52 protein-coding genes and 1 other RNA gene (2 of these 53 cut by a window edge) are annotated in these 56,995 nt (G+C 66.5%); 24 read left to right on the plus strand and 29 right to left on the minus strand.

The genetic code is table 11. The annotated features are described in order from the left end of the window. The 3 genes from NX778_RS13740 to NX778_RS13750 all read left to right on the plus strand — a co-directional run. Positions 1-2,030, plus strand: the 3' portion of a protein-coding gene (locus NX778_RS13740; RefSeq protein ID WP_258812315.1) for a M1 family metallopeptidase. Its footprint begins 157 nt before the window's first position; 2,030 of the gene's 2,187 nt are visible here — the last part of the coding sequence; the start codon falls outside the window, past its left edge; its stop codon occupies positions 2,028-2,030. After that, the gene (locus tag NX778_RS13745; protein WP_258812316.1) at positions 2,030-2,953 is read left to right on the plus strand and encodes a hypothetical protein; all 924 of its coding nucleotides are present in this window, start codon (positions 2,030-2,032) and stop codon (positions 2,951-2,953) included. Before NX778_RS13740 ends, NX778_RS13745 begins: the two co-directional genes overlap by 1 nt. 65 nt (positions 2,954-3,018) lie before the next feature. Further along, a complete protein-coding gene (locus NX778_RS13750; protein ID WP_258812317.1) occupies positions 3,019-3,834 on the plus strand; it encodes a DODA-type extradiol aromatic ring-opening family dioxygenase in 816 nt (271 codons plus the stop codon). Here the strand turns inward: NX778_RS13750 and ylqF are convergent, their stop codons facing one another. Further along, entirely contained in the window at positions 3,835-4,782 is a 948-nt protein-coding gene (gene ylqF, locus NX778_RS13755) for a ribosome biogenesis GTPase YlqF (RefSeq protein ID WP_258812318.1), read from the minus strand. Positions 4,783-4,937: 155 nt separating this feature from the next. On the opposite strand from ylqF, the gene NX778_RS13760 reads away from it, so the two are divergent. Further along, positions 4,938-5,132, plus strand: a complete 195-nt coding sequence (locus tag NX778_RS13760; protein WP_258812319.1) for a hypothetical protein — start codon at positions 4,938-4,940, stop codon at positions 5,130-5,132. A 155-nt stretch (positions 5,133-5,287) separates the two neighbouring features. Here the strand turns inward: NX778_RS13760 and NX778_RS13765 are convergent, their stop codons facing one another. After that, positions 5,288-6,217, minus strand: coding sequence for a histone deacetylase family protein (locus NX778_RS13765; RefSeq protein WP_258812320.1), 930 nt, complete (start codon positions 6,215-6,217; stop codon positions 5,288-5,290). 146 nt (positions 6,218-6,363) lie between these two features. Here NX778_RS13765 and NX778_RS13770 point away from each other — a divergent pair, with 146 nt between their 5' ends. The 5 genes from NX778_RS13770 (at position 6,364) to NX778_RS13790 (ending at position 12,178) form a co-directional block, all read left to right on the plus strand. Beyond that, entirely contained in the window at positions 6,364-7,284 is a 921-nt protein-coding gene (locus tag NX778_RS13770) for an AAA family ATPase (RefSeq protein WP_258812321.1), read from the plus strand. A 9-nt stretch (positions 7,285-7,293) separates the two neighbouring features. After that, entirely contained in the window at positions 7,294-8,286 is a 993-nt protein-coding gene (locus tag NX778_RS13775) for a DUF58 domain-containing protein (RefSeq protein ID WP_258812322.1), read from the plus strand. Then, positions 8,283-10,259 carry a transglutaminase TgpA family protein gene (locus tag NX778_RS13780; RefSeq protein ID WP_258812323.1) on the plus strand — a complete coding sequence of 659 codons (1,977 nt, stop codon included), beginning with the start codon at positions 8,283-8,285 and terminating at the stop codon, positions 10,257-10,259. The genes NX778_RS13775 and NX778_RS13780 overlap by 4 nt, the downstream gene beginning before the upstream one ends. Then, on the plus strand, positions 10,256-11,380 hold the full coding sequence (gene mltB, locus NX778_RS13785; RefSeq protein ID WP_258812324.1) for a lytic murein transglycosylase B: 1,125 nt from the start codon (positions 10,256-10,258) through the stop codon (positions 11,378-11,380). The genes NX778_RS13780 and mltB overlap by 4 nt, the downstream gene beginning before the upstream one ends. A 456-nt stretch (positions 11,381-11,836) precedes the next feature. Then, positions 11,837-12,178 (plus strand): hypothetical protein, encoded by a 342-nt coding sequence (locus NX778_RS13790; protein WP_258812325.1) that lies wholly within the window; start codon positions 11,837-11,839, stop codon positions 12,176-12,178. A 96-nt stretch (positions 12,179-12,274) separates the two neighbouring features. Here the strand turns inward: NX778_RS13790 and cysM are convergent, their stop codons facing one another. From cysM to gyrA, 15 genes are all read right to left on the minus strand, one after another. Next, entirely contained in the window at positions 12,275-13,177 is a 903-nt protein-coding gene (cysM, locus tag NX778_RS13795; protein WP_258812326.1) for a cysteine synthase CysM, read from the minus strand. Between the two features lie 162 nt (positions 13,178-13,339). Continuing rightward, entirely contained in the window at positions 13,340-14,716 is a 1,377-nt protein-coding gene (locus tag NX778_RS13800; protein WP_258812327.1) for a M20/M25/M40 family metallo-hydrolase, read from the minus strand. A 193-nt stretch (positions 14,717-14,909) separates the two neighbouring features. Next, on the minus strand, positions 14,910-15,332 hold the full coding sequence (locus NX778_RS13805; protein WP_258812328.1) for a ComEA family DNA-binding protein: 423 nt from the start codon (positions 15,330-15,332) through the stop codon (positions 14,910-14,912). 188 nt (positions 15,333-15,520) lie between these two features. Further along, positions 15,521-16,888, minus strand: coding sequence for a UDP-glucose dehydrogenase family protein (locus tag NX778_RS13810; RefSeq protein ID WP_258812329.1), 1,368 nt, complete (start codon positions 16,886-16,888; stop codon positions 15,521-15,523). Between the two features lie 3 nt (positions 16,889-16,891). Next, positions 16,892-18,067, minus strand: coding sequence for a lipopolysaccharide assembly protein LapB (lapB, locus tag NX778_RS13815; protein WP_258812330.1), 1,176 nt, complete (start codon positions 18,065-18,067; stop codon positions 16,892-16,894). Positions 18,068-18,094: 27 nt separating this feature from the next. Continuing rightward, entirely contained in the window at positions 18,095-18,397 is a 303-nt protein-coding gene (locus tag NX778_RS13820) for a LapA family protein (RefSeq protein ID WP_258812331.1), read from the minus strand. A 261-nt stretch (positions 18,398-18,658) separates the two neighbouring features. Next, positions 18,659-18,964, minus strand: a complete 306-nt coding sequence (locus NX778_RS13825) for an integration host factor subunit beta (RefSeq protein WP_258812332.1) — start codon at positions 18,962-18,964, stop codon at positions 18,659-18,661. Between the two features lie 19 nt (positions 18,965-18,983). Then, positions 18,984-20,690, minus strand: coding sequence for a 30S ribosomal protein S1 (rpsA, locus tag NX778_RS13830; protein WP_258812333.1), 1,707 nt, complete (start codon positions 20,688-20,690; stop codon positions 18,984-18,986). A 211-nt stretch (positions 20,691-20,901) separates the two neighbouring features. Then, on the minus strand, positions 20,902-21,564 hold the full coding sequence (gene cmk, locus NX778_RS13835; RefSeq protein ID WP_258812334.1) for a (d)CMP kinase: 663 nt from the start codon (positions 21,562-21,564) through the stop codon (positions 20,902-20,904). 34 nt (positions 21,565-21,598) lie between these two features. After that, positions 21,599-22,930 carry a 3-phosphoshikimate 1-carboxyvinyltransferase gene (gene aroA, locus NX778_RS13840; RefSeq protein ID WP_258812335.1) on the minus strand — a complete coding sequence of 444 codons (1,332 nt, stop codon included), beginning with the start codon at positions 22,928-22,930 and terminating at the stop codon, positions 21,599-21,601. Continuing rightward, positions 22,931-23,833, minus strand: coding sequence for a prephenate dehydrogenase (locus NX778_RS13845; RefSeq protein ID WP_258812336.1), 903 nt, complete (start codon positions 23,831-23,833; stop codon positions 22,931-22,933). Further along, entirely contained in the window at positions 23,834-24,937 is a 1,104-nt protein-coding gene (hisC, locus tag NX778_RS13850) for a histidinol-phosphate transaminase (RefSeq protein WP_258812337.1), read from the minus strand. Positions 24,938-24,955: 18 nt separating this feature from the next. Then, on the minus strand, positions 24,956-26,026 hold the full coding sequence (gene pheA, locus NX778_RS13855) for a prephenate dehydratase (RefSeq protein ID WP_258812338.1): 1,071 nt from the start codon (positions 26,024-26,026) through the stop codon (positions 24,956-24,958). 172 nt (positions 26,027-26,198) lie between these two features. Next, entirely contained in the window at positions 26,199-27,293 is a 1,095-nt protein-coding gene (serC, locus tag NX778_RS13860) for a 3-phosphoserine/phosphohydroxythreonine transaminase (protein ID WP_258812339.1), read from the minus strand. 156 nt (positions 27,294-27,449) lie between these two features. Beyond that, positions 27,450-30,107, minus strand: coding sequence for a DNA gyrase subunit A (gyrA, locus tag NX778_RS13865; RefSeq protein WP_258812340.1), 2,658 nt, complete (start codon positions 30,105-30,107; stop codon positions 27,450-27,452). A 364-nt stretch (positions 30,108-30,471) separates the two neighbouring features. Between gyrA and ompA the strand changes: the two genes are divergently transcribed. From ompA to NX778_RS13880, 3 genes are all read left to right on the plus strand, one after another. After that, positions 30,472-31,194 (plus strand): outer membrane protein OmpA, encoded by a 723-nt coding sequence (gene ompA / locus NX778_RS13870; RefSeq protein WP_307728046.1) that lies wholly within the window; start codon positions 30,472-30,474, stop codon positions 31,192-31,194. A gap of 265 nt (positions 31,195-31,459) precedes the next feature. Beyond that, positions 31,460-32,161, plus strand: coding sequence for a bifunctional 2-polyprenyl-6-hydroxyphenol methylase/3-demethylubiquinol 3-O-methyltransferase UbiG (ubiG, locus tag NX778_RS13875; protein WP_258812341.1), 702 nt, complete (start codon positions 31,460-31,462; stop codon positions 32,159-32,161). 4 nt (positions 32,162-32,165) lie between these two features. Then, positions 32,166-32,864, plus strand: coding sequence for an HAD family hydrolase (locus NX778_RS13880; RefSeq protein WP_258812342.1), 699 nt, complete (start codon positions 32,166-32,168; stop codon positions 32,862-32,864). 156 nt (positions 32,865-33,020) lie between these two features. On the opposite strand, the gene NX778_RS13885 is transcribed toward NX778_RS13880, so the two are convergent. Then, entirely contained in the window at positions 33,021-33,884 is an 864-nt protein-coding gene (locus tag NX778_RS13885; RefSeq protein ID WP_258812343.1) for a class I SAM-dependent methyltransferase, read from the minus strand. 155 nt (positions 33,885-34,039) lie between these two features. Here NX778_RS13885 and ssrA point away from each other — a divergent pair. Continuing rightward, positions 34,040-34,400: a transfer-messenger RNA gene (ssrA, locus tag NX778_RS13890) on the plus strand. Between the two features lie 383 nt (positions 34,401-34,783). Then, the gene (locus NX778_RS13895; protein WP_258812344.1) at positions 34,784-35,485 is read left to right on the plus strand and encodes a flagellar brake protein; all 702 of its coding nucleotides are present in this window, start codon (positions 34,784-34,786) and stop codon (positions 35,483-35,485) included. Positions 35,486-35,506: 21 nt separating this feature from the next. On the opposite strand, the gene NX778_RS13900 is transcribed toward NX778_RS13895, so the two are convergent. Together NX778_RS13900 and NX778_RS13905 are read right to left on the minus strand one after the other, a co-directional pair. Beyond that, positions 35,507-35,914, minus strand: coding sequence for an SRPBCC family protein (locus tag NX778_RS13900; protein ID WP_258812345.1), 408 nt, complete (start codon positions 35,912-35,914; stop codon positions 35,507-35,509). Positions 35,915-35,934: 20 nt separating this feature from the next. Next, on the minus strand, positions 35,935-36,258 hold the full coding sequence (locus NX778_RS13905) for an ArsR/SmtB family transcription factor (protein WP_258812346.1): 324 nt from the start codon (positions 36,256-36,258) through the stop codon (positions 35,935-35,937). Positions 36,259-36,378: 120 nt separating this feature from the next. Here NX778_RS13905 and NX778_RS13910 point away from each other — a divergent pair, with 120 nt between their 5' ends. After that, positions 36,379-37,359, plus strand: a complete 981-nt coding sequence (locus tag NX778_RS13910) for a ferritin-like domain-containing protein (RefSeq protein WP_258812347.1) — start codon at positions 36,379-36,381, stop codon at positions 37,357-37,359. 4 nt (positions 37,360-37,363) lie between these two features. On the opposite strand, the gene hpnA is transcribed toward NX778_RS13910, so the two are convergent. Continuing rightward, the gene (gene hpnA, locus NX778_RS13915; protein WP_258812348.1) at positions 37,364-38,362 is read right to left on the minus strand and encodes a hopanoid-associated sugar epimerase; all 999 of its coding nucleotides are present in this window, start codon (positions 38,360-38,362) and stop codon (positions 37,364-37,366) included. Positions 38,363-38,484: 122 nt separating this feature from the next. Here hpnA and ispH point away from each other — a divergent pair, with 122 nt between their 5' ends. The 6 genes from ispH to NX778_RS13945 are packed head-to-tail and all read left to right on the plus strand — an operon-like array spanning position 38,485 to position 44,880. Further along, on the plus strand, positions 38,485-39,420 hold the full coding sequence (gene ispH / locus NX778_RS13920) for a 4-hydroxy-3-methylbut-2-enyl diphosphate reductase (protein ID WP_258812572.1): 936 nt from the start codon (positions 38,485-38,487) through the stop codon (positions 39,418-39,420). Between the two features lie 2 nt (positions 39,421-39,422). Then, positions 39,423-40,547 carry an adenosyl-hopene transferase HpnH gene (gene hpnH, locus NX778_RS13925; protein WP_258812349.1) on the plus strand — a complete coding sequence of 375 codons (1,125 nt, stop codon included), beginning with the start codon at positions 39,423-39,425 and terminating at the stop codon, positions 40,545-40,547. 5 nt (positions 40,548-40,552) lie between these two features. After that, positions 40,553-41,632 (plus strand): bacteriohopanetetrol glucosamine biosynthesis glycosyltransferase HpnI, encoded by a 1,080-nt coding sequence (gene hpnI, locus NX778_RS13930; protein WP_258812350.1) that lies wholly within the window; start codon positions 40,553-40,555, stop codon positions 41,630-41,632. Next, the gene (gene hpnJ / locus NX778_RS13935; protein ID WP_258812351.1) at positions 41,629-43,056 is read left to right on the plus strand and encodes a hopanoid biosynthesis associated radical SAM protein HpnJ; all 1,428 of its coding nucleotides are present in this window, start codon (positions 41,629-41,631) and stop codon (positions 43,054-43,056) included. Before hpnI ends, hpnJ begins: the two co-directional genes overlap by 4 nt. A gap of 7 nt (positions 43,057-43,063) precedes the next feature. Continuing rightward, complete coding sequence (hpnK, locus tag NX778_RS13940; RefSeq protein WP_258812352.1) at positions 43,064-43,903, plus strand: hopanoid biosynthesis-associated protein HpnK; 840 nt, start codon at positions 43,064-43,066, stop codon at positions 43,901-43,903. Then, positions 43,900-44,880, plus strand: a complete 981-nt coding sequence (locus tag NX778_RS13945; protein WP_258812353.1) for a lysylphosphatidylglycerol synthase domain-containing protein — start codon at positions 43,900-43,902, stop codon at positions 44,878-44,880. The genes hpnK and NX778_RS13945 overlap by 4 nt, the downstream gene beginning before the upstream one ends. 2 nt (positions 44,881-44,882) lie before the next feature. Here the strand turns inward: NX778_RS13945 and NX778_RS13950 are convergent, their stop codons facing one another. Beyond that, positions 44,883-45,491: an MlaC/ttg2D family ABC transporter substrate-binding protein gene (locus NX778_RS13950; RefSeq protein ID WP_258812354.1), complete on the minus strand. Its 609-nt coding sequence runs from the start codon at positions 45,489-45,491 to the stop codon at positions 44,883-44,885. A gap of 118 nt (positions 45,492-45,609) precedes the next feature. On the opposite strand from NX778_RS13950, the gene hpnN reads away from it, so the two are divergent. Both hpnN and NX778_RS13960 read left to right on the plus strand, forming a co-directional pair. Further along, positions 45,610-48,237 (plus strand): hopanoid transporter HpnN, encoded by a 2,628-nt coding sequence (hpnN, locus tag NX778_RS13955; RefSeq protein WP_258812355.1) that lies wholly within the window; start codon positions 45,610-45,612, stop codon positions 48,235-48,237. Next, positions 48,230-48,946: an MlaA family lipoprotein gene (locus NX778_RS13960; RefSeq protein ID WP_258812356.1), complete on the plus strand. Its 717-nt coding sequence runs from the start codon at positions 48,230-48,232 to the stop codon at positions 48,944-48,946. Before hpnN ends, NX778_RS13960 begins: the two co-directional genes overlap by 8 nt. A gap of 110 nt (positions 48,947-49,056) precedes the next feature. On the opposite strand, the gene NX778_RS13965 is transcribed toward NX778_RS13960, so the two are convergent. The 6 genes from NX778_RS13965 to atpG all read right to left on the minus strand — a co-directional run bounded on the left by NX778_RS13965 (position 49,057) and on the right by atpG (position 55,643). Beyond that, positions 49,057-49,719 (minus strand): phosphorylase family protein, encoded by a 663-nt coding sequence (locus tag NX778_RS13965; protein WP_258812357.1) that lies wholly within the window; start codon positions 49,717-49,719, stop codon positions 49,057-49,059. Continuing rightward, positions 49,719-51,689, minus strand: a complete 1,971-nt coding sequence (gene shc, locus NX778_RS13970; RefSeq protein ID WP_258812358.1) for a squalene--hopene cyclase — start codon at positions 51,687-51,689, stop codon at positions 49,719-49,721. The genes NX778_RS13965 and shc overlap by 1 nt, the downstream gene beginning before the upstream one ends. 18 nt (positions 51,690-51,707) lie before the next feature. After that, positions 51,708-53,576, minus strand: coding sequence for a 1-deoxy-D-xylulose-5-phosphate synthase (gene dxs / locus NX778_RS13975; RefSeq protein WP_258812359.1), 1,869 nt, complete (start codon positions 53,574-53,576; stop codon positions 51,708-51,710). A gap of 229 nt (positions 53,577-53,805) precedes the next feature. Next, positions 53,806-54,240, minus strand: coding sequence for a hypothetical protein (locus NX778_RS13980; RefSeq protein WP_258812360.1), 435 nt, complete (start codon positions 54,238-54,240; stop codon positions 53,806-53,808). 88 nt (positions 54,241-54,328) lie between these two features. Further along, on the minus strand, positions 54,329-54,763 hold the full coding sequence (locus NX778_RS13985) for a F0F1 ATP synthase subunit epsilon (RefSeq protein ID WP_258812361.1): 435 nt from the start codon (positions 54,761-54,763) through the stop codon (positions 54,329-54,331). A gap of 10 nt (positions 54,764-54,773) precedes the next feature. Next, complete coding sequence (gene atpG, locus NX778_RS13990; RefSeq protein WP_258812362.1) at positions 54,774-55,643, minus strand: F0F1 ATP synthase subunit gamma; 870 nt, start codon at positions 55,641-55,643, stop codon at positions 54,774-54,776. A 200-nt stretch (positions 55,644-55,843) separates the two neighbouring features. Here atpG and NX778_RS13995 point away from each other — a divergent pair, with 200 nt between their 5' ends. Further along, the gene (locus NX778_RS13995) at positions 55,844-56,092 is read left to right on the plus strand and encodes a DUF6582 domain-containing protein (protein ID WP_258812363.1); all 249 of its coding nucleotides are present in this window, start codon (positions 55,844-55,846) and stop codon (positions 56,090-56,092) included. Between the two features lie 96 nt (positions 56,093-56,188). On the opposite strand, the gene NX778_RS14000 is transcribed toward NX778_RS13995, so the two are convergent. Then, positions 56,189-56,995 carry the 3' portion of a porin gene (locus NX778_RS14000; protein ID WP_258812364.1) on the minus strand. Its footprint extends 252 nt past the window's final position, so the window shows 807 of its 1,059 coding nt (coding positions 253-1,059); the start codon falls outside the window, past its right edge; the stop codon is at positions 56,189-56,191.

Here is a 56,995-nt window from a genome sequence, read left to right on the forward strand (position 1 = left end):
GCAGCGCCGACGCCTGGGGCGGCCCGCGCAGCGGCAACGAGCCCACGCTGTCGGACCGCGTGGTGCGCTACGAGATCGAGGCCACGCTCGATCCGAAGCAGCACACCGTGACCGGCAAGGAGAAGCTCACCTGGCGCAACCGCAGCCAGCAGCCGGTGAAGAGCGTCTACCTGCACCTCTACATGAACGCCTTCGAAGGCGAGCAAAGCACCTTCTTCACCGAAATGCGCAACGAGGCGGCCGCCTTCCGCTCGGGCGTGGACATCAAGGACGGCGAGTGGGGCCACATCGCGCTGAGCCAGGTCGCGCAAGGCGGCGCCAAGGTGCCCTGGACCTTCGTTCATCCCGACAACGGCCCGGCCACCGACCACACCGTGGTGCGCTTCGACCTGCCGCAGGCCGTCGCGCCGGGCGCGTCGACCACGCTCGACATCGACTTCCTGACCCAGCTGCCGCGCGTGATCGCGCGCACCGGCTACTTCGACAGCTTCCACCTGGTCGGGCAGTGGTTCCCGAAGATCGGCGTGCTGGAACTGCCGGGCGAACGCGGCGCCACCGCACCGCGCTGGAATGCGCACGAGTTCCACCTGTACTCCGAGTTCTACGCGGACTTCGGCAGCTATGACGTGAAGATCAGCGCGCCCAAGGACTACGTGGTCGGCGCCGTCGGCGAGCTGCAGGGCGCGCCGGTGGAGAAGAACGGCATGCTGACCCACCACTACGTGCAGGACGACGTCCACGACTTCGCCTGGACCGCGGACAAGAACAGCGGCGCGCCGCTGGAGGACACCTGGACCAATCCGGGCAGCCCGCAGGTCAAGCTGCGCGTGCTGTACCCGAAGGAGTACGTGGCCAGCGCAGCGCCGGCGCTGAAGGCGGCCAAGGATTCGCTGACCTACTTCTCCAACACCCTCGGCCCGTATCCGTACAAGACGCTGACGGTGGTGATCCCGCCACATAACGCGACCGAGGCGGGCGGCATGGAGTACCCGACCTTCTTCACCGCCGAAGGCTATGCCAAGGTGGAACCGGGCACGCTCACCGCCGACATGCTGGACTTCGTGACCATCCACGAGTTCGGGCACGGCTACTTCTACGGCATCCTGGCATCGAACGAGTTCGAGGAGCCGATGCTCGACGAGGGCCTGAACGAATACTGGGACATGCGCATGATGCGCGACCAGAACCGCCCGATCCACGCCACCACCCCGCTGCTCAAGGCGCTCGGCTTCGCGCCGAAATTCAAGGTGTTCGACTACGAACGTGGCGGATCGGCGCGCGAAGAGCCGGCCGACCCGCTCGGCCAGCATGCGTGGGACCGCCTGCAGACCATCGGACCGGTCTACACGCGCACCGCGACCGTGATGCGCGACCTGGAGGAAAAGGTCGGCAAGCCGGCGATGGAGCGCGCGTTCAAGGAATACTACCGGCGCTGGAAGTTCCGCCACCCCAGCAGCGCCGACTTGCGCGAAACGCTGGCCGAAGTGACAGGCCAGCGCGACGTGGTCGAGCAGGCCTTCGCCCTGCACGTCTACAGCGCCAACAAGGTCGACGACCGCCTCACCTCCCTGACCAGCGTGGAACAGGCGCCGCAGCCCGGCACCGCCGAGGTGGGCGGCAAATGGGTCGAGACCACGGGCAAGGACGCCGACAAGAAAGCGGAGGCGGCGCACGAAGCGTGGAAGAAGGCGCACCCGAAAGCGAAGAGCGGCGGCCCCTACCCCTTCCTGACCACGGTGACGGTGCGCCACTACGCCGCGATCGTGCCGCAGACGCTGCTGGTCAAGTTCGACGACGGCAGCAGCGAGACGGTGCAGTGGACCGCCAACGAGCGCTTCCACAAGTTCACCTGGCTCAAGCCCGCCAAGGCGGTATCGGCCGAACTGGATCCGAAGGGCCTGTACTACATCGACGCCAGCCGGCTGGATAACAGCCGCACGCTCAAGGCCGACGGCAGCGCCGCGCACCGCTGGGGCTTCGACTTCGCCGCCCTCGCCCAACTGATCCTTTCCCTGATTGCGACCGTATGATGAACGCCACCATCCAAACCGAGACCCCGGCAGCAACCGGGGTGGCCGCCGCGCCGGCCAAGCCTGCCAAGGCTGCCGCCGTGCTGCGCGCGGTGCGCGCCGCGCTGCAGTGGCGCCTGGTGCTGCTGTGGACCGCGCTCCTGCTGCTGCCGACCGTCGTCGCGACGATGCCGGTGATGCAGCTGCTGGCCGCGAGCCTGAACTTTTCGGTGCACTCGCCGGAGCTCGCGACCGCGCTCGACCTGAACACCATCAGCGACCTGACCGTAGCCAACGGCCGCGCCGGCACCGGCATCGGCAATGGCAGCCTGCTCGCGCTGGCGTTCACGCTGCTGCTGTCGCCGCTGCTGGCGGGGATGACGATCCAGGCCGCGCGCGCCGCCGGCACGCCGGGCTTCGGCTCGCTGTTCGTCGGTGGCGTGCAGGAGTATCCGCGCCTGCTGCGCATGCTGCTGTGGGCCATCGTGCCGCTCGGGATCGTGGCCGGGATCGCGGCCGGCGCCTTCGCCGGCGCCAAAGTCTACGGCGCCAAGGCGGTGCTCGAATCCGACGCGAGCCACGCGCGCCTGCTGGCCACCTGCATCGTCGCGCTGCTGTTCGTGATCGCCGACGCCAGCCTGGACGCCGGCCGCGCCGTGCTGGCCAGCGACCGCCGCCGCAAGTCGGCGGTGAAAGCATGGTGGCAGGGCTTCAGGCTGGTGCTGCGCCGGCCGTTCGCCACGCTCGGGATCTACCTCGGCATCACCCTCGCCGGCCTCGTGCTTGCTGGCCTGCTGGCGGTGGCGCGGCTGAACGTGGCCCCGCTCGGCGTTGCGGGCTTCATCGGCGCCTTCCTGCTCACCCAGCTGGCGGTGGTGGCGCTGGGCTGGATGCGCGGCGCACGCCTGTTCGCCATGCTTGAGCTGATCCGTCCCATGCGCTGACGCGTCCGGCGGGCTGTCACCGATTCCGCTAAGATGAGACTTCTTAGCCGCACGAGGAGCCGACCATGACAGCCCGCTTTCCCACCTATTTCGTCTCGCATGGCGGCGGCCCGTGGCCGTGGATGAAGGACCAGTTCGGCCCGGCCTACGACAAGCTCGAGGCTTCGCTGGTTGACATGCGGCGCCAGGTCGGCGAGCGGCCGAAGGCGGTGCTGGTCGTGACCAGCCATTGGGAGGCGCCCGGCTTCATCACCTCGTCCAGCGCGGCGCCGGGCATGATCTACGACTACGGCGGCTTCCCGCCGCACACCTACCAGATCAGCTATCCCGCGCCGGGCCAGCCTTCCCTGGCCGAACGCACGGCGGCGCTGCTCGCGGCCAGCGGGCTGACCAGCGGCGTCGATCCGCAGCGCGGCTTCGACCACGGCACCTTCTCGATGCTGTACCCGGTCTATCCGGAGGCCGACATGCCGGTGGTGCAGCTGTCGATCCGCCAGGGCTACGATCCGCTCGAACACATCCTCGCCGGCCGCGCGCTGGCGCCGCTGAGGGACGAGGGCGTGCTGATCATCGGCAGCGGTCTGTCGTACCACAACCTGCGCCAATTCGGGGCCGCCGGGCGCGAAGCCTCGCACGCGTTCGACGACTGGCTGCGCCACGCCATGCTCGACCTCGATCCGCTGGAACGCAGCGCCGCCCTGCTGCGCTGGAGCGAAGCGCCGGGCGCGCGCGCCGCGCATCCGCGCGAGGATCACTTGATGCCGCTGATGGTGGCGCTGGGCGCGGCCGAGCGCGAACCGGCCGCCCTCGCCTATCATGAGGACGACTTCTTCGGCAGCCTGGCGGTGTCGAGCTTCCGCTTCGGGGCAGCGGCAGCGTAATCAGGTGCCGCGCTTGCCGCGCGCGGCTTCTTCCGCCTTCAGCGCAGCCTTCTCTTCGGCGATGCGGGCTTTTTCCGCCATCTCGACCTGGTGCGCGGCGACGGCGGCGGCGCGGGTTTCCGGCGATTCCAGGCTGATGCGGCCAAGGGCGCCGGTGCGGTAGTCCAGCAGCAGCGTGTGCGCGGCCTTCTCGTAATCGAACTCGCCGCCGCGCACCCGGAAGCCGCGCCGCGCCGCCACGCCTTCGATCACGGCCACGCCATCCATGCCTTCGGTCTTCAAGCCGTAGCGCGCGGTCAGCAGCTGCGGGTAGCGCTGCAGCAGCAGGGTCGCCAGCACCTCGGCCACTTCCTCCTCGATGACGGCGTTGGTGCCGATCGCATGGCTGGCCGCCAGCATGTAGCCGTCGCTGTCCATCTCGATTTTCGGCCACATCAGGCCCGGGGTATCGACCAGCACCATGTTCTGGCCGAGGTAGAGCTTCTGCTGCGACTTGGTCACGGCCGGCTCGTCGCCGACCTTGGCCACGCGCTTTTTCAGCAGTGCGTTCATCAGCGTCGATTTGCCGACGTTGGGGATCCCCATGATCATGATGCGCAGCGGCTTCTCGGCGGTGCCGCGGTGCGGCGCCAGCTTCAGGCACATGTCGGGGATGCGGGCCACGTCGGCCGGCTTCTTGGTCGTCATCGCGTACGCCGTCACGCCGGGCTGGGCGTCATAGAAGGCGCTCCACTGGCTGGTGACGGCGGGGTCGGCCAGGTCGGACTTGTTGAGCACCTTCAGGCAGGGGCGCTGGCGGAACTTGCGCAGCTGCTCGACCATCGGGTTGCTGCTCGCCTGCGGCAGGCGCGCGTCCAGCACTTCGATCACCAGGTCGGTGTTCTCCATCTGTTCCGCCGCCTGCTTCTTGGCGGCGTTCATGTGGCCTGGGAACCATTGTATCGGCATGCTGTGCTCTCAAAATCTCGATCAAACCGCTATTTTACTTGGAGCGGGGCCCTTGTCCCCCGGGAATGGCATTGCTTGCGATTTGGCAAGAAGCGGTGTGGGCGCGGAGGCAAACTGGAAATATCGCCCGGCGAGGCTATTCCAGGGAGCGCAACATGGCAATGTTCAGGCATATGGAGGTGGTGCTGATGGTCTGCTTCGGGCTCATCTGCGCGGCGGCCCTGCTGGCGCAGGCAGGGAAAATGCAGGGGCCTGTGAGCGCGGAAGCGCGGGAGATGCCGGTGGTGGTCGTGATCGGGAAGCGTTTGACTGCGGCGGAGAAGGCGCAGGCATTGCAAGAAGCTGGTTAATTAGCTTCATTACCGTCGTCTCCGCGCAGGCGGGGACCCATGCTGAGTGTGCGGGCCGGCCGCTGCAGCGCCACCAATCAAGCGTTCCATGGGTCCCCGCCTGCGCGGGGACGACCTTGTTTGTGGTATCGGTAACGCGTGTGTGCCGGCTTCGATCAGTCCAGCTCCGCCAGCACCTTCAAGTGCGCCACGACGCTGCGCCCCAGCGCCGACAAGTTGTATCCACCCTCCAGGCAGCTGACGATCCGCCCCTGCGCATGCTGCTTGGCCACCGCCATGATCTGCCGCGTCATCCACGCATAATCGGCCTCCACCAGCGCCATCCCGCCCATATCGTCGTCGCGGTGCGCGTCGAAGCCTGCGGAGACGAAGATCATCTGCGGCTTGAACGCATGCAGCGCCGGCAGCCATTTCTCTTCCACGATCTTGCGCACCGCCTCGCCGTTGCTGTACGCCGGCACCGGCACGTTGACGCTGGTCGCGGTCAGCGGCTCCGGTTCGCCGTACGGATAGAAGGGATGCTGGAAGAAGCTCGCCATCAGCACCCGTGGATCGCCGTGAAACGACTCCGCCGTGCCATTCCCGTGGTGGACATCGAAGTCGATGATCGCCACCCGCTCCAGCCTGCGCACATCGAGCGCGTGGCGCGCCGCGATCGCGACGTTATTAAACAGGCAGAAGCCCATCGGCGTGGACGGCCGCGCATGGTGGCCCGGCGGCCGCACCGAGCAGAAGGCATTGTCGATCTCGCCGTCCAGCACCGCATCCGTCGCCGCCACCGCCGCGCCGGCGGCGCGCAGCGCGGCCTGCCAGCTATGGCTGCACAGCGAGGTGTCGCCGTCGATCGGATAGTAGCTGCCGGGCTCCGGCAGATGGTCGCGCACGATCGCGATGGCGGCTTCCGTATGGTTGCGACGGATCGCGTCCAGCTCCGCCAGCGGCGGGCTGCGCTGCTCGACCAGCCCAGGCAGGCGCGCAAGGATGATCTGGTCATCGATGGCCCGCAGCCGGGCCGGGCTCTCGGGATGCCACTCGCCCATTTCGTGACGCAGGCAATCCGGGTGGCTGTAAATCGCGGTGGTCATGCCTGCTCATCCGTATGTGTGCCCCGGAACGAGCGATCTCGCATAGAATCTGGTGGAACGGCCATGACGAAAAGGCTAAATGGAGTGGCAATGGCGTTAATCTACCACGCCACCCTCCTGACTCGCACGATCCACGGAACACTTACATGCTCAATAAATTGCACGCCGCCGCCCGCGAAGTCACCCAGATCGTGGTCGGCAAGGACCAGCAGGTGCGCCTCGCGCTGACCTGCCTGCTGGCCGGCGGCCACCTGCTGATCGAGGACCTGCCGGGCGTCGGCAAGACCACGCTGGCGCACGCGCTGGCGCTGTCGCTGGGCCTGCGCTTCAACCGCGTGCAGTTCACCAGCGACCTGCTGCCCGCCGACGTGGCCGGCATCTCGGTCTACGAGCGCGAAAAGAACGGCTTCGTGTTCCACCCCGGCCCGATCTTCACCCAGGTGCTGCTGGCCGACGAGATCAACCGCGCCACGCCCAAGACCCAGTCCGGCCTGCTGGAGGCGATGGAGGAACACCAGGTCACCGCCGACGGCGTCACGCGCGCCCTGCCCGAGCCGTTCTTCGTGATCGCGACCCAGAACCCGGCCAACCAGGTCGGCACCTTCCCGCTGCCCGAATCGCAGCTCGACCGCTTCCTGATGTGCCTCTCGCTGGGCTATCCCGACGCGCAGGCCGAACGTGCACTGCTGATGGGCGAGGACCGGCGCAGCATGTTGAAGAACATCGTGCCGGCGATGCGCCCCGGGGAACTGGCCGACGCCCAGCAGTCGCTGCGCAAGCTGCACACCTCCAGCGCGCTGGTCGATTACGTGCAGGCGCTGGCCCTGGCCTCGCGCCAGAACGGCATGTTCGCCGAAGGGCTGTCGCCGCGCGCCGCGATCGCGCTGCTGCAGGCCGGTCGCGCCTGGGCCGCGCTGGAAGGTCGCGACCACGTGATCCCGGAAGACATCCAGGCTGTGCTGGTGCCGGTGTGCGCGCACCGCCTGCGGCCGCTGAAGTCGGCGCACGGCATGGCGCTGGCCAGCCGCGACCTGGTGCTGCAGCTGCAGAAATCGGTGCCGGTGTAAGGAAGCGCGATGACCGCCGCACTGCCCAGCTGGGTGCGCAAGCAGGCCGAGGCCTGGGCCGAACGCGCGCTGCGCGAGGACGGCGCCGAAGTGGTGCTGAGCCAGCGCCGCGTGTACATCGTGCCCACCGGCGCCGGGATCGGCTTCGGCGGCCTGCTGCTGGTGCTGCTGATCGGCTCGATCAACTACAACCTCGGGCTCGGCTTCGCGCTCACCTTCACCGCCGGCGCCTGCGCGCTGGTCGACATGTTCTTCACCTGGCGTAACCTCGCGCACCTGCTGCTGCGACCGGGCCGCGCGCACGATGTGTTCGCGGGCGACCAGGCCCAGTTCGAACTGCACCTGGTGAACCAGGCAAGGCGCGAGCGCTACGCCATCGCGGTCGAATTCGCGGGCAGCGCCGCCACGCCGCGCATGGCCGACGTAGGCGCGCAGGGCAGCACCTGCGTCACCCTGTCGGTGCCGGCCGAGCGGCGCGGCTGGATGCGCGCGCCGCGCGTGAAGCTGTCGACCCGCTTCCCGCTCGGCCTGTTCCGCGCCTGGAGCTACTGGCAGCCGGACCTGGCGGTGCTGGCCTATCCCACGCCGGAGCCGGTGGCGCCGCCGCTGCCGATGGTGGGCGATGGCCGCGGCGAAGGCCCGTCGCGCAGCGGCGACGACGATTTCGCCGGCGTGCGCGGCTACCAGCCCGGCGACCAGCTGCGCCACCTGGCCTGGCGCCAGATCGCGCGCCTCGACCCGGAGCTGGGCGGGCAGCTGGCGACCAAGCATTTCGACGGCGGCTCGGCCGAGCAGCTGGTCATCGATTTCGCCGCGATTGCGCCCCAGCTCGATCTCGAACTGCGCCTGTCGCGCATGACGCGCTGGGTGCTGGACGCCGAGCAGCGCGCCCTGCCCTATGCCTTCCGCCTCGGCGCCCAGCACTACGACATGGGCCTGGGCGCGGCGCACCAGGCCCAGTGCCTGCGCGCGCTGGCCGTGTTCGGGACAGCGCCGCGATGACGCTGCCGCCGCTGTCGCGCGACAAGGCCGACACCCTGCTCCTGCTGCTGGCCACCGTGCTGGTGCTGGCCCCGCACGCGGCCCACCTGCCGCTGTGGGTGACGCTGCTGTGCGCGGCCACGCTGCTGTTTCGCGCCACGATCACGCTGCTCGGGCGGCGCATGCCCTCCTCGCTGTTGCTGCTGCCGGTCGCGGCGGCGGCGATGGCGGGCGTGGTCCACAGCTACAACACCCTGCTCGGGCGCGATGCCGGGGTGGCGATGCTGGTGCTGCTGGTCGCGTTCAAGACGCTGGAGATGCACGCGCGGCGCGACCTGTTCGTGGTGGTGTTCCTGAGCTTCTTCCTGGTGCTCACCAACTTCTTCTACTCGCAAGCGATCGGCACCGCGCTGCTGATGGTGGCTTCGGTGCTGGCGCTGCTCACGGCGCTGGTGTCGTTCCAGTTCACCGGCAAAGTGCCGCCCTTGAAGTCGCGCCTGCTGCTGGGCACGCGCATGCTGATGCTGGCGGCGCCGGTGGCGCTGGCGCTGTTCATCGTATTCCCGCGCGTGCAGGGACCGCTGTGGGGCATGCCGTCCGACGGCGCCGGCGGCCACGGCGGACTGGCCGACCACATGGCGCCGGGCCTGATGTCGCACCTGGCCCAGTCCGACGACGTAGCGTTCCGCGTCAAGTTCGACGGCGCGCCGCCGGCCCAGACGCTGCTGTATTGGCGCGGCCCCGTGTTCAGCATTTTCGACGGCCAGAACTGGACCCGCACGCGGCTCCCACCCACCCAGCCGCAGGCGGTCTCGCTGACCGCGCACGGCAAGCCGCTGCACTACCAGGTCACGCTGGAACCGTCCAGCGCGCACTGGCTGTTCGCACTCGAGATGCCCGACCGCCTGCCGCGGCTGGAGGACAACCGGGCACTGGTCACGCCGGAGTTCGAACTGACCACGGTTCAGCCGCTCGACAAACGGGTGCGCTACGACGTGAGTTCGTACACCCGATTCAGCCTGGAGGCGGGACCGCAACTGGAGCAGCCCGGCCACTGGCTCGCGCTGCCGCCCGGCCTGAATCCGCGCGCGATGGCGGACGGCGTGGCGCTGCGCGCCGAGCCCGATCCGGCGCAGCGTGTCGCCACCGTGCTGCGCCGTTTCGCGCACGAGCACTACGTCTACACGCTCGACCCGCCGGCGCTGGGCGCGCACTCGATCGACGAATTCCTGTACCAGACCCGCGCCGGCTTCTGCGAGCACTACGCCGGCGCCTTCGTGTTCCTGATGCGAGCGGCGGGCATCCCGGCGCGCGTGGTCACCGGCTACCAGGGCGGCGAGCTCAATCCGCTGGACGGCTACCTGACGGTGCGCCAGTCCGACGCCCACGCCTGGGCCGAGGTCTGGCTGGCCGGGCGCGGCTGGACCCGGGTCGACCCGACCGCGGCGGTGGCGCCGGAGCGGGTGCGGCGCGGCCTGTCGCACGCGCTGCCGCCATCGCCGCCGTTCGGCATCGCCGGCCTGATGCAGTTCGAATCGTCCAACAATCCCATGCTGGCGGAGCTGCGCTTCGCGCTGAACGCGGTCAACAACGGCTGGAACCAGTGGGTGCTGAACTACACGCCGGAACGCCAGCAAAGCGTGCTGGCCACGCTGCAGCGGCGCCTGTTCGACTGGCGCACCGGCGCCGCGCTTGCGATCTTGTTCACAGCCCTGTTTTTAAGCGAGATGTTGCGGCGTCGCAGTCGTTTGGATCCGATCGATGCGCTATACTCGGCGCTGTGCAAGCGGCTCGGTCAATTGGGCGTGCCTCGCGCGATTGACGAAGGTCCAAAAGCGTTTGCGGAACGTGTGTCCGCTTCCGCGCTTGCACCCGAACGCCAGGCCGCCGCCACCGAATTCCTGCACCGCTACAGCGCGTTCCGCTACGGGCCGCGCGCCGATGACGCCAATCTTGTAACGCAGCTCAAACGACTACTCTCGCAGCTCCGATGAAATTGCTCGCTCCGTTGTGCCTCGCTCTGTTCGTCATCAGTACCATCGGGGAGGCTCAGGCGGCGCCGAAGCACAAGCCCGCGCATGCACCCAAGGCCGGCAAAGCCAAGCCGCGCAAGGCCGCCCCGCCGCCGCGCAAGCCGGCGATCGATGTCGAAGGCGAACAGGTCAACTTCAACGAGTGGCAGGCTGTGCGCGAGTTCGAGGACGACATGGTGGCCAAGCACGGCTTCGACCGTGCGGCGCTCGAAGGACTGGTCGGCCAGGTGCGCTACGTCGAATCGGCGGTCAACCTGATCAAGCCGGCGCCGCCCGGCAAACCGAAGAACTGGCAAGCCTATCGTGCCCGCTTCATCGAGCCGATCCGGATTCGCGCCGGCGTGCGCTTCTGGGACGAGAACGCGGCCACACTGGCGCGCGCCGAATCGCAGTATGGCGTGCCGGCCGAGATCATCGTCGGCCTGCTCGGCATCGAAACCCTGTACGGCCGCGACACCGGTCGCTTCCGCGTGCTCGACGCGCTGACCACCCTGGCCTTCGCTTACCCCGAGACGCCGAACCGCGCCGATCGCATGGCCTTCTTCAGGAGCGAGCTGGAAAACACCCTGCTGCTGGCGCGCGATACCGGCATCGATCCGCTGACGCTGACGGGCTCCTTTGCCGGTGCGGTCGGCATGACCCAATTCATGCCGGGTAACATCCTGAAGTACGGTGTGGATTTCGACGGCGACGGCCGCATCGACCTGTCCAACTCGGCAGCCGATGCCATTGGCAGCGTGGCCAATTATCTTTCCCGCTTCGGCTGGAACCGCAAGCTGGCCGGACCCTGGGCCATCCCTGCCGAGGTGTCGCCCTCGCGCGCATGGGAGGGGCTGCTGGGCGGCGGGCTGTCGGCGCGTTACCGGCCGGACGAGTTGCAGGCCGCCGGAGTAACCACCCAGGTCACCTTGCCGAGCGACCGGCTGTACGGCCTGGTTGATTTGCAGAACGGCGCCGAGCCCACCGAATACTGGGTGGCTGACGATAACTTCTTTGCTATCACAAATTACAATCGCAGTTACTTCTACGCTATGTCCGTCATTGATCTGGGGCAGGCGATCAAGCTTTCCAGGGGCGCATGAGTATTGCTGAGTCGGAAAGATTTGTAATGATTTGTAACTACCAACTGTCTTGTTTGGGTAGCAAACCCAGCATGCATTAAGTTATACTCCCCCCAGTATCCTTCAGATTCCCCCTCGGTGCCACAGCGCCAATTCCCGCGCTCTCCGCATACCCCCGCCAATATTGTCAGATTTGAAGGAACTTGCTGAATTGTGCGGCAGTTTCCTGCGGAATCTCATACACTGCAATTTGAGAAAAAAACAATTATTTTTTCAGTGACTTTGTGAGAGAATTGCATTGCGGCTATTGTTGCGTTTAGACAACAAGAGGGGACAAAGATTCCGCCAATAAATACAGTTGTTGGAATGGAAACTGGAAGTAGTTGTACAATTGAATAGAAATTATCAAAAGTGTTTCCGGAAATCGAAAAACGCCGCCAGCGAGTTCCGCAACCCCAAAATAGGATGGAATGAACCATGACAAATCAAGTCGGCATTGACATGAACAGCGATTCGGAATCGGATGAACTGCTCCAATACAACCCGAACCGCCTGCTCGACACGCTCATCGAGAACCTGCGCCTGAAGAACGACGCCGCCCTGTCGCGTGCCTTGGAAGTGGCGCCGCCGGTGATTTCGAAAATCCGCCACCACCGCCTGCCGGTGGGCGCTTCGCTGCTGATCCGCATGCACGAAGTGAGCGACCTGTCAATCCGCGACCTGCGTTACCTGATGGGTGACCGCCGCGCCAAATTCCGCATCAGCGACAAGCAGTTCAAGCCGAAAGAGCCGAAGGGCTCCGGCGAAGACCTGTCCTGAGCCGTGCAGCGACGCGTCGCGCTGCCCCCGATGGCGGCGCAGCGGCGCGGTTGACGCTGTTGTGACGCGCCCGGCGCTTGGCCAGGCGCGATTGAATCAGGCCGGGAATACGCCCGTCGAGAGATAGCGGTCGCCGCGATCGCAGACGACGAACACGATCGTCGCGTTTTCCACTGTGCGGGCGATGCGCAGCGCCACTTCGCAGGCGCCGGCCGCCGAGATTCCGCTGAAAATTCCCTCTTCCGCCGCCAGGCGGCGCGCCATCTGCTCGGCTGCGGCCTGGCTGACATTTTCCACCTGGTCGACACGCGAGCGGTCGAAGATCTTCGGCAGGTACGCTTCGGGCCATTTGCGGATGCCGGGAATCGACGATCCCTCTTCCGGCTGGGCGCCGATGATGCGTACGTCCTGGTTCTGCTCCTTCAGGTAACGCGACACGCCCATGATGGTGCCGGTGGTGCCCATCGCCGACACGAAGTGGGTGATGCGGCCTTCGGTATCGCGCCAGATTTCCGGGCCCGTGGTTTCGTAGTGGGCGCGCGGATTGTCCTGGTTGGCGAACTGGTCGAGGATGATGCCCTGGCCGTCGCGCTGCATCTGCTCGGCCATGTCGCGGGCGTATTCCATGCCGCCGGTCTTGGGCGTGAGGATGATCTGGGCGCCGTAAGCGGCCATGCTCTGGCGGCGCTCGACCGACAGGTTGTCCGGCATCAGCAGGATCATCTTGTAGCCGCGGATCGCGGCTGCCATCGCCAGCGCGATGCCGGTGTTGCCGCTGGTCGCCTCGATCAGGGTATCGCCGGGCTTGATCTGGCCGCGCTCTTCCGCGCCCCGCAGCATGAACATGGCCGCACGGTCCTTCACCGAGCCGGCCGGGTTGTTGCCTTCCAGCTTGCCCAGGATGACGTTGTTGCGTTCGGCGATCTCGGGGCCGGGCAGCCGCTGCAGCTGCACCAGCGGCGTGTTACCGATCGTGTCTTCGATGGTCTTGTATGCCATTGCTTGCTTCCTATGTCTAGCGAGGTTTGCCAGGTCACATTCTAATCGGAGATGCAAGTTGGCGTATGAGAGGGGTCAGCGGGTTGAGCGTTCCGGGCTGCGCAAAGCAAATGGGGTTCCCGCGCACGTGGGAACCCCATTTCAGAAGCGCAGTGTTAGCTCTTACCGCTTCGGCACCGGATAAGTCGCCGGCGACACATTGCCGTCCTTGTCCACCGCCTGCACCCCAAAGAAGTAATTGTCCTTCGACAGCTTCACACTCGCCTCGGTGACATTGCCCACGTACTTGGCCCCCTGCCAGAACGGCGCCGTGGTCTCGCGCCACACGATGCGGTAGCCGGCCAGGTCCGGCTCCTGGTTGGCCTCCCACACCAGCGTGGTGTCGTTCTCCAGCTTGTCGGTGCGCGCGCCGACCTTCTGCGGCGCGGCCGGGGCCAGCGCCAGCGAGGCCAGGCCGGCCACGTTGACCTTGGTGACCTTGGCGATGTAGTTGAAGTCGTCGAACTCCGGCAGGTCGCCGTAGACCTTGCCGTTTTCGGTACGCAGGTCCTGGTGCTGGTGGTCGAAGTTCTCGTTCGGCTCGGTGAAGCGCACCGCCGCGTAGCCATTCGCCAGGAAGGGGCTGTGGTCGCCGCCGCGCAGGTAGCGGTCGGTACGGTAAATGACGTTGACCTTGAAGCCCTTCACGTAGCGCTCGCCCTGCTCCTTGGTGTGGCGCGCGAGCTGGCGCGTGATCGAATCGTTCTCGCCGCCGGTGGTGACCAGCGTGCGCAGCGCCTCGCTCATCTCCTTGCCCGGCGGGACGCCCTGCGCGAACAGGCGCACCTGGCCGTCATCCTTGCGGCCGTCGTCGGCGTGCGAGCTGCCGATGATGTCGTTGTCGTACATGCCGGCGATGTTCCAGCCGTTCTTCTTCGCTTGGTCGGCGAAATGCTTGGCGCCCAGCAGGCCCTGCTCCTCGCCGGCCACGGTCATGAATACCAGGGTCGCGTCGAAATTGTGCCTGGCCATCACGCAGGCCATTTCCATCACGGCCGCGGTGCCCGAGGCGTCGTCGTTGGCGCCCGGGGCGTCGGCGGTGTCGTTCATGACGTCGGTCACGCGCGAATCGTAGTGGCCGCTGACCACGTACATGCGGTCCTTCGACTCCGGCTGGGTGCCCGGCAGGGTCGCCACCACGTTCACCACTTCGGTCGGACGCGAGATGCGCGGGCCGCCCTGGTCGACGTAGCTGTCATACGTGACCTGCATGCGGGTGCCGGCGCCGCAGCGCTCCAGCTCGCTCTTGATCCAGCGCCGCGCCGCGCCGATGCCGCGCGTGTCCGAGCTGGTGTCCGACATCGTGTGGCGGGTGCCGAAGCTGACCAGCTTGCGGATATACGCTTCGATGCGCTTGGCCGAGATTTCGGAAACGGCTTTCTCGATTTCCGGCTGGCGCTTGCTGACATCGGGAGCGGCGGCCTGGGCCGCAAAGGCAGAGGTCGTCGCAGCGGCGATCAGGCCGGCGAGCAGCGTCCTGGAAAGGCGGGCTGGTGGCATGGGTATCCCTTCGAATTATTACGCTTCAATTAAGCCGCAATATCTTCTCATGCTCCGAAGGAACATTGATGTCATTACATGCAAAAAAAGTGGGGGATGGCGGGCCGCGCTTCTGGGTGCGGCCCTGGATGGCGGGAGCCGTCGGCTGCGGCCGCCTTCCGGATGGAAGAACCGCCGCGCCGGCGTGGAGGACTTACATCGAGGACTTCATTGCTTTCTTGTCGGCCTTGGCGGGCTTGGCGGCCTTGTCGCTCATATCGCCGGGGGTCTTGTCGGTCTTGTCGGCCTTGGCGTTCTTTTCGGTCTTGGTCGAGGCGGCGGCGGCTGCGTTCATCGGCGCGCCGTCCTTCGACTTGCCGTTCACTTGCAGCCCGGCCTCGGACAGCTTGCTGCCGTGCTTGTCGCCGATGCCCTTCACGCGTTTCTGCAGGTCGGACCAGTCCTTGAAGTCGCCGTTCTTGGTGCGCTCGTCGATAATGCGCTTGGACATGGCCGGGCCGATGCCCTTGACCGAATCCAGCGCGGCGGCGTCGCCCTTGTTGACGTCGACCTGGGCAAAAGCGAAGCTAATCGATGCGACCAGGGTGGCAACTGCAAGTATCAGTTTCTTGATCATCGTTCGTCTCCGGTTAGTGGATCGGCGGGTGCCGTCCCTCTGGCTTTAACGGGGCGAACGCGGCGGGGGTTGACGCGGTTGGGTTGAGCTTGCTCAAGCGGGGTGGGTGAGGCGAGCGCTTGCCTCTAATCATGCAAGGGGGTTCCCGCTTGCGCGCGAACCCCATTTGGCGTGCTGAGCCGAGCAGCTTATTTACGGGTGAGGATCGACCGGCCGATACCGTGGTACTCGATGCCCTGCTGCGTCATCAGCCCCGGTTCATACAAATTGCGCCCGTCGATAATCACCGGATTCACCAAGCGCGCCTTAATGGCTTCGAAATCCGGGCTGCGGAACGCCTTCCACTCGGTGACGATCACCAGCGCCTGCGCGCCGTCCAGCGTGTCCATCGGCGCCTCGGCGAAGCGGATGCGCGACATCTTGTCGGCGCCCAGGTCCAGCTCCAGCACGCGCCTGGCCTCGGCCATCGCCACCGGGTCGTACACCGATACCGTGGCGCCGCGCTCGATCAGCTCCTGCAGCAGCACCCGCGACGGCGCCTCGCGCATATCGTCCGTATTCGGCTTGAACGCCAGTCCCCACACGGCGAAATGCTTGCCGCTCAGGTCGCCGCCAAAGCGCGATACCACCTTGTCGCCCAGCACGCGCTTTTGCCGGTCGTTGACGGCCTCGACCGCCTGCAGGATGAGCAGTTCGCGGTCGTACTGGCGCGCGGTGCGCTCCAGCGCCTGCACGTCCTTCGGGAAGCAGGAACCGCCGTAGCCGGCGCCGGCGTACAGGAAGCTGTAGCCGATGCGCGGGTCGGAACCGATGCCCTGGCGCACCGCTTCGATGTCGGCGCCCACCTGGTCGGCCAGGTTGGCCAGCTCGTTCATGAAGGAGATGCGGGTCGCCAGCATCGCGTTGGCTGCGTACTTGGTGAACTCGGCCGAGCGCACGTCCATCCAGTAGGTGCGCTCGTGGTTGCGGTTGAACGGTGCGTACAGCAGCTTCATCATGTCGCGCGCGCGCTGCCCGGCCGGGCTGTCGTCGTGGCCGATGACGATGCGGTCCGGACGCATGAAGTCCTCGACCGCCGCGCCCTCTTTCAGGAATTCGGGGTTGGACACGACCGAGAACTCGCCATTGCCGCCGCGCGCCGACAGCTCCTCGCGGATGGCGGCGGCGACACGGTCGGCGGTGCCCACCGGCACGGTCGACTTGTCGACGATGACCTTGAAGCCGTCCATGTGGCGCCCGATGTTGCGGGCCGCGGCCAGCACGTACTGCAGGTCGGCCGAGCCGTCTTCGTCCGGCGGGGTGCCGACCGCGATGAATTGCAGCACGCCATGCGCCACGCTGGCGGCGACGTCGGTCGAGAAACGGATGCGGCCGGCCGCGCGGTTGCGCGCGACCACTTCTTCCAGGCCCGGCTCGTGGATCGGGATGCCGCCGTTGTTGAGCAGGTCGATTTTCTTCTGGTCGACGTCGAGGCAGAACACGTCGTTGCCGAGTTCGGCGAGGCAGGCGCCGGTGACCAGGCCCACATAGCCTGTGCCGATGATGGTGATTTTCATTGTTTAGTTCATGACGTTAAGTTCTTCGGTGCGGCGCGGCGGGTAGGTTTCCCACTTGCTGCAACCCGGGCAGTGCCAGTAGAACTGGCGCGCCTTGAAACCGCAGTGGCTGCACTGGTAGCGTGCCAGCTTCTGCGTGTAGCCGTGGACGAGGTTCTTGACCATCGACAGCTCTTCCCAGACATGGGCCGGCGCGTCCATCAGGCGCGCTTCCAGCAGCTTGTCCAGGCCGAGCAGGGTCGGATTGCGGCGCAATTCCTCGACCACCAGTGTTTTGGCAGCCTCGACGCCGTCGAGTTCAATGACCGCCTTGAACACGACCTCGACCAGGTCGATCGACGAGGCCTCGGCCAGATAGGAGCGCAGCAGGTTGACGCCTTCCTGCGCCCGGCCGAGCTTGCGGTAGCCGTCCATCAGGCGGCCGGCGACCAGCGCCACATGCGGCACGCTCTGCTGCTCGACGCGGCGCCAGGTCTTGAGCGCGCCCTCGACGTCGCCCTGGGCCAGCAGCGCGTCGCCCGACAGGATGGTGGCGCGCACGCTCTTGCGGTCGGCCTGCAGCGCATGGTCCAGCAACGCCATCGCTTCCTTGGTGTCCATGTGCACCAGCGCGTCCTGGGCCAGCTCGCAATAGAACTGGGCGATTTCCTTGTGCATGGCGCCGGCGCCGGATTCCTGCAGGCCGAGCGCCGATTCGATCGCGCGGCGCCATTCCTTCTCGCGCTGGAAGATTTCCAGCAGCGCACGACGCGCCTGCACCGCGTACTGGGTGTCGACCAGCTGGTTGAAGGTTTCCTCGGCGCGGTCCAGCAGGCCCGCCTTCAGGTAGTCCATGCCCAGCTCGTACTGGGCGTGCACCTGCTGCTCGACCGGCAGGTCCGGGCGCGACAGCAGGTTCTGGTGGACGCGGATCGCGCGCTCGGTCTCGCCGCGGCGGCGGAACAGGTTACCGAGCGCAAAGTGCATGTCGGCCGTTTCCGGATCGAGCTTGACGATTTCGATGAAGGCGTCGATGGCCTTGTCCGGCTGCTCGTTGAGCAGGAAATTCAGGCCCTTGAAATAGCCCCGCGGCAAGCTGCGCGATTCCGAGACCAGCTGCTTGATATCGACGCGCGCCGCGATCCAGCCGAGGGCGAAAAAGACGGGGATGCCGAGCAGCCACCAGATTTCAAATTCCATGCGTTCCTATTCTTTTGTTTTGGGCATTCAGCGCGTGGTCACGCCATCCGGCTGCGGCGGGGCGCTGGCGGTGCCGGCGGCGCTCTGCAGGGCCTGGATGGTGTCCTTGTGCTGCGAGGTCTGGCGGCGCTGGCGGAACACGGTCGGCGTCAGCGCCAGGATGCCGAGGGCCGCGCCGGCCACGAAAAACACCAGCAGCATCAGCACCAGCGGACCACGCAATTCGTAATTCAGGAAAAAGTGCAGATCGACTTCCTGCGTGTTCTTCAGGGCGAACCCGAAAAACAGCACGAACAGGATAAATCCAACGATGGTGGAGACGAGTTTCATCAACGGGTCCTGTCGGGTGGTTCAGCAAACATGGCAGTGTCGCATATCCGTGACGATATATCAAAAACGATGGCCGGGAACGCCTTTCCCCGGCCGTCGTCCCCGCGAAGGCGGGGATCCATACTGAGTCTGCCAAAGGCGGTTACGGCGCCACACCTCATACGCTCCATGGATTCCCGCCTTCGCGGGAACGACGGATTATCGAACAATAAAAAAACGGCATCCATAGATGCCGTTCTTGGTCTGCACGCGGCAGACGACTCAGTCGTTGATGATCGGTTGCCCGACCATTGCGTCCACCCGCTCGCGCAACTGCTTGCCCGGCTTGAAGTGGGGCACCCGTTTTTCGGGCACCATCACCTTGTCGCCGGACTTGGGGTTGCGACCGATCCGCGGGGGCCGGCTGTTCAGCGCGAAGCTGCCGAAGCCGCGGATCTCGATGCGCTGACCAGTCGATAAAGCATTGGTCATCGCATCGAGGATCGTCTTGACGGCAAATTCCGCATCCTTGGCCACCAGCTGCGAATAACGCTCAGCCAGGCGGGCAATCAGCTCGGACTTGGTCATCTGTTCGCCTTAAGGCAGATTAGCCCTTGTTATCCATCTTGGCTTTCAGCAGAGCGCCCAGGCTGGTGGTGCCCGATGCGGCGCTGTTGTCTGCTGCCAGCTTCTGCATGGCTTCGTGGGTGTCGGCGTTGTCTTTGGCCTTGATCGACAGCTGGATGCCGCGCGATTTGCGGTCCACGTTGATGATCATGGCTTCGACCTTGTCGCCCACTTTCAGGTGGGTGCCGGCATCTTCCACGCGGTCGCGCGAGATTTCCGAAGCGCGCAGGTAGCCTTCGACTTCTTCGTTCAGGGCGATCACAGCGCCTTTCGGCTCAACCGACTTGACGGTGCCGGTCACCAGCGAACCCTTGTCGTTGAGTGCCACGAAGTTGTTGAACGGGTCGCCTTCCAGCTGCTTCACGCCCAGCGAGACACGCTCGCGCTCGACGTCGATCGCCAGCACGACTGCTTCCAGCTCGTCGCCCTTCTTGAACTTGCGCACGGCTTCTTCGCCGGCTTCGGTCCACGACAGGTCCGACAGGTGCACCAGGCCGTCGATGTTGCCCGGCAGGCCGATGAACACGCCGAAGTCGGTGATCGACTTGATCAGGCCCTTGACCTTGTCGCCCTTCTTGTGGGTGACGCCGAAGTCGTCCCAAGGATTCGGCTTGCACTGCTTCATGCCCAGCGAGATACGGCGACGCTCTTCGTCGATCTCCAGAACCATGACTTCGACTTCGTCGCCCAGCTGCACGACTTTGTTCGGGGCCACGTTCTTGTTGGTCCAGTCCATTTCCGAGACGTGCACCAGGCCTTCGATGCCCTGCTCGACTTCCACGAACGCACCGTAGTCGGTCAGGTTGGTGACCTTGCCGAACAGGCGGGTGCCTTGCGGGTAGCGACGCGACAGGCCGGTCCACGGATCGTCGCCCAGTTGCTTGACGCCCAGCGAGACGCGGTTCTTTTCCTGATCGTACTTGAGGACCTTGGCGGTGATCTCTTGACCGACCGACAGGACTTCCGACGGGTGACGCACGCGGCGCCATGCCAGGTCGGTGATGTGCAGCAGGCCGTCGATGCCGCCCAGGTCAACGAACGCACCGTAGTCGGTGATGTTCTTGACGACGCCGGTGACGACGGTGCCTTCCTTCAGGGTTTCCATCAGCTTGGCGCGCTCTTCGCCCATCGAGGCTTCGATCACGGCGCGGCGCGACAGCACCACGTTGTTGCGCTTGCGGTCCAGCTTGATGACCTTGAATTCCAGGGTCTTGCCCTCGAACGGGGTGGTGTCCTTGACCGGACGGGTGTCGACCAGCGAGCCCGGCAGGAATGCGCGGATGCCGTTGGTCAGGACGGTCAGGCCGCCCTTGACTTTACCGTTGACGGTACCGGTGACGATTTCACCGGATTCCATTGCTTTTTCCAGTGCCAGCCACGATGCCAGGCGCTTGGCCTTGTCGCGCGACAGGATGGTATCGCCGAAACCGTTTTCCAGCGATTCGATGGCCACGGAAACGAAGTCGCCTACTTTGACTTCCAGTTCGCCCTGGTCATTCTTGAATTCGTCGATGGGGATGAATGCTTCCGACTTCAGGCCGGCGTTCACGATCACGAAGTTGTGGTCGAGGCGAACGACTTCAGCGGAGATGACTTCGCCCGAACGCATGTCCTGGCGGGACAGGGATTCCTCGAAGAGGGCGGCAAAGCTTTCCATACCAGAAGCTTGGGTGGTTGCAGTAGACATGTAAAAGGGTACTTTAAGGTTAGCCAGCAGGCCGTCGATAGTGCGGACTGAACTGGGAGAGGGTTACACACACCTGCAAAAAATCGCAGGCACCAAACAGCGCCGTAGCGCGAAACTTACAACAAACTGAACCAGCGTCATCCCGGCCTTCGCCGGGACGACGAAAGTGGTTGAGCGGCGCTGCTACCTGCCGCTCAACCACCTCCAAATCTTATTTTTCCGCGTACCAGCCCAATACCTGTTCGACCGCTTCATCCGCCGTCATGTTCGAGGTATCGAGGAGATGCGCATCTGCTGCCGGGGCGAGCGGGGCGACGGCGCGGTTCATGTCGCGTGCGTCGCGGGCCTGCAAATCCGCCAGCAGACCGTCCATATTAGCAGAAAACCCTTTGCCAATCAATTGCTTATACCGGCGTTCGGCGCGCGCCGCAACACTTGCGGTAAGGAAGACTTTAAGCTGGGCGCCGGGAAAGATCACCGTTCCCATATCGCGGCCGTCCGCCACCAGTCCCGGTGCCGTGCGGAAACGCAATTGCAAGTCGAACAAAGCCTGGCGCACCGCCGGCAGCGCCGCGATGCGCGAGGCGGAATTGCCCACCTCCTCCGCGCGGATCGCCTCGGTCACCTCTTCCTTGCCGAGGAACACCTGGTCGCCGACAAAGCTGCAATCCAGGTAGTGGCCGACCTGCGCCACCGCCGTCTCGTCCGCCAGATTGGCCCCGGCGCGCAGCGCGGACAGCGCCGTCAGCCGGTACAGTGCGCCCGAGTCGAGCAGGTGGAAGCCGAGCCGCTCGGCGACCCGCGACGCGACCGTGCCCTTGCCGGAAGCGGTCGGGCCGTCGATCGTGATCACGGGGATGATGTTGTCTTGCATTCTTTTGTTTCCGGGGCTGTTGGGGTCCAGCCCGTCAGAATAGCTCGTTGGTGGCGATTCCCGCAAACGCTTCGAAGTACTCGGGGAAGGTTTTGGCCACGCATTTCGGATCGTTGATGCGGATCGCGTTGCCGCGCCGCGCCTTGCCGTCCAGCGAGGCCAGCGAGAAGCACATCGCCATCCGGTGGTCGTCGTAGGTGTCGATGGTGGCCGCGCGGATCTCGTCCGGCGGGGTGACGCGGATGTAGTCCGGCCCCTCCTCCACCGTCGCGCCCAGCTTGCGCAGCTCGGTCGCCATGGCGGCCAGGCGGTCGGTTTCCTTCACGCGCCAGCTGGCGATATTGCGCAGGGTGCTGGTGCCGTCGGCGTACAGCGCGGCGACCGCGATCGTCATCGCCGCGTCCGGGATGTGGTTGAAGTCGGCGTCGATCGCCTTCAGCACGCCGTTCGACGTCGCCTCGATCCAGTTGTCGCCGCGGGTGATGGTCGCCCCCATCTGCTCCAGCGCCTCGGCGAAACGGACGTCGCCCTGGATGCTGTCGCGGCCCACGCCTTCGACCCGCACCGGGCCGCCGGCGATCGCGCCGGCCGCCAGGAAGTAGGACGCCGACGAGGCATCGCCCTCGACGTGGATGCTGCCCGGGCTCTGGTAGCGCTGCCCCGGCCGCACCGTGAACGACTGCCAGCCGTCCTGCTCCACCGTCACGCCGAAGCGGCGCATCAGGTTCAGGGTGATCTCGATGTAGGGCTTGGAAATCAGCTCGCCGACGACCTCGATGGTGACCGCATGGTCCTTGGCCATCAGCGGAGCCGCCATCAGGAGCGCGGTCAGGAACTGGCTCGACACATTGCCGCGCACCGACAGGCGGTCGGCATGGATGTGGCCGCGGCGGATGCGCAGCGGCGGGTAGCCCTTCTGCCCCGTGTAGTCGATCTGCGCGCCGACTTCGTTGAGCGCGTCGACCAGGTCGCCGATCGGGCGCTCGTGCATGCGCGAGACGCCGTGCAGCTTGTAGTCGCCACCGATCACGGCCAGCGCCGCCGTCAGCGGACGGATCGCGGTGCCCGCGTTGCCCATGAAGAGATCGGCCTCGTGCACCGGCAGCACGCCGGCGCCGCCGTGCACGCGGGTGGTGCGCTCGTCGATCTCGTCCCACTGGATGCCGAGCGAGCGCAGCGCGCCCAGCATCACCATGGTGTCGTCCGAGGCCAAGAGGTCATGGATGACGGTCTCGCCCTCGGCCAGCGCGGCCAGCAGCAGCGTGCGGTTGGAGATGCTCTTCGAGCCCGGCAGGCGCACCGTGCCCTGCACGTGCATCACAGGTTCCAGGTCGAGGTGCTGGGGGTAGTGTTTTTGCTGCGTCATTTACTTTCCTGATTCCTGGCTCGGGCGCGGCTCGGCGGCTTCGATCGCCCCGATCCAGGCCTGGCGGGCGCGCTGCGCATTGGCGTACACGGCTTCCAGGCCGGCGCCATCGGCGGCATCGAGCAGTGCCCGCAGTTTGGTCAATTGTGCCAGATACGCGTCCAACTCCACGCGCAAGGCGTCGCGGTTGGCCAGGCTGATGTCGCGCCACATCTCGGGCGAGGAGCCGGCGATGCGGGTGAAGTCGCGAAAGCCGCTGGCGGCGTACTGGAACAGCAGGTCGGCGTGCGGCTTGGCGGCGATGTCGTCCACCAGCGCGTACGCCAGCAAATGCGGAAGGTGACTGACGGCGGCGAACACCTTGTCGTGTTCTCCAGGCGTGAGGCGATGGATGATCGCACCACACAGGCGCCACGCGCTTTCGACGCGCTCGACCAGCGCGGCCGGGTTTTCCGGCAGCGCGGTGATCACGGTTTTCTTGCCGCGGTAGAGATTGGGGATGGCCGCGTCCGGGCCATTCGACTCGCGTCCGGCGATCGGGTGGCCCGGGACGAACTGGGCGATGCGCTCGCCCAGCACCTCGCGGGCGGCCGCGACCACGTCGCTCTTGGTGCTGCCGGCGTCGGTGAGCACGGTGTGCGGCTCCAGCCACGGCAGCAGCGACTGCAGGATGCGGCCGGTCTGCGCGACCGGGGCGGCGATCAGCACCAGGTCGGCGCCGCGCATGGCTTCCTGCGCCGAGGTGGTGATTTCATCGACGATGCCCAGCTCCAGCGCGCGCGCCATCACCTCGGCCGAGCGGCCCATGCCGACGACGTGTTTGACGGCGCCGGCGGCCTTGAGCGACAGCGCGAACGAGCCGCCGATCAGGCCGACGCCAACGATGACGACCTTATCGAACATTCAGGCCAGCGCTTTCTTGAGGGCCTCGACGAAGACCGCGTTCTCTTCCGGCAGGCCGATCGAGATGCGCAGCCACTGCGGCAGGCCGTAGGCGCCGACCGGGCGCACGATCACGCCCTGCTTGAGCAGCGCGAGGTTGACGCGCGCGCCGGCGCCGTCGTCCTGGCCCACGCGCACCAGCACGAAGTTGCCGTGCGAGGGCACGTATTCCAGGCCGAGTTCATCGAAGGCGGCGGTCAGCTGCGCATAGCCTTCAAAATTGTTCTTCGCGCCCTTGGCCAGGAATTCCTTATCGTTGAGTGCGGCGATCGCGGCGGCCTGCGCCAGCGAGTTGACGTTGAAGGGCTGGCGGATGCGGTTCATCAGGTCGGTGACCACCGGCTGCGCGATCGCGAAGCCGACGCGCAGGCCGGCCAGGCCGTAAGCCTTGGAGAAGGTGCGCGAAACGATCAGGTTCGGGTACTTGCGCACCCACTGGGCGGACTCGAACTGGTCTTCCGGCTTCAGGTATTCGTTGTAGGCCTCGTCCAGCACCACCACCACATTGGCCGGCACCTTGGCCAGGAAGGCTTCGATGGTCGCGGCCGGGATGAAGGTGCCGGTCGGGTTGTTCGGATTGGCGATGTAGACCAGTTTGGTGTCCGGTGCGATCGCGGCCAGCATGGCGTCGAGGTCATGGCCGTAGTCGCGCGCCGGCACCACGATGCCGCGCCCGCCCACGCCCTGCGTGGCCAGCGCGTACACCGCGAACGAGTATTCCGAGAACACCACCGACTCGCCCTTTTGCACGAAGGCGTGGGCGGCGATTTCGAGGATGTCGTTGCTGCCGTTGCCGAGGGTGATCCAGTCGGCCGGCACGTCGTAGCGCCTGGACAGCGCGGCCTTCAGCTCGAAGCCGTTGGCGTCCGGGTAGCGGCCCAGTTCCGCCGCCGCTTCGGCCATCGCGCGCTTGCTCGACTCCGGCACGCCGAACGGGTTCTCGTTCGATGCGAGCTTGACGATGCTGGCTTCGTCCAGCCCGAACTCACGGGCGACTTCAGCGATGGGTTTGCCGGCCTGGTAAGGGGCGATGGCGCGGACGTAATCTGGACCGAATTGCGACATGGTTCTCTCAACGATAAATTAAAGACTGACCGGGTAGGAGCCGAGCACCTTGTAGAAGGCGGCGTTCTGCTTGAGCTCCTCGAGCGCGCGCGCGACGTGCGGATCCTGCACATGGCCCTCGACATCGACGTAGAAGTAGTACTCCCAGGTGCCGATGCGGGCCGGGCGCGATTCGAAGCGCGTCATCGACACGCCGTGGCGCGCCACCGGCGCCAGCAGGTCGTAGACCGCGCCGGCCTTGTTCGGCACGGCCAGCACCAGCGAGGTGTGGTCCTTGCCCGACGGGTTGGTGTGCAGCTTGCCGATCACGACGAAGCGCGTGCGGTTGTGCGGGTCGTCCTGGATGTGGGCCTCGACCACGCCGAGCTTGTACTGCTCGCCCGCCATCTCGCTGGCGATGGCGGCGATGGTCGGGTCGACGCTGGCCATGCGCGCGGCTTCGGCGTTGGATGCGACGGCGCGGCGCTCGATGTCCGGATGGTGCAGGTTGAGCCAGACCTGGCACTGCGCCAGCGCCTGCGAATGCGCACACACCACGGTGACGCCGTCCATGCTGCCGGTCTTGGTCATCAGGCTGTGGTGGACCGGGATCGACACTTCGCCGCTGATCACGGTGGTGGTGGCCAGCAGCAGGTCGAGCGTGCGGTTGATCGCGCCCTCGGAGGAATTCTCGACCGGGACCACGCCGAAGTCGGCGGTGCCGGCCTCGGTGGCGCGGAACACCTCGTCGATGGAGGCGCAGGGCATGGGCTCGATGGCGGTGCCGAACTGCTTGTACACGGCTTCTTCGCTGAAGGTGCCGGCCGGGCCGAGGAAGGCCACGGTGACGCGCTTTTCGAGCGCGCGGCAGGCCGACATGATCTCGCGGAAGATGGTCTGGACGTCGCCGTTCTTCAGCGGGCCGGGGTTGCGGTCGGCGACGCCGCGCAGCACCTGCGCTTCACGCTCGGGGCGGAACACCGGGGCGTTGGTCTCGGCCTTGACGTGGCCGACTTCCTGCGCCACGCGGCCGCGGCGCGAGAGCAGTTCCAGGATTTGCGCGTCGATCTCGTCGATCTGCTGGCGCAGGGGGAGGAGTTTGTCTGTCATTGTTCTGCTGTATCTGCTCAGGTTAAGACGCGCACTAAGCCCGTCGTCCCGGCGGAGGCCGGGACCCATGCTGAGTTTATCGAAGGGTTAGCTGCGCCACTCCTCACACGTTCTATGGGTCCCGGCCTGCGCCGGGACGACGTGCTGATGCTAGTGGTACTTTCAGCGCCGCTCAACGCCCCGCAAACTCGTTCAAATAATCGACGAGGGCACGCACCCCCTCGACCGGCATCGCGTTGTAGATCGATGCCCGCATACCGCCGACGGACTTGTGGCCCTTCAGTTGCAGCAGCCCGCGCGCCTTCGCGCCGGCCAGGAATTTCTCGTTCAGGGATTCGTCGCGCAGGTAGAACGGCACGTTCATGCGCGAGCGGTTTTCCTTCGCCACCCGGTTCTGGTAGAAGTCGTCGGCGTCGAGCGCCTCGTACAGCAGGCGCGCTTTCTCGATATTGCGCTGCTCCATCGCCGCCACGCCACCCTGGCGCTTGAGCCAGTCGAACACCAGGCCGGCGATGTAGATCGCGTAGGTCGGCGGCGTGTTGAACATCGATTCGTGTTCGTCCACCGTCTTCCAGTTGAAGGCGCCGGGGCAGATCGGCAGCGCGTGTTCCAGCAGGTCTTCGCGCACGATCACCAGCGTCAGGCCCGCGGGCCCGATGTTCTTCTGCGCGCCGGCGAAGATCACGCCATATTTGGACACGTCGACCGCGCGCGACAGGATGTGCGAAGACATGTCGGCCACGATCGGCACGTCGGCCGATACCTCGGGCACGAAGTTGTACTCGACGCCGTCGATGGTCTCGTTGGTGCAGATGTGCAGGTAGGCCGCGTCGGGCGTGAGCTTCCAGATTTCCTGCGGCGGCACGGCGGTGAAGCCGATGTCCTTGGCGCTGGCGGCCACGTTCACGTTCGCGTAGCGCGCCGCTTCCTTGATCGACTTGCCGGACCAGGAGCCGGTGTGCACGAAGTCGATGGTGGCGGGCTGCGCGCGGCGGCCGGCCAGGTTCAGCGGGACGATGGAGTTTTCGCCCAGGCCGCCGCCCTGCAGGAACAGGATGCGGTAGTTGGCGGGGACGTTCAGCAGCTCGCGGAAATCGGCGACGGCCTGCTTGTAGATGGAGATGAATTCGGGACCACGGTGGCTCATCTCCATCACCGACATGCCGCTGCCGTGCCAGTCGAGCATTTCGGCGGCGGCTTGCTGGAGGACTTCGCGCGGCAGCACGGCGGGGCCGGCGGAGAAGTTGAAGATGGGGGTGCGGTTCATGAAGTTTTACGGTAACGGGGCAGGCTATGCAGATGATTGTCGCATAAAACCAGCAACTTCTACCGTCGCCCCCGCGGAGGCGGGGGCCCATGGACCGTGCGAATATTCGAGCTGTCTATGGGTCCCCGCCTTCGCGGGGACGACGGGAGTGGTGGATTACTGGTCGCCCTGCTCGCCCGACGTCGGCTCGCTGGCGGCTTCGCCTTCGGCTTCCTCGGCGACGGTTTCGTCGACGTCGCTCTCCATCACGCGCTGCAGGCCGGACAGGCGGGTGCCGTCTTCCACCGCGATCAGGGTCACGCCCTGGGTCGCGCGGCCCATCTCGCGGATCTCGGCCACGCGGGTGCGAATCAGCACGCCGCCGGTCGTGATCAACATGATCTCGTCCTTCGGCTGCACCAGCGTCGCCGCCACCACCTTGCCGTTACGCTCGGAGGTCTGGATCGCGATCATGCCCTTGGTGCCGCGGCCGTGGCGGGTGTACTCGGTGATCGGGGTACGCTTGCCGAAGCCGTTCTCGGTCGCGGTCAGCACCGACTGCTGCTCGTTTTCCGCCACCAGCAGCGCGATGACCTGCTGGCCATCTTCCAGGTTCATGCCGCGCACGCCGCGCGCATTGCGGCCCATCGGGCGCACGTCGTTCTCGTCGAAGCGCACGGCCTTGCCGGCGTCCGAGAACAGCATCACGTCGTGCTGGCCGTCGGTCAGCGCGGCGCCGATCAGGAAGTCGCCCTCGTCCAGGTCGACCGCGATGATGCCGGCCTTGCGCGGATTGCTGAAGTCCTTCAGCGGGGTCTTCTTGACCGTGCCGAGCGAGGTCGACATGAACACGTAGTGATCTTCCGGGAACTTGCTGTTCGGGCCCGACAGCGGCAGCACCACCGTGATCTTCTCGTTGTCCTGCAGCGGGAACATGTTCACGATCGGCTTGCCGCGCGAGTTGCGCGAACCCTGCGGCACTTCCCACACCTTCAGCCAGTACATGCGGCCGCGGTTCGAGAAGCACAGGATGTAGTCGTGCGTGTTGGCGATGAACAGCTGGTCGATCCAGTCGTCTTCCTTGGTCGCCATGGCCTGCTTGCCGCGGCCGCCGCGCTTCTGGGCCCGGTATTCGGACACCGGCTGCGCCTTCATGTAGCCGCTGTGCGAGAGCGTGACCACCATGTCCTGCGGCGTGATCAGGTCTTCGGTCTCAAGGTCGGTCGCGTTGTGCTCGATAGTCGAGCGGCGCACGTCCTTGCCGTTTTCGGTGTAGTCGGTCTTGATCTGGGTCAGCTCGTCGCTGATGATCGTGGTGACGCGCTCGGGCTTGGCCAGGATGTCGAGCAGGTCGGCGATGTGTTCCATCACTTCGCGGTACTCGTTGACGATCTTGTCCTGCTCCAGGCCGGTCAGGCGCTGCAGGCGCATCTGCAGGATTTCCTGGGCCTGCTCGTCGGACAGCTTGTACAGGCCGTCCGGCTGCATGCCGTAGTGCTTCGGCAGGTGCTCCGGGCGGAAGGCTTCGATGCCGCCGGCGGCGCCGGTCTCGGTGCGGGTCAGCATATTGCGCACCAGGGAAGAATCCCAGGCGCGCTGCATCAGCTCGGTCTTGGCGATCGGCGGCGTCGGCGCGGCCTTGATGATCGCGATGAAGTCGTCGATATTGGCCAGCGCCACCGCCAGGCCTTCCAGCATGTGGCCGCGGTCGCGCGCCTTGCGCAGCTCGAACACGGTGCGGCGGGTGACCACCTCGCGGCGGTGCGACAGGAAGCACTCCAGCATCTGCTTCAGGTTCAGCAGCTTCGGCTGGCCGTTGACCAGCGCCACCATGTTCATGCCGAAGGTGTCTTGCAGCTGGGTCTGCTTGTAGAGGTTGTTCAGCACCACCTCGGGCACTTCGCCGCGCTTCAGCTCGATGACCACGCGCATGCCCGACTTGTCGGACTCGTCGCGGATGTCGGAAATGCCTTCGAGCTTCTTGTCGCGCACGTTTTCGGCGATGCGCTCCAGCAGCGATTTCTTGTTCACCTGATACGGCAGCTCGTCCACGATGATGGCGGTACGGGCGCCGTCGCGGCCGACTTCCTCGAAGTGGGTCTTGGCGCGCATCACCACGCGGCCGCGGCCGGTGCGGTAGCCGTCGCGCACACCGGACACGCCGTAGATGATGCCGGCGGTCGGGAAGTCCGGCGCCGGGATCAGCTCGATCAGCTCGTCGATCGAGCATTCCGGCTGGCGCAGCACGTGCAGCGCGCCATTGATGACTTCCGACAAGTTGTGCGGAGGAATGTTGGTGGCCATGCCCACCGCGATGCCGGACGAGCCGTTGATCAGCAGGTTGGGGATCTTGGTCGGCAGGACGGTCGGCTCTTTTTCCTTGCCGTCATAGTTCGGCTGGAAGTCGACCGTGTCCTTGTCGATGTCGGCCAGGATCTCGTTCGCGATCCGGTCCAGGCGGCACTCGGTGTAACGCATCGCCGCAGCGCTGTCGCCGTCGATCGAGCCGAAGTTGCCCTGGCCGTCGACCAGGGTGTAGCGCAGCGAGAAGTCCTGCGCCATGCGCACCAGCGTGTCGTAGATCGAGGCGTCGCCGTGGGGGTGGTACTTACCCATGGTGTCGCCGACCACGCGCGCGCACTTCACGAACGGGCGGTTGAAGAAGTAACTACTCTCATGCATCGAATACAGCACGCGCCGGTGCACCGGCTTCAATCCGTCGCGCACGTCCGGAAGTGCGCGGCCCACGATCACGCTCATCGCGTAATCGAGATAGCTCTTGCGCATTTCTTCTTCTAGGGAAATGGGGACTGTTTCTTTTGCGAATTGATCCATTGGGAGGGTCGACTGCCTTCAGGCTGTGGTTTGTGAGTTACAAGCGTTCGATTCTACCACGCGCGCTATGGCAACTGCGCAATTCGAAGGGCCTTAGCACACAGCCGTGACCGCATGATGAATTGTCAAGCCGCGACCCAGATCACGACAGGATGTTGTGGAGAAACAACGAGACTCCTCGGTATGCACGCCGTTTGCTTTGGCGGCTTTCGTACGGATGTGACGCATATGGCAAAATGGCAGGGAAGTTAATTGCTTGTTTCACAATGCGAAACAGGCACGTCAGGGTGCGTGCTACGATCGACTCAAGTACGCGCCTGAAGCGTGTGGTTTCGCAACGGATATCACCGAAAGGAAGAAAAAGATGAAAAAGATTGCAACCCTCATGCTCGCAGCGTCGGCACTCCTGGCCGGCAGCGCGTTCGCGCAGAGCGCTCCCCCGTACGCGCCGCTGACCACCGACATCATGGCACCGACCCCGTACAGCGCCTACGTGCAGGACGCCCGCGGCGTGATCGCCCGCGATCCTTTCGGCCTGTGCTGGCGTACCGGCTACTGGACCCCGGCCGACGCGGTCCCGGGCTGCGACGCCCCGATCTGCACGCCGCCGGAAAAGCTGGAAAACGGCAAGTGCGTGGCCCCGCCGCCGCCGCCGCCGGTTGAAGCCCCGGCCCCGGCTCCTGCCCCGGCTCCGGCCCCGGCTCCGGTCCCGACCTCGGAAAAAGTCAGCTACCAGGCTGATGCGTTCTTCGACTTCGACAAGGCTGTGCTGAAGCCGGCCGGCAAGCAGTCGCTGGACGACCTGGCAAGCAAGCTGGGCGACATGAACCTGGAAGTCATCATCGCCGTCGGCCACACCGACTCGATCGGCACCGATGCCTACAACCAGAAGCTGTCGGTGCGCCGCGCTGAAGCCGTCAAGGACTACCTGAAGTCGAAAGGTGTCGACCCGGCCCGCATCTACACCGAAGGCAAAGGCGAGAAGCAGCCGGTCGCCAGCAACAAGACCGCCGAAGGCCGCGCCAAGAACCGCCGCGTGGAAATCGAAGTGGTCGGTACCAAAACCATCAACAAGCCGGCACAGTAATCCGCCAGCCGCTTGAACAACCCCGCTTCGGCGGGGTTTTTTTATGGCTGTGCCTTGCGCCTTGAGTGCGCAAGTTGGCAAAACAGTGACCGTCGCTCCCGCGGAGGCGGGAGCCCCATTTCCTGGCCGACAATGTTAGCGCGGCTATACCACTGCGCGGCAGACTGGGATTCCCGCGTTCGCGGGAATGACGTTCTTCATTTTGCGGCGTTTTTCAGCCGAAACGACTCTCCGGCCCATCTTTTTCCGGCTATCATTCGCACCTATGACTACGAACGTCGACCAACTCGAAATCAACAAATTCAGCGAACTGGCGCACCGCTGGTGGGATCCCACCTCCGAGTTCCGCCCGCTGCATGAAATCAACCCGCTGCGCCTGGAATGGATCAACGCGCTGGCGCCTCTTGCCGGCAAAAACGTGATCGACATCGGCTGCGGCGGCGGCATCCTGACCGAATCGATGGCGCGCAAGGGCGCCAAGGTGACCGGTATCGACCTGTCCAAGAAGGCCTTGAAGGTGGCCGATTTGCACAGCCTGGAATCGGGCATCGAGGTGCGCTACCAGCTCATCTCCGCGGAGGAAATGGCCGCGCAGGAAGCCGGCCAGTTCGATGTCGTGACCTGCATGGAAATGCTGGAGCACGTACCCGATCCGGCGTCGGTGGTGCGCGCCGCCTACGCACTGGCCAAGCCCGGCGGCAAGGTGTTCTTTTCCACGCTGAACCGCAACCTGAAGTCCTACCTGTTCGCGGTGGTCGGCGCAGAATACCTGCTGCGCATGCTGCCGCGCGGCACCCACGACTACAGCAAATTCATCACCCCGGCCGAGCTGTCGCAATATGTGCGCAGTGCCGGCCTGCAGGTCGACGGCCTCAAGGGCCTGAGCTACAACCCGCTGACCAAGTTCTACTCGCTCAACAACGATACCGACGTGAACTACATGGTGGCCTGCAGCAAACCGCTTTAAATCCATGACCTTTCCTGCCCAAATCCCGGCACCGCGTGCCATCCTGTTCGATCTCGACGGCACGCTGGCCGACACCGCACCCGACCTGGCCGCCGCCGTGAACTGGCTGCGCACCGAGCGCGGACTGGAGCCGACGCCGTACACCGTGCTGCGCCCGACCGCATCGGCCGGCGCGCGCGGCATGATCGGCGCCGCTTTCGGCTTGGCGCCGGGCGACGATGGCTATGAGGAATTGCGCTTGGCCTGGTTCGACCGCTACCAGTCGGCAATGGCGGTGCACAGCACCCTGTTCGGCGGCGTGGTCGAGCTGCTGGACGGCATCCGCGCGGACGGCATGGAATGGGGCATCGTCACCAACAAGCCGGCCCGCTTCACCGATCCGCTGGTGCCGCAGATCGGGCTGGCGCACGCCGGCTGCATCATTTCCGGCGACACCACCGGTTTCGCCAAGCCCCACCCTGCCCCGCTGCTGGAAGGCGCGCGCCGGCTGGGCGTTGCTCCAGAGCTTTGCTGGTATGTGGGCGACGACCAGCGCGACGTCGAGGCGGGCCGTGCCGCCGGGATGGTCACGGTGGCCTGCTCCTGGGGTTACTGCGGTTCGATCGACCCGTCCACCTGGGGCGCCGACTACCTGCTGGAAACCCCGGCCGAGCTGCTGGCGACCCTGCGCGGCCTCGTCGGCCCCCGCGCCGCGGTCGCCTGAAGCGTTTCGTCGTTACATCTTCTTACGCTTGATACAGAAACCAAGTGGTTGTCGGGATCGCTACGTCCTAATCTGAACGTGCAAGACATAGGCTTAGCTGGCGGCACCTTCCGCCAGCCGACGCAGCCGGTCTCTCCCGCAACCCCTTCGCCGGCTTTATCCCCGGTGGCGTTTTTTTTGGTAGATGCAGACGATGATGTCGCTCGGGAATGCCCGCAGCAGCGGGATCGCGCAGAGGATGGCGGCGTACTGCAGGTATAGCGCCAGCGTCGACATCCCACCGGTGCAGCGCAGCCGGTCCAGCAAGCCCTTGGCGCGCAGCGACGGCAGCTCGGCGCTGTGGACCAGCTCGAATCCTTGCGTGGCCACCAGGCGGCTCAGGTTCTCCGGCCGAAAATAATGTACGTGCGGCGAAGGCAAGCCCTTCTGCCACAGGCGCTCGAACGGCGCCTTCCAGCCCAGCCTGGCGAACAGCTTGGACAGCCGGTAGAAGAAGCCTTTGCTGTTGGGCAGGTTCAGGATCAGGATGCCATCGGGATCGAGCCTGTCTGCACATGCTTCCAGCGCTGTGGCGATCGGCGGGATGTGTTCGATGACGTCGTTGAAGACGATGACGTCGAAGCGTTCGTCGTCGTTCAAGGCGTCCGGGAAAAAGCCCAGGCGTACCGGCAGTCCACGGGCAGCGGCGCGGCTGCCCACCGCCTGGTCCGGTTCGATGCCGAGCACGTCGAAACTGCCCTGCGCCGCTTCCAGGAACCAGCCGTGGGCGCTGCCGACGTCGAGCAGTCTGCGTCCGCCCGGCGGTGCGAATTGACGGGCCCAGGCGACGATGTCGGCGAAATTCTCCTGGCGCAGCGCCTTGAGGCCGGCTTCGCGCTGGGCTTCGTTCAGGGATGCATGGGCATCCTGCCGGTTGATGGCGCCTTCAAGCCGCGCGCTCTCGTAGGCGCATGACGGACAAGTTGCGTGCCAGCTGGCCAGGCCGGCCGTTTGCTGCGTTCCACAAACGATACATACCATGCTGAGGCTTCCATTCCAGTGATCGCGGTCGCGCCGCTCAAGCGCAAGATCATATTGCATTTTTGTCAGCGCGTGTTCACGATTGGGCAGGGTTTGAGCCAGCGCAGGACGGCTGCACCATCGCGTAGATTGCGGTAGAATGTCCTTACTCCGCTGGGGGCGACCTGGTTTCGACGTGGGTTACAAAGCAGCGCAGGGCATACCGAGGCCTGGCTACCTCGTAAATACAACCAGAAATGTAATAACTGCAAACGATAACTCGTACGCACTCGCAGCTTAATCGCTGCTAGCTCTTCAACACTTCGCCTCTGGGGTGGGCCGTCAAAAGCTGAAGAGTCATTTACAGAGGCTCGGAATTGATCGGGTTACTTGGTCAATTCCTAAATCTAAGGTAACTCGCTCTGACACACCGCGCACGTCCGGGTTGTTGGGGTTAAATTAAATGGCGATGCTAAGTATGTAGAACTGTCTGTAGAGGGCTTGCGGACGAGGGTTCAATTCCCTCCGCCTCCACCATCGATTCAAAGACAACGGGCCTGTCGGCGCAAGCTGACAGGCCCGTTGTCTTTGAATCGTTCGCTTGCAGGCCGAGGGAATTGAAACCTCGTCCGGCACGGACGAGGGGTGAGCCGGGGTTTCGAGCCGCGCATGCGGCGAGCCGGCGAACGGCCCTGCGCTTGCAAGCGCAGGGCCTCTCCAATTCGCCCGTTCAAGGGAAATCGCGCAGCGATTTCTTGCTTCACCTCCACCGGGCCTGTCGGCGCAAGCTGACGCCCCTTTGTCTCTAAAAGTGACAATCCGATAGTCTTCATGCATACCTCAGGCGTATGATCACCGCTGAGCCGCTCTAGTCATTAGAGCAAACCGAGACCGTTTCAGCTTGAGCCACAGCGCGCGCGATGGACCAGACCCAAGCCCAAGACCAGAAACCGCAAGAATTCAGCTTCGAATCACTGAACATGCAGGTCGGTGTGCGCCTGCAGTTCATCACGCACCGGCGCGTCAAGCCGGTACCCTACTTTTCCACGCTGATCGGCTACGTCAAGGACGAATACATCATCGTCAAGACCCCGATCGACCAGGGCGCCCCCATCAGCCTGACGGAAGGCGAACGGCTGACGATCCGCGTGTTCTCGGGCGTGAACGTGTGTTCATTCGCCGGCACGGTCGAACGCGTGTTCGGGCGGCCGCTGTCTTACGTTCACCTGTCCTTCCCGACCGAGATCCTTGGCACCAGCTTGCGCGGCGCGATGCGGGTGAAGACCGAGATTCCGGCACTCGCGCGCAGCCATGCGGGTACGCCGATCGACTGCAGGCTGGTGAATATTTCGGTTACCGGAGCGCGCATCGATTCGCCGGTGCCGCTACCGTCGGACACGCCGATCGCCTTGCAGTTTGGCTTCATGATCCCAGGCACCAACCAGGAAACGCAGATCGACACCAAGGCGCTTGTGCGTAATATTACGGTCGAAGATACCGGCGGGCCGCGCGCGATCCACAGCCATGGCGTCCAGTTCGTGGACCTCGATCCGGTGCACTACACCCTGCTGCAAAACCTCACCTACGAAGCGCTGCTGGCAGACCGAAGCAAGATTGTCTGACGACAGCGCTCCGCCCACGACTCACTCCTCGCGCGCCAGCACCTGCTCCAGGTTGCCAAAGAACTTCTGCCAGCCATACTTGGCCCCTTGGTAAGCCTGCTGCTGGTCCGGACGGAAGCCGACCTGCTCCATGCGCAGCAGGGTGCCGCTGCCGCTCGGTGTCAAGGTCCACGTGACGACGCTGTCCAGCCCCATCGCCTCCCAGGTGTAAGCCAGCGACTTGTTCGGTTCCACTTCGCGCACCTGGCAATCGACCGAGCCCCAATCCCCGCTCAGCGTGAACCGCTGGTCCACCACCGGCGCGAAATCGTTCTTCATCAGCCATTCCGCGATCAGGTGCGGCTGGGTCAGTGCGCGCCAGATCTTCTCCGCGGGATACGGCAGCTCGCGTTCGACGACGACGGAAAGCACTTCGGATGCTGCATTCATTTGTCTCATCCTTTCTTCGTTTATTGGTCCATTCGTTTGAGGAGGTCTTCGAGATCGTCGAAGCGCTTCTCCCAGAAGCGGCTCATCTCCTTGGTCCAGTCCATCAGCGGCACGAGCGCGGCCGGCTGGGCCAGGTAATGCGTCTGGCGCCCCTCATGCCGGTCGCGCACCAGCCCGGCCTGCTTGAGGAGCGCCAGATGCTTTGACACGGCCGGCTGTGAAACCCCGGCCTCGGCCGTCAGCGCACCGACCGTCTGCTCGCCGCCACGACACAGGCGCTCGAAAATGGCCCGGCGCGTGGGATCGGCGAGGGTTCTGAAGAGCAGGTCGTAGTTGGTTTGCATGATGATCGATAACTTGTCGGCTATGGATAATATATAACCACATGGTTATGGATTCGTCAAGCGGAACTTGGCGGGACGCGAAAGACTCCTAAGTCGAGTACGAATGCGACAAGACCTGCGATGAAACACGAGCCACCGAACCAATTCGACCTGGCCGCGATCGTGCCGGGCTTCCGCGCGCCGCCGCAGCCGGAAGGGACGCCGGACGACACCGCGCTGGCCGAAGCCCACCGCCGCGCACGCCACTGGAACAGCCGTCTCTTCGGCCCGCTGCGGCCCGGTTCCGAACGCCACCGGCAAGCGGTCTGCCGCATGTTCCGCGACACCTTCAACCCCTACCGCCCCGCCGTCCTCGCCTGGCCCGACCTCGACGAAGCAAGCCTGCGGCGCATCGTCGCGCTGCCGATCTGGGACATCGCCGTGCAGACCGAAGGCAAGGCCCGGTTGCGCATGGCCGCCTACGCCCGCGCGCTGGAAGACAGCGAGATGCGCGCCGCGCTGGCCCTGAACGCGTGGGAGGAGAACCGCCACAAGGATGTGCTGGCGCGGATGGCGGCGGCCTACGGCATCAAGCTCGCGCCCGAGGCGCCGTATGCATGGCCGCGCGATCCTGAGTGGGCCTACCTCGTCACCGGCTACAGCGAATGCATCGACAGCTTCTTCGCCTTCGGCTTGTTCGAAGCCGCACGCTGCTCCGGGCTGTTCGCACCGGCGCTGGTCGACACCTTCGAGCCTGTGATGCAGGAAGAGTGCCGCCACATCCTGCTATTCGCGAACTGGGCCGCGTGGCACCGCGCGCGCCTGCCGTGGTGGCGCCGCCTGCGCTTCGAGGCGAAGGTGCTGGCTGTGTGGTGCTTTCTCGGCTGGGAGCGCATCGGCCTTGCGCGCAGCATCGACGCGAATGGCCGCGGGCACGCGCAGGACAACAACTTCACCGTGAGCGGCGCGCAGTCCGTCACTGGCGGCGGCATCAGCGCGCGCGACCTGATGCAACTGTGCCTGTGCGAGAACGACCGCCGTTTCGCCGGCTACGACGAGCGGCTGCTGCGCCCTGCCACGATGCCGGCGCTGGTGCGCTTCGCGCTCAGGCTAATGCGATGACGCGTCAGTCCAGGTAGCCTTCGAGGGCGAACCAGTCCAGCGCAGCCTGCAGTCCCTCCACGTGCGGCCGCGATGCATAACCCAGCTCATTCCTCGCCTTCTGCGACGAGAAGTGCATGCGGTTGCGCGACATCTTCAAGCCATCGCAAGTGAGGAAGGGCTCGCGCCCCGTGATACGCGCCAGCGCTTCAGCCGCCTTCGCCAACGGCACCAAGGGCGCAACCGGCAGCCGCACGCGCGGTGCGCGGCGTCCCGTCAGCGCCGCGATCTCGGCCAGCAGCTCGCGCAAGGAGATATTGTCGCCACCGAGGATGTAGCGCTCGCCGATGCGCCCGCGTTCCAGCGCGAGCAGGTGCCCCTGCGCGACATCATCCACGTCGACCACATTCAGCCCGGTCTCGACATACGCCGGCATGCGCCCGCGCGCCGCCTCGACGATGATGCGTCCGGTCGGCGTGGGCCGCACGTCGCGCGGGCCGATCGGCGTGGAGGGGTTGACGATCACGGCCGGCAGGCCTTCGGCCGCCATGCCCTCGACCAGGCGCTCCGCCACTACCTTGCTGCGCTTGTACGCGCCGATGGCTTCGCTGGGTGCAAGCGGCTCGTCTTCGGTGGCCGCGACGGTATCCGACCCGACGCGCAAGGTCGCCACGCTGCTGGTGTAGACCACACGCTCGACCCCGTTTTCAAGCGCGGCGCGCATCAGATTGCGTGTGCCGTCGACGTTGGTGCGTTCGATATCGGCAGGCTCGGGCACCCACAGGCGGTAATCGGCGGCCACGTGAAACAGGTAGCGCACGCCTTGCAGCGCGCGCGACAGGCTGGCCGGGTCGCGCAAGTCCCCCACCGCCACTTCGGCATCGAGCCCGGCCAGGTTGCGGCGCGCGCTGCTTTCACGGACCAGCACGCGCAAGCGCGTCCCTTGCTGTTGCAAGGCGTGCGCCACCGCCGCGCCGACGAAGCCGCTCGCACCCGTCACCAGCACACGGTCCTGGCTGTTCATGGCCACGTTCTCCATTGGGTTATGGACGATTGTAGCGAACCACTTCGCCGCGCACGCATCAAACCGATTTTGGCGGGAGATTTCCGATGCTGCCGCAGCGAATGACTGCGCGCGCCCCGGCGCTGCGCGTGATATTGGCACAGCCGCGCGGCTTCTGCGCCGGTGTAGTGCGCGCCATCGAGATCGTCGAGCGCTCCCTGCAGAAGTATGGCGCGCCGGTCTATGTGCGCCACGAGATCGTGCACAACAAGGCGGTGGTCGACAGCCTCAAGGACAAGGACGCGCGCTTCGTCGACGAGCTCGATGCGGTGCCGGCCGGCGCGGTCACGGTGTTCAGTGCGCATGGCGTCGCGCGCCAGGTCGAGGCCGATGCCGCCGCGCGCGAGCTGCACGTGCTCAACGCCACCTGCCCGCTCGTCACCAAGGTCCATATCCAGGGCCGGAAATATGCGGCGGCCGGACGCGTGGTGGTCCTGATCGGGCACGCCGGCCATGCCGAAGTCGAGGGCACCATGGGCCAGATCGATGGCCGCGTGGTGCTGGTCCAAAACGTGCGCGAGGCCGAACAGCTCGACCTGGCGCCGGACACGCCACTGGCCTACGTCACGCAGACAACCCTGAGCGTGGACGACACGCGCGACGTGATCGCGGTGCTGCAGCGGCGCTTCCGCGACCTCGTCGGGCCGGACGTGCGCGACATCTGCTACGCCACCCAGAACCGCCAGCGCGCCGTGCGGGCGCTGTGCCGGCAGGTGGACGTGCTGCTGATTGTCGGCGCCACCAACAGCTCCAACTCCAACCGGCTGCACGAGATCGGCACCGAAAGCGGCATTCCCAGCCACCTGCTGGCCGATGGCAGCGAGCTCGATCCGGACTGGGTCCGCGGCGCGCGCACGGTCGGCATCACCGCGGGCGCGTCCGCACCGGAAGCGATGGTCGAACACGTGATCGGGACCTTGCGCCGGCTGGCCCCGGTCGAGGTGAGCACGATGGCCGGCCTGGAAGAACACATCGAGTTCCGGCTGCCGCCAGAACTCGTCGCGAACCAGGCGGAGTAGCGATGGCCATCCCGCTGCTGCAGAAGGCACTGGTGGGCGCATACATCCTGCGCCGGCACCTGTCCGGCCAGGCGCGCTACCCGCTCGCGCTGATGCTGGAGCCGCTATTCCGCTGCAACCTCGCCTGCGCGGGCTGCGGCAAGATCGACTATCCGGACGAGATCCTCGACCAGCGCTTGTCCATCGACGAGTGCCTGGGCGCCGTGGACGAATGCCGCGCGCCGGTGGTGTCGATCGCCGGCGGCGAACCGCTGCTGCACAAGGACATGCCGGCCATCGTGCGCGGCATCGTCAAGCGCCGCAAGTTCGTCTACCTGTGCACCAACGCCCTGTTGATGAAGAAGAAGCTGGAGCAGTACCGCCCCAGTCCCTTCTTCATCTGGTCGGTGCACCTGGACGGCGACCGCGAAGCGCACGACCGCTCCGTGTGCCAGGCCGGCGTCTACGAACGCGCCGTGGCCGCGATCCGCACCGCCAAGGCGCGCGGTTTTCGCGTCAATATCAACTGCACGCTGTTCAACGACGCCGATGCGTCCCGCGTTGCGCGCTTCTTCGACGACGTGAGGGCGATGGGCGTCGACGGCATCACCGTGTCACCGGGCTACGCCTACGAACGCGCGCCGGAGCAGCAGCACTTTCTCACGCGCGAGCGCACCAGGCAGCTGTTCCGCGACATCCTGCGCCAGGGCGATGGCGGCCGGCGCTGGGCCTTCAGCCAGTCCGGCCTGTTCCTCGATTTCCTGGCAGGGAACCAGACCTACCACTGCACTCCCTGGGGCAATCCTACCCGCACCGTATTCGGCTGGCAGCGCCCGTGCTACCTGCTGGGCGAAGGCTACGCGCGCACCTTCCGCGAGCTGATGGAAGACACGGACTGGGACGCCTACGGCACCGGCCACTACGAGAAGTGCGCCAACTGCATGGTCCACAGCGGCTACGAGGCGACAGCAGTGCTGGACACGGTGCGCCATCCGCTCAAGGCCGGCAGGGTCGCGCTGGCCGGCGTGCGCACCAGCGGCGGCATGGCGCCAGACATTCCGCTCGACCGCCAGCGCCCGGCCCAATACGTCCACACGCGGCAAGTAGCGATCAAACTGGCCGAAATTCGCGGCCGCCGCGCGGGGTGACGACAATGGCGGCCGGCTACCTGATCCTGATCGCGGCCAGCCTGTATGCGCTGGCGGCCCTGCTGTGCCGTCCCCGCACCTGGCGCGGCAGGTCATCACCAGCGATGATGCCGGTGTCCGTGCTCAAGCCGCTGTGTGGCATGGAGCCAAACTTGTACGAGAACCTGTCCAGCCTGTGCGCGCAGAGCTGGAGTTTCTACCAGATCGTCTTCGGCGTCCGCGATCGCGACGACCCGGCCGTGGGCGTGGTGCGCGAACTGATGCGACGCCATCCGGAGCGCGACATCGAACTGGTGGTGGATGCGCGCGTCCACGGCACCAATCACAAGGTCAGCAACTTGCTCAACATGGCGCCGCATGCGCGCCACCCGTGGCTGGTGATCGCCGACAGCGACATCGCCGTGCCGCACGACTATCTGGAAAAGCTGTGCGCGCCGCTGGCCGATCCGCGCACCGGCATCGTCACCTGCCTGTACCAGGGCCATGCGCTCGCGGGCTTCTGGAGCCGGCTCGGCGCACAGTTCATCGACACCTGGTTCATGCCATCGGTGCGCGTCGCCAGCGCTTGCGGCAGCAGCGACTTCGGCTTCGGCGCATCGATCGCGCTGCGGGCCGGCACGCTGGCGGCCATCGGCGGCTTTGGCGCCCTGCGTAACCGGCTGGCGGACGACTACTGGCTGGGCTGCCTGACCCGCGAGCGCGGCATGCGCACCGTAGTGGCCGATCTCACCGTCCGCACCGACGTCGCCGAAGCCAGCTTCGCGGCCCTGTGGCGCCACGAGCGCCGCTGGATGCACACGATCCGCTCCGTCAACCCGCTCGGTTACGCGTTCAGCTTCATCACCTTCACCTTCCCGATGCTCGCCATCGGCCTGTACCTGGCGCCAGGCGCCGCGCCGATCGCGCTCGCCGGTGCAGCCGCCCGCCTCGCGCTGAACCTGCGCGACGGCGGCCACGTCCTGCAAGCGCCCTTGCGCGACTGCCTGCTGCTGCTGGTCTGGGCCAGCGCCTTCGCCGGCTCGACCGTACGCTGGCGCCAGCAGACCGTCCCGGTGGACGACGCCCTGCAACAAGGACCGCCATGAAAACACTGTTCCTGCAAGCGCCCTCCTTCGACGGCTTCGACGGCGGCGCCGGCTCGCGCTACCAGGCCAGGCGCGAGATCCGCTCCTTCTGGTACCCGACCTGGCTGGCGCAGCCGGCCGCGCTGGTCCCCGGCAGCCGACTGCTCGATGCGCCGGCCGATGGCCTGGACGTGGAGCAGACGCTCGCCATCGCGCAGGACTACGAACTGGTCATCATCCATACCAGCACGCCCTCGTTCCCGTCCGACGCGCGCTTCGCCGAACTGCTCAAGGAACGGCGGCCGGACGCCTCGGTCGGCATGGTCGGCGCCAAGGTCGCGGTCGATGCCGAAGGGTCGCTGCGCGCCAGCAGCGCCATCGACTTCGTCGCACGGGAAGAGTTCGACTACACCTGCCGCGACATCGCACAAGGCATGCCGTTCGAACGCGTCGACGGCATCAGCTACCGCGATGCCGGCGGCGTGCGCCACAACCCACCGCGCGCCATCATCGAGAACATGGACGAGCTGCCCTTCGTCGCGCCGGTCTACCAGCGCGACCTGGACATCCACAACTACTTCATCGGTTACCTGAACTACCCCTACGTGTCGCTGTACACGGGCCGCGGCTGCCGCTCGCGCTGCACCTTCTGCCTGTGGCCGCAGACCGTGGGCGGGCACCGCTACCGCGTGCGCTCGCCCGGCAACGTGCTCGACGAAGTCCGCTGGATCAAGCAGCACATGCCCGAGGTGAAGGAGGTCATGTTCGACGACGACACCTTCACCGACTTCCGGCCGCGCGCCGAAGAGATCGCGCGCGGACTGGGCAAGCTGGGCGTGACGTGGTCGTGCAACGCCAAGGCCAACGTGCCCTATTCGACGCTGAAGATCATGAAGGAGAACGGCCTGCGCCTGCTGCTGGTCGGCTACGAGTCCGGCGACGACCAGATCCTCCTCAACATCAAGAAGGGCCTGCGCACCGACATCGCGCGGCGCTTCGCCGCCGACTGCAAATCGCTCGGCATCACCGTGCACGGCACTTTCATCCTCGGCCTGCCGGGCGAAACGCGCGAGACCATCGCGAAGTCGATCGCCTTCGCCAAGGAGATCAATCCGCACACGATCCAGGTGTCGCTGGCCGCGCCCTACCCCGGCACCAGGTTGTACGAGCAGGCCGTCGAGAACGAATGGATCCCGCCGAACAAGACGATCAACCTGGTCAACGAAAGCGGCGTGCAGCTGGCCGCGATCAGCTACCCGCACCTGTCGCGCGAAGAGATTTACCACGGCCTCGAGACTTTCTACCGCAGCTTCTACTTCCGGCCATCGAAGATCTGCGAGATCGTCGGCGAAATGCTCGGCAGCTGGGACATGACGCGGCGCCGCCTGCGCGAGGGCGTCGAGTTCTTCCACTTCCTGCGCTCGCACGGGGCATCGCATTCATGAGGACGGCGTGGACCAGCGGGCACCAGGCCTCATCATCACCGCCGACGATTTCGGATTGCACGGCAGCGTCAACGCCGCCGTGGAACAAGGGTATCGCGAAGGCGTGCTCTCGGCGGCGAGCCTGATGGTGGCGGGGCCCGCGGCCGCCGATGCGGTGGCCCGCGCCCGCGCGAATCCGGGCCTGCGAGTCGGCCTTCACCTGGTGCTGGCGGATGGCCGTGCGATGCTGCCGCCACGCGCGATTCCTGACCTCGTCGACAGCAAGGGACAATTCGGCAGCCGCATGGCGCGCGACGGCGTGCGCATCTTCTTCCTGCCCAAAGTGCGCCGTCAGCTGGCCAACGAGATCCGCGCCCAGTTCGAAGCCTTCGCCGCCACCGGCCTCGCACTCGACCACGCCAACGCCCACAAGCACTTCCACTTGCACCCGACCGTGCTCGCCTTGATGATCCAGATCGGCCGCGAGTTCGGCCTGCGCGCGGTCCGCCTGCCGCGGGAAGCCGGCCTGCCGCCGTGGCTGCGTCCCTGGCTCGCCCTGCTCGAGCACCGGCTGGATGCGGCCGGCATCGCGCACAACGACTACATGATCGGCCTGCGCCAGACCGGTCACTTCGACGAGCCGCGCCTGCTGGCCGCCCTCCAGCATCTTCCCGCCAGCGGCGTGGGCGAAATCTACCTGCACCCGGCCCGCCAATCCGGCGCGGTCATCACAGCGAGCGCCGCGAGCTGCCGCCATGCCGACGAACTGGCCGCGTTGATCTCGCCGCGGGTACGCGCCGCGCGCGAGCAGTTGCGCGGCAAAGGCTTCCGCTTCGGCGGCTTCGCCGACCTGGCCGCGCCGCGATGAAGCGGCTCGTGCTCATCGGCGGCATCGCTGGCCTGCTGCTGCTCACCGCGCTGATCGTCTACGAGGGGCTGCCGGAGGTCGCCGGCGCCCTCGACCGCGCCGGCTGGCCCTTGCTGCTGCTGGTCCCGCTGCACCTGGTTCCGCTCGCGTTCGACACACAAGCCTGGCGCGTCCTGCTGGCGCCGGCCGACAGCGAGCGCCGCGCCGGGATGCTGTTCCTGCTGTGGGTGGCCGCCGTGCGCGAGGCGGTGGCGCGCCTGCTGCCCTCGGTGGGCATCGGCGGCGAAGTGGTGGGCGTGCGCCTGGTGCGCCTGCGCGTGGCCGACACCACCGCCATCAGCGCCACCATCGTGCTCGAAGTGCTGGTCACGATCGCCGTCCTGTACCTGTTCACCGCGCTCGGCCTGCTGCTGATGGCGCGCCTCGCCGACGGCAAGGGCCAGCTCGGCATCATCGCGGCCGGCGTCCTCCTGTCGCTGCCGCTGCCGCTGCTGCTCGCCTGGCTGGTGCGGCGCGGCGCGCTGTTCACCCAGCTGCACGCGCTCGCGCTGCGCCTGCTCGGCGAAGGCCATCCCTGGGCCTTGCGGCTGGACGGCGCCCGGCTCGATGCCGAGATCGGCCGCCTGCTGGCGCAGCGGCGGCGCATCGCCCATGCGCTGTGCTGGCAACTGCCCGGCTACCTGCTCGGCGCCTTCGAAACCTGGTACGCGCTCCTGCTGCTCGGCCACCCGGTCAGCGCCAGCGCCGCCGTCGCCATCGAGGCGCTGACCCAGGCCACGCGCCACGCCACCTTCATCGTGCCCGCCAGCGTCGGCGTGCAGGAAGCGGCCGTGATCCTGTTCGGCTACGTGGCCGGCATCGGCGGCGACGTCGCGCTGTCGCTCGCACTGGTCAAGCGCATGCGCGAGATCCTGTTCGGCGTGCCGGCGCTGCTGTCATGGCAGTGGTTCGAGGCGCGCCGCCTGCGCACGGCCTGAGCTCAGGCGTTGGCCTGGTTGTGCGCCGCCAAGAATTTGATCAGCCCATCGATTCCGCCACGCTGCAGCTGGGCCGCAAACTGCTGGCGGTACACGACGATCATCCACGCACCCATCATGTTGACGTCGTAAATCTTCCAGCCGGCCTCGACCTTGTGCACGCGGTAATCGATCAGCATCGTGTCGCCGCCCGTGGTGACTTCGGTGCGGACCACGGCATCGGTAGCGGAGGCCGGCAGCGGCGCCATCGGCGGGTATTTGAACTGCGTGTTCTGCCCGCGGATCTGCATCAGCTGGGTGGCGTAAGTGTGGGCCAGCAGGGTCTGGAACTCCTTGAACAAGGCATCGCGCTGCGCCGGCGAGGCCTTGGCCCAGGTATCGTTGCCGACCGCGTACTGCGTCGTGCGCATGAAGTCGGTGGATGGCAAGAACTTCTGCTCGACGATCTGGTAGATGCGGTTGGCGTCGCCACTACGCGCGGCCGGATCGGTGTGGATGGCCGACATCACCCCATCGATGGTCGCGCGCACGACCTTGTCAGGGGCCTGTTGTGAATAGGCGTATGGTGCGGCGGCCAGCACGGCCAGCGGTAGCAAGAGACAAGATTTCATCACGATCCCTCCGCGAGCGGCATGGCCCAAGTATAGCGATCGCGCGGCATGCGCGCGGCCGCAGTCGTGCGCGCGCTTCGCTGGTCTAACAGACGTATATCGGTCGAGCGCGAGTCCCATGCTGACATCCATCATCTGCAGGACGATACGATTTTCGGTCAGGCACGCGTGGTTCGTGATCGGCCTGTTCGCGCTGGTCGTGGCCGCCAGCACCGTGTATGTCGCGCGCCATTTCGCCATCAACACCGATGTCAGTTCGCTCATCGATCCGAACGCGCCCTGGGTGCGGCGCGACGCCGCCGTGACGGCCGCCTTTCCCCAGCGCGCCGATTCGACGCTGGTGGTGGTGCGCGCGCCCGCGCCGGAGTTCGCCACCCAGGCCGCGCGCGAACTGGCGCAGCGGCTGCGGGCCCAGCCCAGGCTATTCAGCTCCGTCAGCCTCGGCACCGACAGCGATTTCTTCGCGCGCAATGGCCTGCTATTCCTGCCGCCCGATCAACTGAATACCCTCAGCGCGCAACTGGCCGACGCGCGACCGCTGCTGAACGCACTCGCCCGCGATCCCTCGCTGCGCGGCCTGGCCGACCTGCTCTCCGTGACCCTGCTCACACCGCTGCAGACGGGGCAGCTCACGCTGGCGGACATGGCGCCGCTCCTCAGGCGCAGCGCCGATACCGTCGACGCCGCGCTCGCCAACCGGCCCGCCGCACTGTCATGGCGGGAGCTGGCGGGCGGCGCTCCCGCCGGACCGGTGCACAGCCTGGTCGAGGTGATCCCGGTACTCGACTACACCCAGCTTCAGCCGGGCGCTGCATCGTCCGACGCGATCCGCGCCGCGGCGGCCGGGCTGCACCTCGGCCAGCGCTACGGCGCCACGGTCGCGCTGACCGGCGCGGTGCCGCTGGCAGACGACGAATTCTCGTCGGTGCAGCAGGGCGCTGCGCTCAGCACTGCGGTCACTTTCGGCTTTGTCCTGCTGATCCTGTGGATGGCGCTGCATTCCATGAAGCTGGTCGGCGCCGTGTTCATCACCATGCTCGGCGGCCTCGCCCTGACCGCCGCGCTGGGCATGCTGATGGTCGGCGCGCTCAACATCATTTCTGTGGCCTTCGCCATGCTGTTCGTCGGGATCGGAGTCGACTTCGGCATCCAGTTCGGCATGCGCTTCCGGGCGCGGCTGCTGGAACTGGCGGACACCTATGAGGCGCTGCTCGCCGTGTCGCGCACGATCTCGCTGCCGGTCACGCTGGCCGCGGTGGCCACCGCGATCGGCTTCTTCGCCTTCCTGCCCACGGCCTACCGTGGCGTGGCCGAGCTGGGGCAGATCGCGGGCGTCGGCATCCTGTTCGTTGCCTTCCCCACCTGCTTCACGATCCTGCCGGCGCTGATCGCCAAGTCCCATCCACACGCGGCCTCGTCGATGCCGGGTTACGGCTGGCTGGCGCCGGTCGACCACCTGTTCCAGCGCAACCGCACCGTGCTCCTGTTCGGCACCGTGGCGATAGTAGCGGCCGGCGTGCCGCTGCTGTGGCACCTGCGTTTCGACTTCAACCCCTTGCACCTGAAGGATCCGTCCAGCGAATCGGTGCAGGCGCTGCACACGCTGGCCGGCAGCGGCGAGGCCGGCATCGACAACGTGCAGGTGCTCGCGCCCTCGCTGGCGCAGGCCGCCGCGCTGGGCCAGCGCGTGGGCCGCCTGCCCGAGGTCGAGCGTGCGACGACGCTGCAAAGCCTGGTGCCGGAGCAGCAGGCCGGCAAGCTCCACATCATCGGCGGCCTGGCCGCGCGCCTCGACCCTGTGCTGGCGCAGCAGCCGGCGCCGCCCGCCAGCGACATCGAGCGCATCGACGCGCTGCGCAATGCCGCACGTGGATTGCGCAACGCGGCGCTCGATTATCCGGGCGCGGGCGAAGGTCCGGCGCGGCGCCTGGCCGACAGCCTGGGCAAGCTCGCGCGCGCCGACGCCAGCGCGCGCAACCGTGCCGAGCAGGCGCTGGCCGGCCCGCTCAAGTTCGCGCTGGCGTCGCTGCGCATGGCGCTGCACCCCGAGCCGGTCAGCCTGCGTACGATTCCCGCGGACTTGCGCAGCAACTGGGTCGCCGCCGACGGCCGCGCCCTGCTCGACATCGCGCCGCGCAAGGCGCCGGGCATGGAGCCGGGCGACGACCGCCAGCTGCGCCGCTTCGCCGCCGCGGTCCAGCGCATCGCGCCCGACGCCAGCGGCGGCACGATCTCGGTGCTCAACGCGGCCGGCGTCGTCACCCACGCCTTCATCGAAGCGGCGCTGCTCGCCATCGTCGCCATCACCGCGCTGCTCTGGCTGACCTTCCGCCGCATCGAGGATGTGCTGCTGACCATGGTGCCCTTGCTGGTGTCCGGACTGGTCACGCTGGAGCTGTGCGTGGTGTTCGGCATTTCGCTCAACTTCGCCAACATCATCGCCCTGCCGCTGCTGCTCGGCGTCGGCGTCGCCTTCAAGATCTATTACGTGATGGCCTGGCGCAGCGGCATCACCGCGCTGCTGCAGCATGGCCTGACCCAGGCCATCATCCTGTCGGCGGCCACCACCGGCACCGCCTTCGGCAGCCTGTGGCTGTCCAGTCACCCGGGCACGGCGAGCATGGGCAAGCTACTGGTGCTCGCGCTCGGATGCACCCTGATCGGCGCGGTGTTCTTCCAGCCCATCCTGATGGGGCAGCCGCGCGCCACACCGCAGCAGGACCAACGTGGAGCCAGTCATGAATGAGAACCAGCGCCGCAATGCGCTCGCCATGGTGGTGCTGCTCGCCACCGGCGGCTGCGCGACCGGGCCGAACCGCAATCCGCAGGATCCCCTCGAACCGCTGAACCGCATGACCTACCGGTTCAACGACGCGCTCGACCGCAACTTCGCCCAGCCGGTCGCACGGCAGTACAACAAGCTGGTGCCGCAGCCGGTGCGCACGGCGGTCGACAACTTCTTCGCCAACCTCGGCGACGTGGTGGTGATGGCCAACGACTTCGCCCAGCTGCGCATCGCCGACGGCATGAACGATTTCGGACGGGTCGCATTCAACACGACCTTCGGCGTCCTCGGCACGATCGACATCGCCTCGGCGCTGAAGATGCCCCGGCACGTCCAGGACTTCGGGCTCACGCTGGCGCACTACGGCGTGCCGTCCGGGCCCTACCTGGTGCTGCCTTTGTTCGGGCCCAGCACCTTCCGCGATGCGGCCGGGTTTGGGGTGGACCAGTATGCGTCGCCGATCACCTACGCGGATCCGGCCTGGCGCAATTCGCTGTGGGGCGTGGACTTCGTCAGTACGCGGGCGCGTTACCTGAACGCGACCAGTCTGCTGGAGGAGGCGGCGCTGGACAGATACCTGTTCACGCGGGATGCCTGGCTTGGGCAGCGCGAGGCGAAGGTGCGCGGCGAGAAGGAGGAGAAGTTGCCCAACTACGAAAAAGACCAATAACGTCCCAGCGCAGGCGGGGCCCCATGCTGAGCTGCCGGGCCTGCGGCGCAACAGCGCGGCTGCGCAAGCTGTCCATGTGTCCCGGCCTGCGCGGGGAAGACCGTTTTCATTTAATCGATAGCCCGGCGGGGAACGGAGAAGGCATCGCCGGCGAGCGCACGCGCCGCTTGCAGCGTGCGTTTGGCGACCAGCGCGTCCGCTGCCAGCATCAGCAAGGCAGGCAGCTGCGTGGGATGCGCCGCCAACGCGCGCAACATCGGCGCCAGCGCGACCTCCCCGCTGCTCAATCCCGCGAGAACACAGGAAGGTACTGTGCGCCACGCAGGATCGGCGATGGCGCGCAGCGCGACAAAGGGCGTGCCCAGGCTCCGCGCCGCCAGCGCCGCCCGGTGCGACTCCATGTCCACCGCGCGCGCACCGAGCCGCCACAAGCGCACCTTGTCGGCCGCTTCGCTGCACGGCCGCGCCGCGCCGATCAGTGCGCCGCCGTGCGCATACGGCAGCATCCGCCGCAGCGCCGCCAGCCACTGCCGGTCGGCCTCGACGATGCCCGCGGGCGTCTGCACCGCATCCGGCAGCAGGCAGTCGCCCGGCCGCAGCGCTGGGTCCAGGCCACCGGCGCAGCCGAAGCTGATGATCCCCGCGCACACGCCCAGCTTGCGCAAGGCCTCATCCGGCAAGCCCAGCGCACGCACCACGCGCACGCGTGGCCCGGCGGCGATCGCGGCCTCGAAGGGCAAGCCGCACACCGCGATGACCTCGGCCTCGCGCATCACATGCCGAAGGCAACCCGGCGGCTGCCCTGCTGCCTGAGATTGCGGTAGCGCGCCAATGCCCACAGCGGAAAATAGCGCGCGTAGCCGTGGTAGCGCAGGTAGAACACGCGCTCGAAGCCGGTCGCTGTGTGGTAAGGCTCGTCCCACAGCCCGTCCGCGCGCTGATGCTCCAGCAGCCAGCGCACGCCGCGCGTTGCCGCTTCCTGCCCCGCCGCGCCGCCCGCCATCAGACCGAGTACCGCCCACGCGGTCTGCGACGGCGTGCTCGGCGCGCCGCAATAGCCAACATGGTCGAGCGCATAGCTGCTGCCGTCTTCGCCCCAGCCGCCGTCCTCGTTCCGCACCTCCGCCAGCCAGCGCAGCGCACGCGCCACCGGCATGCTGTCGTGGCGCAGGCCAGCCGCGTTGAGGGCGCACAGCGCGCTCCAGGTGCCGTACACGTAGTTCATGCCCCAGCGCCCGTACCAGCTGCCGTCGCGCTCCTGCTGGGCCAGCAGCCACGCCAGCGCGCGCGCCGCGTGGGAACGCCGGCGCGGCGCGCCGTGCAGCTGCGCCAGCATCGACAGGCAGCGCGCCGACACGTCGGCCGTCGGCGGATCGAGCAGCGCGCCATGGTCGGCGAACGGGATGCTGTTCAGGTAGTACTGCGTGTTGTCCGCCTCGAACGCGCCCCAGCCGCCGCACCGGCACTGCATTCCCGCGACCCACTCGTCGGCGCGCGCGATGGCCGCCGCATCGTCGAAGTGGCCGAGCGCGGCCGCGCGGTCCATCGCCATCGCGACCACCGCGGTATCGTCCACGTCCGGGTAGTGCGGATTCGCGTACTGGAAGGCCCAGCCGCCCGGCCGCAGGCGCGGACGCCGCACCCGCCAGTCGCCCGGCGGGTCGAGCACCTGCAGGGGGCGCAGCCACACCAGCGCGCGTCCGGCCGCCGCACAAGCGCGCGGACTACCCTCCTCCAGCAGCGCATGGCACATCAGGGCCGTATCCCATACCGGCGACAGGCAGGGCTGGCAGTAGGCCTCCGCGCCGCGCTCGACCAACAGCCGGTCGATTGCGCCGCGCGCCGTCGCCAGTTGTTCGCGCTGGCCGAGCGCGTCGAACATCAGCGCCGCATTGACCATCGCCGGGAAGATCCCGCCCAGCCCGTGCTGGCCATTGAGGCGTTCGGCCACGAATGCGGACGCCGCCTCGATCGCCCGCTGGCGCAAGGCCCGCGCCAAGACCGGCTCAAGACGCCGCAACTGCGCGTCCACCGCGCGAAACAGCGTGAACCACAAGCGGCCCTGGTGCGGCGCGCGCGGCGCCATGCGCAGGCCTTGTGGCGAATCGAGGAACAGCTCGTCGATCCGCACGCCGCGCGGGTTTCGCGCGCGCGGACGCAGCGCGGCCAGCACCAGCAGCGGCACCAGCACCGTGCGCGTCCAGTACGACACCTTCGACAGGTGGAACGGCGACCAGCGCGGCAGCAGCACCAGCTCCACCGGCATCGCCGGCGCCGCCTCCCACGGCACCTGGCCGAACAGCGCCAGCAGGATGCGCGTGAAGACGTTACAGCGCTCCGCACCGCCATGGGCACGGATCGCCATCCGCGCGCGCGCCATGTGCGGCGCGGCCGGCGAGTCACCGGTCATCTTCAGCGCGAAGTAGGCCTTGACGCTGGCGCTCGGGTCGTACGGACCGCCGTTCAGCAGCGGCCAGCCGCCGTCCGCGCCCTGGATGCGGCGCAGATAGCGCGCGATGCGGGCCTCCAGCGCGCGGTCGGCTTGTTCGCCGAGGTAGTGCACCATCAGCACGTACTCCGCCGGGATGGTGGCGTCGGCCTCGAGCTCGTACAGCCAGTGGCCGTCCGGCCGCTGGTCGGCCAGCACGGCATCGAGAGCGCGCTCGACCGCCTCGCGCAGCGCGATCGCTTCTTCTTGCGCCGCGCGCGCGGGCCAGGGCGTGGGCAGGTCGGGAAGCCGCATGGCTGCACTCCTCGACCCTTAACCGTTACTGACCGCCAGCCGCGGCTCTTGCGTACCGAAGCGCTGCCGGATCGACGCCACGATGCCGCCGGCGTCCAGCCCCAGGTCCGCCAGCAGCGCGGCGCGCTCGCCATGCTGGATGAAGCGGTCGGGCAGGCCGAGCATCAAGAGCGGCCGCGTGAGCCCGGCCGCCGCCAGCGCCTCCGCCACCGCCGCGCCGGCGCCGCCCATCACGCTGCCCTCCTCCACTGTCACCAGCCGCGCATGCTCGCGCGCCAGCCGCGTGACCAGCGCCACGTCCAGCGGTTTCACGAAGCGCATGTTGACTACCGTGGCGCCCAGCTCGGCGCCCGCGGCCACGCTCGGCGCCACCATCGAGCCGAACGCAAGGATGGCGATGCCCTCGCCACGGCGCCGCACTTCCGCCGTGCCGATCTCGATCGAGGACAGCTCGTGCCCGATCGCCACGCCCGGTCCCGCGCCACGCGGATAGCGCACTGCCGCCGGGCCGGGATAGTGGAAGGCCGTGGTCAGCATCCGCCGGCACTCGTTCTCGTCGGACGCCGCCATCAGCACCAGGTTCGGCAGGCAGCGCATGTAGGCGACATCGTAATTGCCGGCGTGAGTGGCGCCATCCGGCCCCACCAGCCCGGCGCGGTCGAGCGCGAAGGTGACGTCCAGGTTCTGCAGCGCCACATCGTGCACCAGCTGGTCGTAGGCGCGCTGCAGAAAAGTGGAGTAGATCGCCACCACCGGCTTCATGCCTTCCGTCGCCAGCCCCGCGCCGAAGGTCACCGCGTGCTGCTCGGCGATGCCCACGTCCGCGTAGCGCTCCGGGAACTGCTGGGCGAAGCGCACCATGCCCGAGCCTTCGCGCATGGCCGGCGTGATGCCCACCAGCCGGCGGTCGGCTGCCGCCATGTCGCACAGCCAGTCGCCGAACACCTCGGTGTAGGTGGTGCGGCCTGGCGCCGGCACGATGCCCACGCTGGGGTTGAATTTGCCGGTGCCGTGGTACAGGATCGGATCGGCCTCGGCCAGCTCGTAGCCGCAGCCTTTGCGCGTCACCACGTGCAGGAATTGCGGCCCATGCAGCGCGCGGATGTTCTGCAGCGTCGGCACCAGCGCGTCGAGGTCGTGTCCGTCGATGGGCCCGATGTAATTGAAGCCGAACTCCTCGAACAGCGTGGCCGGCGGCGCCACCATGCCCTTGGCGTGCCCTTCCAGCCGGCGCGCCAGCTCGACCACCGGGGCCGGCAGCACGGTGCGGCCGACGTTGCGCGCCGCCGCGTGGAAGCGGCCCGACATCAGCCGCGCCAGGTAGCGGTTGAGGGCGCCCACCGGCGGCGAGATCGACATGTCGTTGTCGTTCAGGACCACCAGCAGGTCCAGGTCGTGCGCCACGCCGGCATTGTTGAGCGCCTCGAAGGCCATGCCCGCGCTCATCGCGCCGTCGCCGATCACCGCCACCGTCTTGTGGTTCTCGCCCTTCAGCCGCGCCGCGCGCGCCATGCCGAGCGCCGCCGACACCGAGGTCGACGAGTGCGCCGTGCCGAAGGTGTCATACCGGCTTTCGTCGCGCCGCGGGAAGCCGGACAGGCCGTTCGCCTGGCGCAGCGTGTGCATGCGCGCGCGCCGCCCGGTGAGGATCTTGTGGGGATAGGTCTGGTGGCCGACATCCCACACCAGCCGGTCGCGCGGCGTGTCGAACACGTAGTGCAGCGCGATGGTGAGTTCGACCGTGCCCAGGTTGGACGACAGGTGACCGCCGGTGCGCGACACCGAATCGAGCAGGAACTGGCGCAGCTCGTGCGCCAGCGGGACCAGCTGTTCCGGCGCCAGCTGGCGCAGCTGGGCCGGATCGTTGATTGCCTCGAGTAGCTTCATCAGTGCCTCCGCACGATGCCTGCGCCGGTGCGGGCGCAGCCAGCGGCCCGTGCAGCGTTCGGCATCTTACGGATGGGACGGCATGCGACCGGGCCGATGGTAAGTCAGGAGATCATTCTAGAACGATCACCGGCCGCAGGCACGCCGAGCTTACTCAAGCGTGCAGGCAAGAGCACCGGGGCAAATGAGGTGCGGAAGCGGCGCCCGCCGTGCGCCGCCCGCGCGGCCTTCAGGACAGGTCGCGCTTGTGAGGAAGGTCGGTCTCCGCGCTGCCGCTGGCGGACGGCGAAGCCACGTGGTGCTGGATCTCCTCCACCGTCTTCAGCGGTCCGAAGCGGTCGATGATTTCCTGCGCATGGGCGCGCTGTGTATCGTCGGTGACGTCGACCGTGACGACATAGCCGCCGCGCCGCACCACGTCGCCGTACAGGTCGCTGTGGGTCGAGGAATTGCCGGCGCCGAGCAGGCCGGTGAACAGTGCGCCGATCTTGTAGTTGACCGAATTCGGGTCGGTGTGCGGCGCCGCGGCGCGGTCGCGCGGCGGGATTTCGTGGTCGGGGTTCAGCTGGACCTGGGTCCACGAGAACTCGCCCGCCAGCAGCGCGTTCTTGGCGCTGAACGCGGGTTGGAACTCGCCGAACACCCCAATGACTGTCGTGCTCATGATGAACTTCCTGTCGAAATCCGGGCAAACCGCCCGTGATGGCTAAAGTGTAGACCTTGCAGCGGTACCTTGTCGCCGCGCACTTGAATTACCCCCTGTGGCGCTCGCGCAGGCGGTTGATCGCCTGCAGCTGGGCGATCGCCTCGGCCAGTTCGGCCTGCGCTTTCGCGTAATCGATGCGGCCGGTGCTGTTGGCCAATGCTTCCTGGGCCTGCTTGCGCGCTTCGCTGGCTTTCGCCTCGTCCAGGTCGCGCCCGCGGATCGCGGTTTCGGCCAGCACCGTCACCACGTCCGGCTGCACGTCGAGGATGCCGCCGGCGACGAACACCAGCTCCTCGCCGCCGTCATCCGGCAGCCGGATCCGCACCGAGCCGGGCCGGATGCGCGTGATCAGCGGCGTGTGCAGCGGATAGATGCCCAGTTCGCCCGATTCGCCGGGCAGCGCCACGAACTCCGCCTCGCCCGAAAAGATTTCCTCCTCGGCCGAGACCACGTCCACGTGGATGGTTTTCGCTTGCGCCATCACCGCCTCCTCACACCGCCGCCGCGCCCGCCACGATCTCCGAGATCTCCTTGGTGATCGCGGCCTGGCGGCTCTTGTTGTACACGAGATTCAGTTCGTCGATGACATTGCCCGCATTGTCGCTGGCCGACTTCATCGCCATCCGGCGCGCCGATTGCTCCGACGCCATGTTCTCGGCCACGGCGCGGTAGATCATCGATTCCACGTAGCGCGACAGCAGGTCGTCGATCACGGTCTGCGGGTCGGGCTCGTACAGGTATTCCCAGCGATGGCCCATCATGTCAGGGCGCAAGTGCTCGGCGGCCAGCGGAATCAGCTGTTCGGCCACCGGCAGCTGGGTCATGGTGTTGACGAAGCGCGTGTAGAACACGTGGACTTCGTCGATGTCCCCGGCCAGCTGGGCGTCGAGCAGCACCTTGATCGGGCCGATCAGGCGGTCCAGGTGCGGCGTGTCGCCCAGGTGCGCGGCCTGGGCCACGACCCGCGCGCCGATGCGGTTGAGGAAGCTGAGTCCCTTGCCGCCGATCGCGACCAGCGAAATGCCGACGTGGCGCTCCTCGTATTCGCGCAGGCGCAGCGTGAGCAGGCGCAGCACATTGGTGTTCAATCCGCCGCACAGGCCCTTGTCGGTGGTCACCAGCACCAGGCCGACGTTCCTGACCTCGTCGCGCTTGACGATGAAGGGGTGGCGGTATTCGGGATTGGCCTGCGCCAGGTGGCCGGCGATGTTGCGGACCTTGGTGGCGTAGGGACGCGCGGCGCGCATGCGCTCTTGCGCCTTGCGCATCTTGGACGCGGCGACCATTTCCATCGCCTTGGTGATCTTGCGCGTGTTCTCCACGCTGCGGATCTTGTTGCGGATGTCCTTAAAGCCGGGCATGCCAGTCCCTTGGTTGCGGATGTCCCTGCAACAGATTGTAGGAGCGTCGGCGTCGGAACGGCGCGCGGCTTGTCAATCCGACCACGTGTCTTCTCGTCCAACCGTCCATTGGTGCGCTCATTCGAAAGCGCATAATGGTCCGCGGAGCTGAGGACGCTGATGGGCGCCCTCCCCGTTGACATCAATCGCAAGGAGGTCCCATGGGCAAGCTGGATCAGGAAGACCGCAATGACATCTCCACCCAACATTTCGCTTTCCCGAAGCAACGCAAGGAACCGCTGGAAGACGCCAGCCACGTGCGCAATGCCATCGCCCGCTTCGACCAGGTCGATGGCGTGACGGACCAGGAAAAGGACGAGGCGTGGAAGCGGATTCGCAGCGCGGCGAAAAAATTTAACGTGGAAATGAGCGAGGCCGACTGGCGAGAAGTCGGGAAGAAAAAGAAATAGCGTAGCGCGATCAATCGCTCGTCGCCGCCTCCTCCGGCTGCGCCACGCCGACCGGGACGCGGCAGGCCGGCCGCGCCCCGTCACCTACCTTTCAGATCAGAAGCGGTGCCGCAAACCCGCCGTGAACTGGCGGTTGCCGGTGCCCGGCTCCTCGCTGTTGCCCTCGGTGTAGGCCGCGCCATTGTGGTTGCGGATCAGCGCATACGAGGTGTAGACATCGGTACGTTTCGAGAACGCATATGCATAAGCCAGGCCCATCTGCTGCGCGTCCTGCTTGCGCGTCGTGCGGTCATCCAGGCGCACATAGCTGAGCGTCCAGGTGCTCACCCCCATCGGCACCGATGCGGCCAGCAGCAAGGCGCGGCTGTCGGTCGATGAGACCGGCGTCGGCCCGCCGTACACGGCCGTGCCATTCGGCAGCGGATTGCTGTTCAGCCCCTTGTTCACTTGGTAGCCCGCATAAGCGCGGAACGGACCGAAGTCGTAGTTCGCGCCGGCCAGCCAGTTGCGGGCCGGATCGGTGTCGTGCAACGTGGCGGTATCGTTGTTCTTGTGATGGAACGCGATGCGCGCATTCAGCGGCCCGCTGGTGTAGCCGAACGAACCGCCGAAGGCCCGGTTGGCCGCGCTGTTGCCCGGCACTTCGCCTGCGACATACATCACGTCCCCGCTCCAGCCATGGTAATCCGCGCTGTGGAACAGCACTGAGTTGCCAGTACGGAAGCCAGTCGAGGACATCAGGTTGTTCGAGCGGATGATGCCGTTGCGCAGCGGATCGACGACGACGTTGAGCGTGGTGAACAGCGGCGTATCCTGCAAGCCCGCCGATACCGAACCCAGCCGCGTGCGCAGGCCGACCGCGGTATTGCGCCCGAACAGCGTATTGCCCTGCGTCGAGCTGCC

Source organism: Massilia terrae, assembly GCF_024753145.1.
In the GTDB taxonomy this organism is placed as follows: Bacteria; Pseudomonadota; Gammaproteobacteria; order Burkholderiales; family Burkholderiaceae_D; genus Telluria; species Telluria terrae.

Coding starts and splice junctions, on each gene's coding strand:
- NX778_RS13745 (WP_258812316.1), top strand. CDS start 2,030: ATGAACGCCACCATCCAAACCGAGACCCCGGCAGCAACCGGGGTGGCC.
- NX778_RS13750 (WP_258812317.1), top strand. CDS start 3,019: ATGACAGCCCGCTTTCCCACCTATTTCGTCTCGCATGGCGGCGGCCCG.
- ylqF (WP_258812318.1), bottom strand. CDS start 4,782: ATGCCGATACAATGGTTCCCAGGCCACATGAACGCCGCCAAGAAGCAG.
- NX778_RS13760 (WP_258812319.1), top strand. CDS start 4,938: ATGGCAATGTTCAGGCATATGGAGGTGGTGCTGATGGTCTGCTTCGGG.
- NX778_RS13765 (WP_258812320.1), bottom strand. CDS start 6,217: ATGACCACCGCGATTTACAGCCACCCGGATTGCCTGCGTCACGAAATG.
- NX778_RS13770 (WP_258812321.1), top strand. CDS start 6,364: ATGCTCAATAAATTGCACGCCGCCGCCCGCGAAGTCACCCAGATCGTG.
- NX778_RS13775 (WP_258812322.1), top strand. CDS start 7,294: ATGACCGCCGCACTGCCCAGCTGGGTGCGCAAGCAGGCCGAGGCCTGG.
- NX778_RS13780 (WP_258812323.1), top strand. CDS start 8,283: ATGACGCTGCCGCCGCTGTCGCGCGACAAGGCCGACACCCTGCTCCTG.
- mltB (WP_258812324.1), top strand. CDS start 10,256: ATGAAATTGCTCGCTCCGTTGTGCCTCGCTCTGTTCGTCATCAGTACC.
- NX778_RS13790 (WP_258812325.1), top strand. CDS start 11,837: ATGACAAATCAAGTCGGCATTGACATGAACAGCGATTCGGAATCGGAT.
- cysM (WP_258812326.1), bottom strand. CDS start 13,177: ATGGCATACAAGACCATCGAAGACACGATCGGTAACACGCCGCTGGTG.
- NX778_RS13800 (WP_258812327.1), bottom strand. CDS start 14,716: ATGCCACCAGCCCGCCTTTCCAGGACGCTGCTCGCCGGCCTGATCGCC.
- NX778_RS13805 (WP_258812328.1), bottom strand. CDS start 15,332: ATGATCAAGAAACTGATACTTGCAGTTGCCACCCTGGTCGCATCGATT.
- NX778_RS13810 (WP_258812329.1), bottom strand. CDS start 16,888: ATGAAAATCACCATCATCGGCACAGGCTATGTGGGCCTGGTCACCGGC.
- lapB (WP_258812330.1), bottom strand. CDS start 18,067: ATGGAATTTGAAATCTGGTGGCTGCTCGGCATCCCCGTCTTTTTCGCC.
- NX778_RS13820 (WP_258812331.1), bottom strand. CDS start 18,397: ATGAAACTCGTCTCCACCATCGTTGGATTTATCCTGTTCGTGCTGTTT.
- NX778_RS13825 (WP_258812332.1), bottom strand. CDS start 18,964: ATGACCAAGTCCGAGCTGATTGCCCGCCTGGCTGAGCGTTATTCGCAG.
- rpsA (WP_258812333.1), bottom strand. CDS start 20,690: ATGTCTACTGCAACCACCCAAGCTTCTGGTATGGAAAGCTTTGCCGCC.
- cmk (WP_258812334.1), bottom strand. CDS start 21,564: ATGCAAGACAACATCATCCCCGTGATCACGATCGACGGCCCGACCGCT.
- aroA (WP_258812335.1), bottom strand. CDS start 22,930: ATGACGCAGCAAAAACACTACCCCCAGCACCTCGACCTGGAACCTGTG.
- NX778_RS13845 (WP_258812336.1), bottom strand. CDS start 23,833: ATGTTCGATAAGGTCGTCATCGTTGGCGTCGGCCTGATCGGCGGCTCG.
- hisC (WP_258812337.1), bottom strand. CDS start 24,937: ATGTCGCAATTCGGTCCAGATTACGTCCGCGCCATCGCCCCTTACCAG.
- pheA (WP_258812338.1), bottom strand. CDS start 26,026: ATGACAGACAAACTCCTCCCCCTGCGCCAGCAGATCGACGAGATCGAC.
- serC (WP_258812339.1), bottom strand. CDS start 27,293: ATGAACCGCACCCCCATCTTCAACTTCTCCGCCGGCCCCGCCGTGCTG.
- gyrA (WP_258812340.1), bottom strand. CDS start 30,107: ATGGATCAATTCGCAAAAGAAACAGTCCCCATTTCCCTAGAAGAAGAA.
- ompA (WP_307728046.1), top strand. CDS start 30,472: ATGAAAAAGATTGCAACCCTCATGCTCGCAGCGTCGGCACTCCTGGCC.
- ubiG (WP_258812341.1), top strand. CDS start 31,460: ATGACTACGAACGTCGACCAACTCGAAATCAACAAATTCAGCGAACTG.
- NX778_RS13880 (WP_258812342.1), top strand. CDS start 32,166: ATGACCTTTCCTGCCCAAATCCCGGCACCGCGTGCCATCCTGTTCGAT.
- NX778_RS13885 (WP_258812343.1), bottom strand. CDS start 33,884: ATGGTATGTATCGTTTGTGGAACGCAGCAAACGGCCGGCCTGGCCAGC.
- NX778_RS13895 (WP_258812344.1), top strand. CDS start 34,784: ATGGACCAGACCCAAGCCCAAGACCAGAAACCGCAAGAATTCAGCTTC.
- NX778_RS13900 (WP_258812345.1), bottom strand. CDS start 35,914: ATGAATGCAGCATCCGAAGTGCTTTCCGTCGTCGTCGAACGCGAGCTG.
- NX778_RS13905 (WP_258812346.1), bottom strand. CDS start 36,258: ATGCAAACCAACTACGACCTGCTCTTCAGAACCCTCGCCGATCCCACG.
- NX778_RS13910 (WP_258812347.1), top strand. CDS start 36,379: ATGAAACACGAGCCACCGAACCAATTCGACCTGGCCGCGATCGTGCCG.
- hpnA (WP_258812348.1), bottom strand. CDS start 38,362: ATGAACAGCCAGGACCGTGTGCTGGTGACGGGTGCGAGCGGCTTCGTC.
- hpnH (WP_258812349.1), top strand. CDS start 39,423: ATGGCCATCCCGCTGCTGCAGAAGGCACTGGTGGGCGCATACATCCTG.
- hpnI (WP_258812350.1), top strand. CDS start 40,553: ATGGCGGCCGGCTACCTGATCCTGATCGCGGCCAGCCTGTATGCGCTG.
- hpnJ (WP_258812351.1), top strand. CDS start 41,629: ATGAAAACACTGTTCCTGCAAGCGCCCTCCTTCGACGGCTTCGACGGC.
- NX778_RS13945 (WP_258812353.1), top strand. CDS start 43,900: ATGAAGCGGCTCGTGCTCATCGGCGGCATCGCTGGCCTGCTGCTGCTC.
- NX778_RS13950 (WP_258812354.1), bottom strand. CDS start 45,491: ATGAAATCTTGTCTCTTGCTACCGCTGGCCGTGCTGGCCGCCGCACCA.
- hpnN (WP_258812355.1), top strand. CDS start 45,610: ATGCTGACATCCATCATCTGCAGGACGATACGATTTTCGGTCAGGCAC.
- NX778_RS13960 (WP_258812356.1), top strand. CDS start 48,230: ATGAATGAGAACCAGCGCCGCAATGCGCTCGCCATGGTGGTGCTGCTC.
- NX778_RS13965 (WP_258812357.1), bottom strand. CDS start 49,719: ATGCGCGAGGCCGAGGTCATCGCGGTGTGCGGCTTGCCCTTCGAGGCC.
- shc (WP_258812358.1), bottom strand. CDS start 51,689: ATGCGGCTTCCCGACCTGCCCACGCCCTGGCCCGCGCGCGCGGCGCAA.
- dxs (WP_258812359.1), bottom strand. CDS start 53,576: ATGAAGCTACTCGAGGCAATCAACGATCCGGCCCAGCTGCGCCAGCTG.
- NX778_RS13980 (WP_258812360.1), bottom strand. CDS start 54,240: ATGAGCACGACAGTCATTGGGGTGTTCGGCGAGTTCCAACCCGCGTTC.
- NX778_RS13985 (WP_258812361.1), bottom strand. CDS start 54,763: ATGGCGCAAGCGAAAACCATCCACGTGGACGTGGTCTCGGCCGAGGAG.
- atpG (WP_258812362.1), bottom strand. CDS start 55,643: ATGCCCGGCTTTAAGGACATCCGCAACAAGATCCGCAGCGTGGAGAAC.
- NX778_RS13995 (WP_258812363.1), top strand. CDS start 55,844: ATGGGCAAGCTGGATCAGGAAGACCGCAATGACATCTCCACCCAACAT.